This window comes from Streptomyces virginiae (assembly GCF_040638905.1).
In the GTDB taxonomy this organism is placed as follows: Bacteria; Actinomycetota; Actinomycetes; order Streptomycetales; family Streptomycetaceae; genus Streptomyces; species Streptomyces virginiae_B.
In genome coordinates this window covers 1-53,888 of record NZ_JBEZYV010000036.1, presented here as the reverse complement: position 1 = coordinate 53,888, position 53,888 = coordinate 1, and the positions used below count along the sequence as shown (strand labels likewise).

57 protein-coding genes, 1 tRNA gene and 14 pseudogenes are annotated in these 53,888 nt (G+C 68.6%); 42 read left to right on the top strand and 30 right to left on the bottom strand.

The annotated features are described in order from the left end of the window. The first annotated feature begins 306 nt into the window (after positions 1-306). A complete protein-coding gene (locus AB0F82_RS32360; RefSeq protein ID WP_362633946.1) occupies positions 307-1,029 on the top strand; it encodes a hypothetical protein in 723 nt (240 codons plus the stop codon). Between the two features lie 85 nt (positions 1,030-1,114). Beyond that, positions 1,115-2,518 (top strand): PucR family transcriptional regulator, encoded by a 1,404-nt coding sequence (locus tag AB0F82_RS32355; RefSeq protein WP_362633943.1) that lies wholly within the window; start codon positions 1,115-1,117, stop codon positions 2,516-2,518. 8 nt (positions 2,519-2,526) lie between these two features. Here AB0F82_RS32355 and AB0F82_RS32350 read toward each other — a convergent pair. Further along, positions 2,527-3,073: pseudogene (locus AB0F82_RS32350) on the bottom strand (transposase family protein); the annotation flags it as partial. Between the two features lie 23 nt (positions 3,074-3,096). Here AB0F82_RS32350 and AB0F82_RS32345 point away from each other — a divergent pair. The 10 genes from AB0F82_RS32345 (at position 3,097) to AB0F82_RS32305 (ending at position 10,559) form a co-directional block, all read left to right on the top strand. Further along, positions 3,097-3,585 carry a hypothetical protein gene (locus AB0F82_RS32345; RefSeq protein WP_362633970.1) on the top strand — a complete coding sequence of 163 codons (489 nt, stop codon included), beginning with the start codon at positions 3,097-3,099 and terminating at the stop codon, positions 3,583-3,585. Between the two features lie 218 nt (positions 3,586-3,803). Continuing rightward, a complete protein-coding gene (locus tag AB0F82_RS32340) occupies positions 3,804-4,403 on the top strand; it encodes a PASTA domain-containing protein (RefSeq protein ID WP_362633940.1) in 600 nt (199 codons plus the stop codon). Positions 4,404-4,771: 368 nt separating this feature from the next. Further along, complete coding sequence (locus AB0F82_RS32335) at positions 4,772-5,104, top strand: DUF1622 domain-containing protein (RefSeq protein WP_362633937.1); 333 nt, start codon at positions 4,772-4,774, stop codon at positions 5,102-5,104. A gap of 41 nt (positions 5,105-5,145) precedes the next feature. Beyond that, complete coding sequence (locus AB0F82_RS32330; protein WP_362633934.1) at positions 5,146-6,297, top strand: aromatic acid exporter family protein; 1,152 nt, start codon at positions 5,146-5,148, stop codon at positions 6,295-6,297. A gap of 868 nt (positions 6,298-7,165) precedes the next feature. Beyond that, on the top strand, positions 7,166-7,369 hold the full coding sequence (locus AB0F82_RS32325; protein ID WP_057233722.1) for a cold-shock protein: 204 nt from the start codon (positions 7,166-7,168) through the stop codon (positions 7,367-7,369). A 188-nt stretch (positions 7,370-7,557) separates the two neighbouring features. Then, positions 7,558-7,839: a hypothetical protein gene (locus tag AB0F82_RS32320; RefSeq protein ID WP_362633929.1), complete on the top strand. Its 282-nt coding sequence runs from the start codon at positions 7,558-7,560 to the stop codon at positions 7,837-7,839. A 319-nt stretch (positions 7,840-8,158) separates the two neighbouring features. Beyond that, positions 8,159-8,893 (top strand): MerR family transcriptional regulator, encoded by a 735-nt coding sequence (locus AB0F82_RS32315; protein ID WP_362633926.1) that lies wholly within the window; start codon positions 8,159-8,161, stop codon positions 8,891-8,893. Continuing rightward, entirely contained in the window at positions 8,890-9,729 is an 840-nt protein-coding gene (locus AB0F82_RS32310; RefSeq protein WP_362633923.1) for a hypothetical protein, read from the top strand. The genes AB0F82_RS32315 and AB0F82_RS32310 overlap by 4 nt, the downstream gene beginning before the upstream one ends. A 243-nt stretch (positions 9,730-9,972) precedes the next feature. Next, a complete protein-coding gene (locus AB0F82_RS38785; protein ID WP_436842216.1) occupies positions 9,973-10,203 on the top strand; it encodes a zinc finger domain-containing protein in 231 nt (76 codons plus the stop codon). Positions 10,204-10,418: 215 nt separating this feature from the next. Continuing rightward, positions 10,419-10,559 carry a hypothetical protein gene (locus AB0F82_RS32305; protein WP_362633975.1) on the top strand — a complete coding sequence of 47 codons (141 nt, stop codon included), beginning with the start codon at positions 10,419-10,421 and terminating at the stop codon, positions 10,557-10,559. 435 nt (positions 10,560-10,994) lie between these two features. On the opposite strand, the gene AB0F82_RS32295 is transcribed toward AB0F82_RS32305, so the two are convergent. Then, entirely contained in the window at positions 10,995-11,846 is an 852-nt protein-coding gene (locus AB0F82_RS32295; RefSeq protein WP_362633920.1) for an alpha/beta fold hydrolase, read from the bottom strand. Next, the gene (locus AB0F82_RS32290; protein WP_362633917.1) at positions 11,843-12,355 is read right to left on the bottom strand and encodes a MarR family winged helix-turn-helix transcriptional regulator; all 513 of its coding nucleotides are present in this window, start codon (positions 12,353-12,355) and stop codon (positions 11,843-11,845) included. The genes AB0F82_RS32295 and AB0F82_RS32290 overlap by 4 nt, the downstream gene beginning before the upstream one ends. A gap of 415 nt (positions 12,356-12,770) precedes the next feature. Here AB0F82_RS32290 and AB0F82_RS32285 point away from each other — a divergent pair, with 415 nt between their 5' ends. Beyond that, positions 12,771-13,316 (top strand): hypothetical protein, encoded by a 546-nt coding sequence (locus AB0F82_RS32285; protein ID WP_362633915.1) that lies wholly within the window; start codon positions 12,771-12,773, stop codon positions 13,314-13,316. A gap of 67 nt (positions 13,317-13,383) precedes the next feature. On the opposite strand, the gene AB0F82_RS32280 is transcribed toward AB0F82_RS32285, so the two are convergent. Next, positions 13,384-14,271 (bottom strand): LysR family transcriptional regulator, encoded by an 888-nt coding sequence (locus AB0F82_RS32280; protein ID WP_362633913.1) that lies wholly within the window; start codon positions 14,269-14,271, stop codon positions 13,384-13,386. 79 nt (positions 14,272-14,350) lie between these two features. Here AB0F82_RS32280 and AB0F82_RS32275 point away from each other — a divergent pair, with 79 nt between their 5' ends. Next, on the top strand, positions 14,351-15,271 hold the full coding sequence (locus AB0F82_RS32275; RefSeq protein ID WP_362633910.1) for an EamA family transporter: 921 nt from the start codon (positions 14,351-14,353) through the stop codon (positions 15,269-15,271). A 22-nt stretch (positions 15,272-15,293) separates the two neighbouring features. Further along, positions 15,294-15,581: an SDR family NAD(P)-dependent oxidoreductase gene (locus AB0F82_RS32270; RefSeq protein WP_436842215.1), complete on the top strand. Its 288-nt coding sequence runs from the start codon at positions 15,294-15,296 to the stop codon at positions 15,579-15,581. A 716-nt stretch (positions 15,582-16,297) separates the two neighbouring features. On the opposite strand, the gene AB0F82_RS32265 is transcribed toward AB0F82_RS32270, so the two are convergent. Beyond that, positions 16,298-16,510: a hypothetical protein gene (locus AB0F82_RS32265; RefSeq protein ID WP_362633908.1), complete on the bottom strand. Its 213-nt coding sequence runs from the start codon at positions 16,508-16,510 to the stop codon at positions 16,298-16,300. A 198-nt stretch (positions 16,511-16,708) separates the two neighbouring features. Here AB0F82_RS32265 and AB0F82_RS32260 point away from each other — a divergent pair. Continuing rightward, a pseudogene (locus tag AB0F82_RS32260) lies at positions 16,709-17,103 on the top strand (transposase); the annotation flags it as partial. 98 nt (positions 17,104-17,201) lie between these two features. On the opposite strand, the gene AB0F82_RS32255 reads toward AB0F82_RS32260, so the two are convergent. Next, complete coding sequence (locus AB0F82_RS32255) at positions 17,202-18,161, bottom strand: GNAT family N-acetyltransferase (RefSeq protein WP_362633905.1); 960 nt, start codon at positions 18,159-18,161, stop codon at positions 17,202-17,204. Positions 18,162-18,288: 127 nt separating this feature from the next. Here AB0F82_RS32255 and AB0F82_RS32250 point away from each other — a divergent pair, with 127 nt between their 5' ends. Continuing rightward, positions 18,289-18,468, top strand: a complete 180-nt coding sequence (locus AB0F82_RS32250) for a Tn3 family transposase (protein WP_362633902.1) — start codon at positions 18,289-18,291, stop codon at positions 18,466-18,468. A gap of 249 nt (positions 18,469-18,717) precedes the next feature. Further along, positions 18,718-19,782 (top strand): annotated as a pseudogene (locus tag AB0F82_RS32245) (serine hydrolase domain-containing protein); the annotation flags it as partial. A 335-nt stretch (positions 19,783-20,117) separates the two neighbouring features. Here AB0F82_RS32245 and AB0F82_RS32240 read toward each other — a convergent pair. After that, positions 20,118-20,396, bottom strand: a complete 279-nt coding sequence (locus AB0F82_RS32240) for a hypothetical protein (protein WP_362633899.1) — start codon at positions 20,394-20,396, stop codon at positions 20,118-20,120. A gap of 133 nt (positions 20,397-20,529) precedes the next feature. Here AB0F82_RS32240 and AB0F82_RS32235 point away from each other — a divergent pair, with 133 nt between their 5' ends. Next, positions 20,530-21,567, top strand: coding sequence for a winged helix-turn-helix domain-containing protein (locus tag AB0F82_RS32235; protein WP_362633897.1), 1,038 nt, complete (start codon positions 20,530-20,532; stop codon positions 21,565-21,567). A gap of 192 nt (positions 21,568-21,759) precedes the next feature. After that, positions 21,760-21,942, top strand: coding sequence for a hypothetical protein (locus AB0F82_RS32230; RefSeq protein WP_362633895.1), 183 nt, complete (start codon positions 21,760-21,762; stop codon positions 21,940-21,942). Positions 21,943-22,059: 117 nt separating this feature from the next. Here AB0F82_RS32230 and AB0F82_RS32225 read toward each other — a convergent pair whose 3' ends face one another. Then, positions 22,060-22,680, bottom strand: coding sequence for a TetR/AcrR family transcriptional regulator (locus tag AB0F82_RS32225; protein ID WP_356812204.1), 621 nt, complete (start codon positions 22,678-22,680; stop codon positions 22,060-22,062). Positions 22,681-22,798: 118 nt separating this feature from the next. Here AB0F82_RS32225 and AB0F82_RS32220 point away from each other — a divergent pair, with 118 nt between their 5' ends. Further along, positions 22,799-23,749, top strand: coding sequence for an alpha/beta fold hydrolase (locus AB0F82_RS32220; protein ID WP_362633892.1), 951 nt, complete (start codon positions 22,799-22,801; stop codon positions 23,747-23,749). A 440-nt stretch (positions 23,750-24,189) separates the two neighbouring features. Here the strand turns inward: AB0F82_RS32220 and AB0F82_RS32215 are convergent, their stop codons facing one another. The 3 genes from AB0F82_RS32215 to AB0F82_RS32205 form a co-directional block, all read right to left on the bottom strand. Beyond that, positions 24,190-24,612 carry a GNAT family N-acetyltransferase gene (locus AB0F82_RS32215; protein WP_362633890.1) on the bottom strand — a complete coding sequence of 141 codons (423 nt, stop codon included), beginning with the start codon at positions 24,610-24,612 and terminating at the stop codon, positions 24,190-24,192. Positions 24,613-24,633: 21 nt separating this feature from the next. Next, positions 24,634-24,933 (bottom strand): hypothetical protein, encoded by a 300-nt coding sequence (locus tag AB0F82_RS32210; RefSeq protein ID WP_436842214.1) that lies wholly within the window; start codon positions 24,931-24,933, stop codon positions 24,634-24,636. Between the two features lie 345 nt (positions 24,934-25,278). Further along, on the bottom strand, positions 25,279-26,064 hold the full coding sequence (locus tag AB0F82_RS32205; RefSeq protein WP_362633887.1) for an SDR family oxidoreductase: 786 nt from the start codon (positions 26,062-26,064) through the stop codon (positions 25,279-25,281). Between the two features lie 97 nt (positions 26,065-26,161). Here AB0F82_RS32205 and AB0F82_RS32200 point away from each other — a divergent pair, with 97 nt between their 5' ends. Continuing rightward, on the top strand, positions 26,162-27,043 hold the full coding sequence (locus AB0F82_RS32200; protein WP_362633885.1) for a sigma-70 family RNA polymerase sigma factor: 882 nt from the start codon (positions 26,162-26,164) through the stop codon (positions 27,041-27,043). 740 nt (positions 27,044-27,783) lie between these two features. Here the strand turns inward: AB0F82_RS32200 and AB0F82_RS32195 are convergent. Then, positions 27,784-28,345, bottom strand: a pseudogene (locus AB0F82_RS32195) (IS701 family transposase); the annotation flags it as partial. A gap of 22 nt (positions 28,346-28,367) precedes the next feature. Between AB0F82_RS32195 and AB0F82_RS32190 the strand changes: the two are divergent. Further along, positions 28,368-28,877, top strand: coding sequence for a hypothetical protein (locus tag AB0F82_RS32190; RefSeq protein WP_362633883.1), 510 nt, complete (start codon positions 28,368-28,370; stop codon positions 28,875-28,877). 39 nt (positions 28,878-28,916) lie between these two features. Beyond that, positions 28,917-29,543: a DUF7373 family lipoprotein gene (locus AB0F82_RS32185; protein ID WP_362633881.1), complete on the top strand. Its 627-nt coding sequence runs from the start codon at positions 28,917-28,919 to the stop codon at positions 29,541-29,543. A 304-nt stretch (positions 29,544-29,847) separates the two neighbouring features. On the opposite strand, the gene AB0F82_RS32180 is transcribed toward AB0F82_RS32185, so the two are convergent. After that, positions 29,848-30,168: a hypothetical protein gene (locus tag AB0F82_RS32180; RefSeq protein ID WP_362633879.1), complete on the bottom strand. Its 321-nt coding sequence runs from the start codon at positions 30,166-30,168 to the stop codon at positions 29,848-29,850. Positions 30,169-30,227: 59 nt separating this feature from the next. Between AB0F82_RS32180 and AB0F82_RS32175 the strand changes: the two genes are divergently transcribed. Then, complete coding sequence (locus AB0F82_RS32175) at positions 30,228-30,422, top strand: hypothetical protein (protein ID WP_362633877.1); 195 nt, start codon at positions 30,228-30,230, stop codon at positions 30,420-30,422. Between the two features lie 196 nt (positions 30,423-30,618). Here AB0F82_RS32175 and AB0F82_RS32170 read toward each other — a convergent pair whose 3' ends face one another. After that, entirely contained in the window at positions 30,619-31,053 is a 435-nt protein-coding gene (locus tag AB0F82_RS32170; protein ID WP_362633874.1) for an NUDIX hydrolase, read from the bottom strand. A gap of 96 nt (positions 31,054-31,149) precedes the next feature. Between AB0F82_RS32170 and AB0F82_RS32165 the strand changes: the two are divergent. Continuing rightward, a pseudogene (locus AB0F82_RS32165) lies at positions 31,150-31,341 on the top strand (IS630 family transposase); the annotation flags it as partial. 4 nt (positions 31,342-31,345) lie between these two features. Here AB0F82_RS32165 and AB0F82_RS32160 read toward each other — a convergent pair. Both AB0F82_RS32160 and AB0F82_RS32155 read right to left on the bottom strand, forming a co-directional pair. Then, positions 31,346-31,813, bottom strand: a complete 468-nt coding sequence (locus tag AB0F82_RS32160) for a hypothetical protein (protein WP_362633871.1) — start codon at positions 31,811-31,813, stop codon at positions 31,346-31,348. Between the two features lie 69 nt (positions 31,814-31,882). Next, on the bottom strand, positions 31,883-32,530 hold the full coding sequence (locus AB0F82_RS32155) for a hypothetical protein (RefSeq protein ID WP_362633868.1): 648 nt from the start codon (positions 32,528-32,530) through the stop codon (positions 31,883-31,885). A gap of 80 nt (positions 32,531-32,610) precedes the next feature. On the opposite strand from AB0F82_RS32155, the gene AB0F82_RS32150 reads away from it, so the two are divergent. Further along, positions 32,611-32,874: a DNA cytosine methyltransferase gene (locus AB0F82_RS32150; RefSeq protein ID WP_362633865.1), complete on the top strand. Its 264-nt coding sequence runs from the start codon at positions 32,611-32,613 to the stop codon at positions 32,872-32,874. Between the two features lie 265 nt (positions 32,875-33,139). Further along, positions 33,140-33,934 (top strand): inositol monophosphatase family protein, encoded by a 795-nt coding sequence (locus AB0F82_RS32145; RefSeq protein WP_362633862.1) that lies wholly within the window; start codon positions 33,140-33,142, stop codon positions 33,932-33,934. A 55-nt stretch (positions 33,935-33,989) separates the two neighbouring features. Here AB0F82_RS32145 and AB0F82_RS32140 read toward each other — a convergent pair. Next, positions 33,990-34,235: pseudogene (locus AB0F82_RS32140) on the bottom strand (ATP-binding protein); the annotation flags it as partial. 168 nt (positions 34,236-34,403) lie between these two features. Between AB0F82_RS32140 and AB0F82_RS32135 the strand changes: the two are divergent. The 3 genes and pseudogenes from AB0F82_RS32135 to AB0F82_RS32125 form a co-directional block, all read left to right on the top strand. Next, a complete protein-coding gene (locus tag AB0F82_RS32135) occupies positions 34,404-34,541 on the top strand; it encodes a hypothetical protein (RefSeq protein ID WP_362633859.1) in 138 nt (45 codons plus the stop codon). Between the two features lie 134 nt (positions 34,542-34,675). Continuing rightward, positions 34,676-34,822, top strand: coding sequence for a hypothetical protein (locus AB0F82_RS32130; protein ID WP_362633856.1), 147 nt, complete (start codon positions 34,676-34,678; stop codon positions 34,820-34,822). A gap of 42 nt (positions 34,823-34,864) precedes the next feature. Then, positions 34,865-35,009, top strand: a pseudogene (locus tag AB0F82_RS32125) (IS21-like element helper ATPase IstB); the annotation flags it as partial. Positions 35,010-35,055: 46 nt separating this feature from the next. Here the strand turns inward: AB0F82_RS32125 and AB0F82_RS32120 are convergent. The 3 genes from AB0F82_RS32120 to AB0F82_RS32110 all read right to left on the bottom strand — a co-directional run bounded on the left by AB0F82_RS32120 (position 35,056) and on the right by AB0F82_RS32110 (position 37,480). Next, positions 35,056-35,427 carry a hypothetical protein gene (locus AB0F82_RS32120; protein ID WP_362633853.1) on the bottom strand — a complete coding sequence of 124 codons (372 nt, stop codon included), beginning with the start codon at positions 35,425-35,427 and terminating at the stop codon, positions 35,056-35,058. A 475-nt stretch (positions 35,428-35,902) separates the two neighbouring features. Beyond that, on the bottom strand, positions 35,903-36,391 hold the full coding sequence (locus AB0F82_RS32115; RefSeq protein ID WP_362633850.1) for a DUF6882 domain-containing protein: 489 nt from the start codon (positions 36,389-36,391) through the stop codon (positions 35,903-35,905). A gap of 543 nt (positions 36,392-36,934) precedes the next feature. Then, on the bottom strand, positions 36,935-37,480 hold the full coding sequence (locus AB0F82_RS32110; protein ID WP_362633847.1) for a hypothetical protein: 546 nt from the start codon (positions 37,478-37,480) through the stop codon (positions 36,935-36,937). 79 nt (positions 37,481-37,559) lie between these two features. Between AB0F82_RS32110 and AB0F82_RS38780 the strand changes: the two are divergent. Further along, a pseudogene (locus tag AB0F82_RS38780) lies at positions 37,560-37,703 on the top strand (NAD(P)-dependent dehydrogenase); the annotation flags it as partial. 645 nt (positions 37,704-38,348) lie between these two features. On the opposite strand, the gene AB0F82_RS32105 reads toward AB0F82_RS38780, so the two are convergent. Then, a complete protein-coding gene (locus AB0F82_RS32105) occupies positions 38,349-38,540 on the bottom strand; it encodes a hypothetical protein (RefSeq protein WP_362633844.1) in 192 nt (63 codons plus the stop codon). 199 nt (positions 38,541-38,739) lie between these two features. On the opposite strand from AB0F82_RS32105, the gene AB0F82_RS32100 reads away from it, so the two are divergent. The 4 genes and pseudogenes from AB0F82_RS32100 to AB0F82_RS32085 form a co-directional block, all read left to right on the top strand. Beyond that, positions 38,740-39,282, top strand: a complete 543-nt coding sequence (locus AB0F82_RS32100) for a hypothetical protein (protein ID WP_362633841.1) — start codon at positions 38,740-38,742, stop codon at positions 39,280-39,282. A 518-nt stretch (positions 39,283-39,800) separates the two neighbouring features. Beyond that, positions 39,801-40,208 carry a DUF3224 domain-containing protein gene (locus AB0F82_RS32095; RefSeq protein ID WP_362633838.1) on the top strand — a complete coding sequence of 136 codons (408 nt, stop codon included), beginning with the start codon at positions 39,801-39,803 and terminating at the stop codon, positions 40,206-40,208. A 317-nt stretch (positions 40,209-40,525) separates the two neighbouring features. Continuing rightward, the gene (locus AB0F82_RS32090) at positions 40,526-40,924 is read left to right on the top strand and encodes a DUF5958 family protein (RefSeq protein ID WP_362633835.1); all 399 of its coding nucleotides are present in this window, start codon (positions 40,526-40,528) and stop codon (positions 40,922-40,924) included. A gap of 128 nt (positions 40,925-41,052) precedes the next feature. Continuing rightward, positions 41,053-41,249: pseudogene (locus AB0F82_RS32085) on the top strand (hypothetical protein); the annotation flags it as partial. Here AB0F82_RS32085 and AB0F82_RS32080 read toward each other — a convergent pair. Further along, complete coding sequence (locus AB0F82_RS32080) at positions 41,250-41,993, bottom strand: 3-keto-5-aminohexanoate cleavage protein (RefSeq protein WP_362633832.1); 744 nt, start codon at positions 41,991-41,993, stop codon at positions 41,250-41,252. Between the two features lie 339 nt (positions 41,994-42,332). Here AB0F82_RS32080 and AB0F82_RS32075 point away from each other — a divergent pair, with 339 nt between their 5' ends. Next, a complete protein-coding gene (locus tag AB0F82_RS32075) occupies positions 42,333-42,482 on the top strand; it encodes a hypothetical protein (RefSeq protein ID WP_362633829.1) in 150 nt (49 codons plus the stop codon). Positions 42,483-42,817: 335 nt separating this feature from the next. Here the strand turns inward: AB0F82_RS32075 and htpG are convergent, their stop codons facing one another. Beyond that, positions 42,818-44,740 (bottom strand): molecular chaperone HtpG, encoded by a 1,923-nt coding sequence (htpG, locus tag AB0F82_RS32070; protein ID WP_362633826.1) that lies wholly within the window; start codon positions 44,738-44,740, stop codon positions 42,818-42,820. 139 nt (positions 44,741-44,879) lie between these two features. Continuing rightward, a pseudogene (locus tag AB0F82_RS32065) lies at positions 44,880-45,517 on the bottom strand (type III effector protein). 588 nt (positions 45,518-46,105) lie between these two features. Here AB0F82_RS32065 and AB0F82_RS32060 point away from each other — a divergent pair. Next, positions 46,106-46,492 (top strand): annotated as a pseudogene (locus AB0F82_RS32060) (IS5 family transposase); the annotation flags it as partial. A gap of 28 nt (positions 46,493-46,520) precedes the next feature. On the opposite strand, the pseudogene AB0F82_RS32055 reads toward AB0F82_RS32060, so the two are convergent. After that, a pseudogene (locus AB0F82_RS32055) lies at positions 46,521-47,471 on the bottom strand (IS481 family transposase); the annotation flags it as partial. A gap of 206 nt (positions 47,472-47,677) precedes the next feature. On the opposite strand from AB0F82_RS32055, the gene AB0F82_RS32050 reads away from it, so the two are divergent. Further along, on the top strand, positions 47,678-48,568 hold the full coding sequence (locus tag AB0F82_RS32050; protein WP_362633823.1) for a MerR family transcriptional regulator: 891 nt from the start codon (positions 47,678-47,680) through the stop codon (positions 48,566-48,568). Positions 48,569-48,743: 175 nt separating this feature from the next. Then, positions 48,744-49,075 (top strand): annotated as a pseudogene (locus AB0F82_RS32045) (Tn3 family transposase); the annotation flags it as partial. Between the two features lie 87 nt (positions 49,076-49,162). On the opposite strand, the gene AB0F82_RS32040 reads toward AB0F82_RS32045, so the two are convergent. From AB0F82_RS32040 to AB0F82_RS32025, 4 genes are all read right to left on the bottom strand, one after another. Continuing rightward, entirely contained in the window at positions 49,163-50,458 is a 1,296-nt protein-coding gene (locus AB0F82_RS32040) for an MFS transporter (RefSeq protein ID WP_362633820.1), read from the bottom strand. Then, positions 50,455-50,994 (bottom strand): ArsR/SmtB family transcription factor, encoded by a 540-nt coding sequence (locus AB0F82_RS32035; RefSeq protein ID WP_362633817.1) that lies wholly within the window; start codon positions 50,992-50,994, stop codon positions 50,455-50,457. Before AB0F82_RS32035 ends, AB0F82_RS32040 begins: the two co-directional genes overlap by 4 nt. An 89-nt stretch (positions 50,995-51,083) precedes the next feature. Continuing rightward, positions 51,084-51,383 carry a hypothetical protein gene (locus AB0F82_RS32030; protein WP_362633814.1) on the bottom strand — a complete coding sequence of 100 codons (300 nt, stop codon included), beginning with the start codon at positions 51,381-51,383 and terminating at the stop codon, positions 51,084-51,086. A gap of 353 nt (positions 51,384-51,736) precedes the next feature. After that, entirely contained in the window at positions 51,737-51,898 is a 162-nt protein-coding gene (locus AB0F82_RS32025; protein WP_362633811.1) for a hypothetical protein, read from the bottom strand. 94 nt (positions 51,899-51,992) lie between these two features. Between AB0F82_RS32025 and AB0F82_RS32020 the strand changes: the two genes are divergently transcribed. Together AB0F82_RS32020 and AB0F82_RS32015 are read left to right on the top strand one after the other, a co-directional pair. Then, positions 51,993-52,571, top strand: coding sequence for a hypothetical protein (locus AB0F82_RS32020; protein ID WP_362633808.1), 579 nt, complete (start codon positions 51,993-51,995; stop codon positions 52,569-52,571). A gap of 241 nt (positions 52,572-52,812) precedes the next feature. After that, positions 52,813-52,886 (top strand) — tRNA-Met (locus tag AB0F82_RS32015). 145 nt (positions 52,887-53,031) lie between these two features. Here AB0F82_RS32015 and AB0F82_RS32010 read toward each other — a convergent pair. Then, positions 53,032-53,888, bottom strand: a pseudogene (locus tag AB0F82_RS32010) (IS5 family transposase); the annotation flags it as partial.

The following is a 53,888-nucleotide window of genomic DNA, read 5'->3' as shown; positions in this document are numbered from 1 at the left end:
CCGCGATTCGACGGCCACGCATTGGCAGGAGTGCATCACGTGCAGCGGCGTTGGCCTATGCGCAACCAGGAAGACCTGGCCACCCAGCAATTTCCCATTCGTGCAAAACGCTTTCTCGTTCTCTGCAGCCCTTGCTTGTGGCGATCGGTGTGATGAATGCTTGCCTCGCCTGTCAGGCGTACGGCTCGTGTCGTGGTGGAAGGGGGCATACCGCCTCTTGGTTCTTCCTCGGCAGGAGGAATGTGCACCCGGTCTCTGCGGGCGTTGGCAGGATTGACGCCTTGACTGCTTCGGCGTGATTCCGGCATGCGCAACCGTGCTCTCGAGCCGTCACCAGGTATCCAGTTCATGCCAAGGAAAGGTATTTCCATGTCGAAACGAGTTCGTGCGTCGCTCGTCGGCTTGTCGTTGGCGGCAGCGGCGGGTGTGGCTGCGCCCCTGCTGGTGCAGGGGACCGCCGCCGAGGCCGCGGTCCGTAAGCATGTGTCGGCGGATTACACGCTGTTGCGGCGGGCTCCGCACTCGTACGTTCTGGGCACGGCGTACCGTAATTGGACGGTGGACGTGCAGGGCGAGCAGAGCGGCGGGTACCGGTGGGGCCGGGTGTACGGGGACCTCAACGCGTGCCTGTGGACCTTCTCGGGAGCCGTCGCCGGCAGTGCGTCCGCCGCCGACGGTTGTGGCGCCGCGGCAACGTTGCCGACCTCCGTGTTCACCAACGGTCAGCTCGGGGGCTCGGCCGATGACGGAGCCACCGTGGCCACGGTGGCCCGGGCCGGGTGTAGCACCTGGGACGGATCGCACATCAGGGGTTACGGCAACGTGCAGCCCTGGAAGGTTCCCGCAGTGGCCAGTTCGCCGCTGAACGGCCGGGTGGCCGTCGGCCAGACCGTCCTTTGGCGCTACGTCTCGCGCGACGGCAAGTGGGTGATGATCCGCGACCCGCGGGCCGGCAGCACTGATGGCGTCGGCCAGCAGGGGTGGTACTTCATTCCGCGCAACTGCCTTCCCGCCACCCTTCCCGGATAGGCCGTCAGGCGACTAACATCGCCGTCGAAATGACGCGGAACCACGGTTCGTAGTACCTGCATGTCCGGGGCCTTCCGGGACCGGTGTGGACCGCCACGTCTGCGCCAAGGCCGGAAGGTCCTTGCGGCTCTCCCGCCAAGCCGGCGATTTTCATCCAATCGACGGCCAATTTGGCGTAAATGCGCTGGAAATGACCGGCCAAAAGCTCGTACCGCGCCAACTCGTTGCGATTCGGGCATTCCTTCGGTTGCCGATGGAGGTGTGTCACATCAATGACTCCAAGCTCGTCAGGCAGCTGAAGGCCCGACGCGACATCACTGTCTCAAAAATTCTCGACATGACGACGAGCGAGATTCCCAAAGTGGCGCAGCTGCATGCGAAACGCCCCAAAGAGATCCCGGGTGAACTGCATTTCGTGACGGTCCGTATGCTCGACATGTTCGACAACGGCCAAGCTCCCTTCCTCGACTCCGACCTCGAGGTCTTCCGGAACATGGGGTCGCACCGGTGCCTGTTTGACTCGTTCTCCGCGACCGAGCTTCGAGACGGATTCGAGGTGGGGCATCTGGCCGGCCTGCGAGACATTCTTTCGGTGGCCAATTCCGAGAACTACGCAGAATTCGCCAAGCTGATCACGTACGGGGCTCAGGAGAACGCCCGGATGATCGCGGCCGCCATGGCGGGCTACCACGACACGGCGCGCGCCGAGCGGGGAGAGACCTCCCAAGCTCGCCGGCAGTTGCTTGCCGAATTGCTACGCGCGTCGACCGAGTCCGCGTCTATGGCCGCGGCCGCGGGCATCCTCCTCCCCGAGGGCTATCTCATCCTCGTCTGCAGGTTCTTGCAGGAGGAAGGCGCCCTCGAGCGGGCGCTGGACGAGAGCCGGAGCCTGCTCCGGTCGTCGCCCGGGATCCTCTGGTCTACCCAGGTGCGGCGAGACGAAATGATGGTGTTGCTACCGGTGGACGGTGACGAGGACGTGGTGGAAGCCCTGTCCGCAGAGCTGGTGGCCGCAGCATCTCGAAAGGTTCGATCCGTACGTGCCGCCCACGCCCTGGCAGCCACAGTGGCATCGGTCCCCGACACGCTCCGAGAGCTGCAGCAGACCATGTCCGTGGTGGTGGCGATGCCCGATGCCCAGGCGCGTCCCTACAAGGCGACCGAACTGGTGATAGAGCTAGCGATCTCCCGGCAGCCGGCGCTGCAGAGCCGGCTCGTCGACCTCCTGGGACCGCTCGAACAGGGGACCGATCTGCGTCTCACCCTCGACGAACTGTTCTTCCACGAGCTCGACAGGGAAAAAGCGGCCAAAGCGCTGAACATCCACCGAAGGACATTGGCTTACCGCCTTCAGAGAATTCGGGAGTTCAGCGGCCTCGATCCCAGCAGCCCACACGGCATCCAACTCCTGCGCGCGGCGATGACGGCAGCCAACCTTTCCTCTTCCAGGGTTGACGACTCCCACGCTCATCTACCTCCCGTGGGCTAATAGGACTCCGTGCCCGGATAGCCGCCGTCGGCGATCGTGAGGGTCTTGCCGACGGCGGCTTTGGCGCCGGACTCCTCCCATGCCTTGCAGTCGTTGCGGTTCCCGGCGAGCGGCCGGCCGACCACGACGACCAGGCGGGTGTCGGCGTCGATGACGACCTGGTGATCGGTGGAGTACCGGTAGTTCTTCGACCGGCTCAGCGATGGTGTGGTCGCTGATAGGAACCAGGGTGCCGTCCACGATGAGGATGGCGCCCTTGGTGAACCGCTTGCGGGGCTGGAGCGCGAGCATCGGCCCGAGGTGGTCGATGATGCGGTCTGCCGCCGACTTGGTCACCCCAAACAGCGGGGTTAGTTGCCGCATGGTCAGGTTCGTGCGCCAGTAGGCAGCGACCAGTGCCCGGTCCTCCAGCGGAAGGCTCCACGGCCGGCCCTTGCGGATGGTGTCTGCACCCTGGCGCCGCAGAACGGTCACCAGTTTCCCGAACTGCCTCGGGCTCAGCCCGCTGAACGGGGTCATCCAGGACGGCTCCGACGCCGTGACCACTCCAGCCACGGCGAGATCGTCTCAGCTTGATCATGCTGCGGGGCCGCCAGCGCTGGCGGGGCATGTCTCGGTCGCCCGGGCGGATTCGGTATGAGAGCGTCACGCCCCTGGCTACTGAAACCGAAGTGGGAGAGCTGTTGCACCGGCGCGGCTGGCGGACGGCATTCACGGTCGCTGACCAGGTGGACGCGTGGGCTGCCCTGGTGAGCGTCATCGAGCGCGGCTACGGCGACGACATCTATGAGTACACCAACGACCTCTACTGCCGAAACTGGCTGTATGAGGCGTGGCTCCTGCTGGACGAACACGTCGTCCAGATCTGGACCCCACGGATCAAAGCTCTGGACGACCAGTACAAGGCCGCGACCATCGATGACGACGGACAGGCACTCGATCAGTTCCACAGGCTGCCCGGCCCCGACCTGTGGTGGTGGCGGCGCCACCCCCGCATCCTCACGGGAGACCTCGGACGTTCGCTTCACTCGGCTGGCGCTATCGGCACCGACCCGGACACGGCATAACCCTCAGCCTCGTGGGATGACGGGACAGCTCCTCACCAGACCGCCACGCCGCCCCGTCAACGCCCTGGGAGGCGACCCTCTGTAGGCATTACAGGCCCTGGCATTGTTCGACGTTCAACCTGTATGTTGAACGCCGCCAGCTCCCGGCGTCAGTGTGAGAACCCCACTTCACCGCACCAAGTTGGGGCTCCCCTCACTCTTTGCCACAGGAGCAATCCATGACTGCGCCCCTCTCTGCGCCCGGCCACCCCCAGCAGCCTGACGGGGCTCCCGCCCCGGAAGCCCCGCAGGCCGGCTACCCCCTGCCGCCGCTGCCGGAAGGCGCCCCCGGCAAGCCCGCCGGCCAGTTCAACGCCAAGCAGAAGACCGTCCTCGGGTGCGGCGGCATGGCCGCCGCCTTCCTCATAGTCCTGGTGATCGCCGCGGCCATGTCGACGTCCGAGGCCAAGCCGGCGAAGGCCGCCGAAGCGAAGCCCGCCCCCACCGTCACGGTCACCGTCACCGCGACCGTCACGGTCACTGCGCCCCCGCCCGTGGCGGCCAAGGCGCCTGAACCGACGCAAGAAGCCGCGCCGCAGACGGCCCAAGTCCCCGACATGACCGGCAAGTCCGGTGACCTGCTCGTGGAAGCACTCAAGACGTCAGGATTCGCCGACGGCTACAAAGCCACCTCGTTCCACGACGTCAGCGGCCAGGGACGCACGGTGCTGCTCCTGACCAACTGGAAGATCTGCGACCAGGACCCCAAGAACAAGGCCATCCCCATCACCGACAAGATCTCCGTCGGCGTCGTCAAGTTCGGCGAGAGCTGCCCCTGACACCCGCAACGCTGGGCCTGGAATGCACCGCTCCCCGCCGAGGTAGCTGAACCCGGCGGAGATGGTGCTGCGCGACCGCATCCCGGGCGCGGGCAAGAAGCCGCTGCAGCAGCTCTTTCGGCGAAGGCCGTACGGACCGCCGACGGACTCTCGACCCATGGGAGGTGGGCGACCCGCCGACGCTGCGCCGCCCCTTCTTCCGGCCGGGGGAGGGATGTACAGGAGTGGCCGGTCTAGGAGATTGGTACGCCTGTGCGCGGGGATGCGTTCGACAGCGCGGGTCCCAGAGTCGGTGACCCTTGTGATGTGGCCGTGGCGGCCTATGCCGACGAAGGCCGGGGTGGCCGCCTCCTTGGACCTGGAGGCGGGTGCCGTCTGGCCCTCCACCCCGGTTCGCCACGACCGGCCTCCGCCGACGTTCCCTCATCGGCGAGTTCAACAAGCTCCGTCTCAGCCTGGGCCGCTTCCTCGTCCTGGGCCTGGAATTCCAACTGGCGGGTGACGTCCTGCGCACGGCGGTCGCGGCCAGCTTCACTGAGATCGGCCAGATGGCGGCCATCGCAGCCATCCGCACCATCCTCAACTTCTTCCTCACCCGGGAGATCGAGCAGGAACGCGCCGAGATCGAACGCGATCAGAAGGAGCTGTGCAGCGGACCGCAGCCTGCTGACTTCCGGCCACCGCGCGTCGCCGGTGTTTGATGCCGGCCAACGGGGAACACGGGCCTGGGAGGTGATCGACTATGCCCGGACGGGGCAAGGCACGCGATCGGCTGTGGGCGGCCGTTACGGGAAGAATCGAGTACGTGCGGCGTGCGGCTCGGGGCCCTGGAAGTGAGCGGGACGACCTGACCCTGGTTGCCAAGTCTGTGGTCGCGGCGATGGCCGCGTGGGTAATCGCCCGCTATCTGCTGCCGCCGACCGTTTCCACGTTCGCACCGTTCACCGCGCTGGTCGCCCTGCAGGCCACGGTGTACCGCTCGGTGCGCGACTGCGTCCAGTACCTGGTGGCGATGGCCGCCGGAGCCGCACTCGCAGCCTGTCTGGCCGCCGCGGCGGGGATCCACGGGTGGACATTCGGGCTCCTCACCCTGATCGCGCTCTGCCTGGGAAGGATTGAACGGTTCGGCCAGCAGGGCACCCAGGTCGCCATCATCGGCTTCTTCGCGTTCTCCTCCGGGCAGGGACGCATCGACTACATCGGCCACCTGGCCGCCTCGGTAACCGTCGGTGCGCTGTGCGGCCTCAGCGCCCACCTTGTCCTCGCCCCGGCCCGTCACGTTCACCACCGGCAACAGGCCGTCGCGGACCTGTACGCGGCGATGAGCCGACGCCTCGACGACCTGGCCGAGATCTTCGAAGGGAACGACCCTGACACTGGATGCATCCGACACTGGCGCCGCGACTGGCGCAAGCTCGCCGCCGAACGCGAACGCATCCAAAACGCCATCGATACGGAGATCGAAAACAGCCGCCTGCACCCCCGCCCCGGCATCACCAGCGCTGACACCGCTCTGTCCCGCGCCCGCGGCGCCGTCACAGTCGCCGAACGCGCCATGGACCACCTCCGGTCCCTGACACGCACCCTGGACTATGCCCTGGACAGCGGAGAGATTCAGAACCTTCCCGCGTCCTTCCGGACTGCCTCCAGCTCGCTGCTGCGAAGGGCGGCCACCACGATGCAGGAGATCGGCCAGCCTTCCCCCACCGATTCCGGACACCTGGACGGCCTGATCGACGACGCCACGGCAGAGCTCAACCGCGTCGAGCAGCAGGAACGAGCGGCCGCCGAAGCCACGCCGACTGCGCACACCCTCCAGGGAACCCTCCTCACAGATATCGGCCGCCTTCTGGCCGAACTCCGTTCGGGTAAAGCCCTCACCCCGACATCCTGACCAAAGGCGCTACACCCGAGGGCGCGTTTCCGCGCATCCGCTTGCAGACGCGCGGAGCAGACGGGGGCGTTCACGTCGCCGCCAGCGAGCCGCCCGCCGACATCCTGGTAGCGAGCCGCATGCAGCTGGATCGAAGGAGGCACGTCCGGCCCAAGCCCCTGCGAGCCATCAGCCTGCGCGCACGACCTCCGACCCTTGAGTGAAGCCACCCAGCAACTCACCCTCGCCCCCCCCCGGCGACGACCGCGCCCGGGCCATCGAAGCGGTCACCGACCGGGCCCGTGCCCGCTACGGCCCCGGCACTATCCGACCCGCCACCCTCGCCAAAGAGACCAGGGGGGGGATTACCCCGTTGCACGACTCGAAGCGGATGTGGCTGAGGAGGGCCTATCCGATGAGGCCGAGCCAGTAGCGGTACGGCCCTTCGACACCACCGCTGCCCTGGCCGCCACCGAGCTCGGCAGTGGAGACCAGCCCGCCGCCAGCGCCTTGGAATGCCGGAGGCTGACTCGTCCTTCCGCCTTCGGCCTCGTCCCACACGAGGAGACGGTTGTCATCGAAGCTGGATTGACCGTTGACGACGGGTGACGGCTGTCGGGTCCGGTGATCGGGACGGCTGTTTGGGCCGACCGCTCTGGTGCTGCCCTGTACTTCCGAACGGGTGGCAGGCCCGTGTCCTCTGCGTGGCAGGACTCTTGGGGCGATAGCGTGGTCGCCAGGAGCAGTTGTGGTTCCGTGCCGCTGCCCAGCCGTGTTCGCGGTTACGGGCTTCTCGCTGTTGGGGGACTGCGCCCGAGTGAGACCGGCGGCCGGACGCGGCGGTCGCGCAGTGCGGGCGCCAGCGACTGCGCACGTCGAGGAGAACAGCATGGCTACTGGCATCGTGAAGTGGTTCAACGCCGAGAAGGGCTTCGGTTTCATCGAGCAGGACGGTGGCGGCGCCGACGTCTTCGCCCACTACTCGAACATCGCCGCCCAGGGCTTCCGCGAGCTGCAGGAAGGCCAGAAGGTCGAGTTCGACGTCACGCAGGGCCAGAAGGGCCCGCAGGCGGAGAACATCCGCCCGATCTGAGCCGCCCGATTTCCACGCCCCGTAGGCAGCCGGTCTCAGCTGCCCGCGGGGCGTCGACGTGATCGTCTGTGCCTGCCACAGCTCCCACTGACAACTACACAGGACACCCGCGCGGCCGACTCACACGTCAGCCTGTGAGGTCTGTGAGGCTCATAGGCCATTTCCCCAGGTCGGGGAGGTACGACGTCATGGGCGGGACGGTCGACGAGCCTGATCCGGAGACGATGAGGCGAGTGCTCGACGGTCTGGCGCAGGCCGATGACGAGCACCCTGATGTCTCGCTCACCCATGAGAGCGGGTGGTGCCTCAGCGCTTTCGGCGGCGGTCTGCTGGTCTGGGAGGACCCGGACGAAGACTCGGTGGCCCCGGGTGAGATGCGCGACGTCGCCCGCGAGGAGATTCTCCGGCTCTTCGAACTGCTGGCGGCGGGTGACATCTCATCGGTTGAGGCCCTCTCCTGGCAGAGGTGACCGGCCATAGTCAGGTTCGCGCCCAGAGGAAGATCGCCGCGATAGTTCACCCTCGTGGCGCGCCTCAGCAGCGGATCAAAGGCGGGTAGGACGGTCGAAGTGCGGCGGTGCGCTTCTCTTCCGCGATCCGCTGGCGGTCACGGATAGACACCGCTGAACTCGACGAGTACGACGAGGGGTAGCGGGAGCAGACTCTGGCCAGATACGTGCGCTGGCGAAGACGTATCACTCCGGTGTGTAGACGCGCTTGAATCGTTTTGCGCCCGACGATACTTTCAGCGCTTGACCTTGACGCAACGGCAGGGCTTCTACTGGCGGCATGCGAATCGGAGAGATTGCCGCGCTCGTGGGGCTCACCACCCGGGCGATCCGGCACTACCACCATGTCGGGCTGCTTCCGGAACCGGAGCGGCGCCCCAATGGCTACCGGGCCTACAGCGTCCGTGATGCCGTCCTGCTCGCCCGGGTGCGCAGGCTCACCGAACTCGGCCTCAGCCTCCATGAAGTGCGCGACGCCCTCGCCGATGATGCCGGGCGCGAACTGGCCGAGGTGTTGGAGGAACTCGACGCCGACCTGGCCCGCCAGGAAGCCGACATCCGGGAGCGCCGCTGCCGACTCAGCGCCCTGCTCGCCGAGCCGCCCGGCGCGACCGGGCCCCTCTCACCTCCCCTCGCCGCACTGCTGGCACAGGCCCCCAGGACAGACTCGCCGAGCGCGGCCAAGGACCGCGACTACCTCACGCTGATGGACGCCACCGGCTCCGGTAGCCAAGAGATTTTCGCGCTGCTCGGACCACTGGTCGCCGATCCCGCGGTCGTCGAACTGTATGAGCGCCTCGACGCGCTCGCCGAAGCCCCCGCCGACGATCCGCGGATCGCACCTCTGGCAGCTGACCTGATGGCAGCCGTCCCCGAGGAGCTGTTCGCCGCGATCCCCGAGGACGGGGCGGTTGCGACCGGGTTCAAGGAGGCGCTGCTCGCCGAGTACGCCCCCGCGCAAGCGGAAGTCGTGGGCCGACTTATGGACGCGTTCATGGAGAGGGGTAGGGCATGAACGGCCGGCCAAGGGGCGTACGGGCGGCGCGGGTCGCGGTCGCCGCCGTACTGCCGGGGGAACTGGCCCTGGCGGCCTGCCTGTTGGCCGGGGTCCGGCCGCCCGAGTGGGCGCTGGCGGGCGCCGAGGCGCTGGTGCTCGCGGTGCTGCTGCTGGAAGCCTGGGTGCTGCGCTCGCTGTACGTCGCCGCGCGCGCCCGCGGCGCAGACCGCCGGGCGGCGCGGCGAGCTGCCGTACAGGAGGCGGTTCCGGTGACGGTCCGCCGCCTGGTCCTCCACGAGCTGCGCGCCCTCGCCTCCCTGGGGCGGTGGGTGCGGCGCGGCACGCACGGGGTGCGCCCCGGGGACCTCGCTGCCGCGTACACCGGGCCCCAGACCGCGATGATGTACGGGCTGCTCTTCGTGATGGTCATCGAGACGGTGGCCTTGGCCTTCCTCATCCCGTGGCCGGCGGTCCACCGGGTGATCCTGGTACTCGACCTGTACGGCGTCGTCCTCGTACTGGCCCTGCACGCCGCCTGCGTCACCCGACCGCACGTCGTGCGTCCCGACGGCTCTCTGCGGATCCGCTACGGAGCCCTCTTCGATCTCGCCGTACCGCCGGACGCGGTCGCCTCGGTCCGCGTCGACCGGCGCTACCCCGAAGGCGGCCTGATCACCCTTTCCGAGCACGGGGTCCTCGACCTCAAAGTGGGCAGCCAGACCTCGGTGACCCTGGAGCTGAACCGGCCACTCCCCTTCACCCGCCCGCTCGGCGCAACGGAAAAGGCCCACACCATCCGCTTCCACGCCGACGACCCGCGCGCCCTGGTCAGCGCCCTCCGTCAACCCGCCTGAGCACACAGGTTGGTCCTCGCCGCGGCGTGGCGCCCGGCAAGGTGCTCCGATCGGGCGCCGCACGGATGCATGTTCGACTTCTCGGCAATCTCGCACATGACATCTGTGAGAGTTCTGCGAGAGCCCCCGGAGTGATCACGTCTCCGCAGGTCACCGTTCGCAAAAGTCCTCTCGAAACCTGCATGTTGTGCGAGGCGCTTCTGAGAGGCTGCCGCCAAGGATCTCACGCCCGATCAGGCCGCATTGGCGGTAGAACGTCATGACTGTCCGAACTGTGAAGCGCCTGCCGGAAGCGCCTGCCGCACCCGGGGCGGGAAGACCGCCGCGAAGTACAACACCCCGCGCTTCGTCCTCGTCCGCGCGCTCCGCGAGGAACTGGAGATCCCCGTCCCCGTCGACGCTTCCCCGGCCGCGCGTGGAAGCAGGGTCCCGCGCTCGCCGTCGTGCCCGCGCCCCGCACCGAGCGGCCGGTGAGGATCGGGCACGCCCGTACCTCGACCGCCCGCCAGGAGCTGGCGAGTCGGCTCGAAGCCCTCCACCGCGCAGAGGGCAACAAGGTCTTCCAGGAGCAGATCACACCCGCCCAGCCTGACCGCCGGGCACACCGCGGCCGCCCTGCTGGTGGAAGCCGGCCCGGGCGCCCTTCTCGCCGACTGCCCCCAGGTCGACGTCCGTTCCGGACCCACGGAGTGGATGGCGATGCCCCCTCCTACGGCATCCGCTGGGACACGGCTCCGGACGACGAACTCCCCCTCCCGCCCGCCCGCGCCGTACGCCCGTACCTGGCGCAGGTGCTCGAGCTCGCCCTCGCCGCACGCGCTCAGGGATGACTGCAGTGGCCGGCCGCACCGGACGCCGCCCCGGCACGGTTGTCCGCGCCCTACGCGGTGGGAGCGGTGGTGCGCGGAGCCGAAGCTCTTCCGCCGGGCGACTACTGCACCCCGCCGTCTACGAGGGGGTGGTCGTCCAGGTCGGCAGCGGCTGGAACGGCGTCGACGCCGGACCTGGTCCTGGATGATGCGGGCCCGCAGACACGCACGCGACTGCGAGCGACTCATCAGCACTCCGAAACCCTCATCACCTGGGCAGCGATCACCCTCATGACCCGCCGGATCACCAAGACACGCAAGCCCCCCCGAGCGGTTCTCACCCCTACTCTGACCAGGCCCTCAAGCTCTCGGCCCCCGCCCACACAAAGTCAGCACCACACCCCGCCACCTGTCGGCGTACCCCCGAATGTGCCACGCCGGTACAGGTGAACGTGCTCAGTTGAGGTCGGTCGCGGACGCGAGGAAGGATGTGACCGCGTGGTTGAAGAGTGCCGTGCTCTCGAGGTTGACCATGTGGGCTGCCGAGGTGAAGCGTTGGTGCCTGGCATCGGGAACGGTTTGGGCGATGGCCTGAGCGTTTGACGAGATGTCACTGCTGTCGAGTTCTCCGTCGAGAACCAGGGTGGGCACGCCGATGGAGGCGAGCCGGTCCGCTGCACCGACTTCTCTCGGCCTCCCCGCCCCGAGCCCGCGGGCGTGCCGCACGACATTGGCGGACGCCGACGCATGCAGCCGCTCGCGCAGTTTACGGCTGACCTGGGACGGTTCACGGTACGGCCCGTCCACCCACATCCGGAGAAAGTGCTCCACGAACCGCTGCGCGCCGCCGTCCGGGTCACCCATCGCGGCCATCTGCTGTGCGGTGTGGTGAGCGACGTAGGGATCGGCGAAGGGCCGACCGCTCACCCCGGGGGAGGCAAGGACCAGTGCCGACACGGACTCCGGATGAGCTATCGCCGTATCGACGGCGGTCCGCGCCCCGAGGGAAAGCCCTACGAGCGTGGCGCGAGGGACATCGAGGTGGGTGAGCAGAGCGTGCAGATCGTCATGGTTGGCGTAGTCCCCGGCCACGGTGGAGGAACGCCCGTGGCCGCGGGCGTCATAGCGGATGACGCGGTACCCCAGGCCCGCGAGCCATGCGAACTGCTCGTCCCACATGTTCAGGTCGAGCATGCCGCCGTGGAGCAGTACGACGGTGGGTCCTTCGCCAGCCGACTCGCAAAAGAGCTCGCCCGCCTCGACGGGTACGGTGGTGGCTGTGACCGGGTGTGTCCGCGCATGCGTCATCGTGGGTCGTCTCCTCGATCCGTGGGGTGCGGCGGGGCATCCTGTGCAAGGTCCTTGAACTCTTCGCCAAGGCGACGGAGTACGTGCAGGGCCGTCGTGACGTCACCGGCGGTGAGATCGGACAGCCGGCGCCGCAGTTCGGTTTCTTCGGCTTCCTGGATGCCCCTGATGATGGCTTCCCCTTTCGGGGTGAGCCGGATCAGGCGCGAGCGCCGGTGCTCCGGGTTCGGGGCGCTCTCAGCCAGCCCCAGGGCTGTCGCATCGTTCACCAGACGCTGGACCGGCTGCCGGTCCAGGCCCAGCAGGCGGGCCAGTTGAGGAACCGTTCGGGGGCCGCTCCTGCGCAGTTCGTCCATCACCGCATGCTGACCAGCTGTCACCCCCGTGCCCGTCAGCTCCCGCTCCACGGCACGCACGACCGTACGGTGCAGCGGCCACAGGCTGCGGATCACTTCGTACAGCAGAGGCCCCAACGGGGGCTCATCCTTCGTACGCTCATCGACACTCATGATGTCATCATGACATCTTCTGTGTCTGTGTGGAGCTGGTGGCGGAGGTCCCGACCGGGCCGTGGGCCGGGGTGGCGTCTTTCGGCACCCGATGCGGTTCAAGCGGCTTCGCGTGGACGTCACGGCGCAGGATGTACCGGAGTTCGGCGCGGGGCAGGCTGCGGCCGCCGGGTGAGCGGCAGCCAGATAGAGCCCGGGCTGCTGGTGAGGGGGGAAGTACTACATGTCGTGGCGGACGGTCAGGAAGGCCGTCGACCCGGTCTGGCCGGAGCCGGGGAAGCAGCTGCCGCCGCGGCCGACCGGGGGATGCACCACCTGGAGCGGTGCGCGAATATCCTTGGCCGGACGCAGGTGGTGCGGAGCAGAGAAGGGGCGGGAGATGGATTCGGCGGAGCGCCGTCCCTCCCACGACCGAATGACCGGGATGCAGGGGTGGGACCCGGTGGCGGAGCTGCCGGACGGTGAGCCGGAGCGGAGTTTTCACGGGCAGTGGCAGCACCGTTCGGGGCTGAACGTGCCCGGGCCGTTCTACACGGCCGGCGCGGACGGCGGCTGGACCGGGCGCGAGTACGCACCCCGGCACGTGCTCTACGGCGACCGGTTGGAGAGATACGGCGAGTTCGTCTACCGGCAGCCGAAGACCCCCGATGAGGTACGTGCTCTCGCGCTGGCCGCGGCCGAGGACCTGCCGGCCGCGTGGGCCTGTGACGGCGACCTGCACTGGACGCCCGCTACCGTGCGTCAGTGGTGGCGCGAAAGACGAACGGTCGAGGAGTACATCGCGACGATGCTCGTGGAGTGGGAGGCGAGCGAGCAGGAGAACGAGCGCGAGGCGGCCGAGGGCTTGCGCGACTACGAGGCATACCTGGCCGGTGAGTTGGCGGACGATCTGCGGGCGTACATCTTCCGTCTGGAGCACGGCCGCTATCCGGGTGGCGGAGACGTGCTGCCGGAGCTGTGAGAGCACGGAGAAGGGTGGCCGGATGGCTCTGACATCCGGCGACCACCTATGAAACAGCAGCAGGGTTTCATTTCGAGCCGAGCATGGCGGGGATATCAAGAAGGGCGAGGAAGGCGGTCGCCGCGGGCGTGCGGCTGACGCGGCCGCAGATGACATACTCGACGCGGGCCGGCGCGTCAGTGACCTTGATGGTGGTAACGCCGGTGAGCTGAGACGCGTACGCGGAGGGGAGCATAGCGATGCCCAGCCCCTGCCCGACCAGGCGAGCCAGGAAGTCCGCGTTGGTCACTTCGAAAGCGACGTCACGGCTGAGACCGGCGGCCAAGAAGGCCTGGTCGGACTGGACACGTCCGGCTGTATGGGCCGGCAGGTCCACGAACACCTCTGAAGAAAGCCTGCGAAGGTCGACGGCCGGTTCCTCGGCGAGGGGGTGGTCCGGCGCGACCACGGCGACGAGTCGGTCACGGGCGAGTTCGCGGGCGTCGACACCTTCGGGTCGCGCGGTGGTGGGCAGTCCTAGGAAGGCCACTTCGAGCGCTCCCTCCTTGACCTGCTCGACGAGTTCCTCGCTCGCGCCCACGCGCAGGCTGATACGCACGTCCGGGTACTGCCGGTGGAAGTCGCGCAGGACGCTCGGGATGTCGACCGCGGCGACGCTGGGGATGAGGCCCACGGCGAGCCGTCCGCGTACCTCACCGACGGCCGCAGCGACCTCGGCGGCCGCGCGGTCGGCGGCGTCCAGACACTGACGGGCGGCGGGAAGGAACGCCGCACCGGCCGGTGTCAGCCGCACCCGGCGGCTGGTGCGCTCGAAGAGTCTCGCACCCAGTTCCTTTTCCAGGCGTGCGATCTGGTGGCTGAGGGCGGACTGGACGACCAGGCATCGCTCGGCAGCCCGGGTGAAGCTGTTCGTTTGGGCGACGGCGACGACGTAGCGCATTTGCTGGAGCTCCATGGATCCATCTTCTTTCGCGATCAATTAGATGACAAACATGTGTTGGACTCATTGATCACCGCGGGATGAGACTGCGGGCATGACCAGTCCAGCAACACAGAGAGTCCCCGCCGGGACCGTCAGTGGTGTTCCCCGTGGACATCTGCCGCGTGCCGTCCTGACAGCGCTCACTCCCATGGCGTGGGGCACGACCTACATCGTCACGACTGAGCTTCTCCCCCCAGGACACCCCCTGTTTGCGGGACTGCTGCGTGCGCTGCCCGGCGGCCTGATCGCGCTGGCACTCACCCGGGCGCTGCCGCGCAGAGGGTGGTGGGGGAGAGCCGCGGTGCTCGGCGTGCTGAATATCGGCCTCCCCTTCCCGCTGCTGTTCCTCGCGGCCGAACGCCTGCCGGGAGGTGTGGCTGCCACCCTGGCGGCGGCCCAGCCGCTCATCATCGCCCTCCTGGCCGTGGCAGTCCTGCGCGAGGCGCTATCCGCCTGGCGCCTCGTCTGGGGGCTGATCGGCATGGCCGGCGTCGGCCTGGTGGTGATCGGGCCGAGTGCAGCATTCGACGACGTGGGGATCGTGGCGGCGCTCGGCAGCGCGGCGTCCATGGCGCTCGGAATTACCCTCACCAAACGCTGGGGACGCCCTCCCGAGGCCGGTCCTACCGCTTTCGCCGGCTGGCAGCTCACCGCAGGAGGGCTGTTCCTGCTGCCCATCACGTTTCTGGCCGAGGGGGCACCTCCCGCCATCGACCTGACCGCCGCCCTTGGCTACCTCTGGATGGGCCTGGTCGGCGGACTGATCTCGTACGTCCTGTGGTTCCGCGGCATCACCACGCTCCCCGTCACCTCGGTCGCCGTTCTCGTCCTGCTCTCACCGCTGGTCGCCGCGGTGCTCGGCGCCGTCGTGCTCGGGCAGACCTTCGGTCCGGTCCAACTCCTGGGCTTCGGGCTCGCGCTCGCCGCGATCGTCGCTGGACAGCTGCCTACCCTCACCCGCTCACGCGGCTGATTTTCAACGGAAGGATTTCACCATGCCGAACAACAAGACCGTTCTGGTCACGGGCGCGACCGGCGGCCAGGGCGACGCCGTTGCCCGCAGCCTGCTCGACAACGGCTGGGGGGTACGCGCCCTCGTTCGTGACCCGGACAAGCCGGGGGCCAAGGACATCAAGGCGCTCGGCGCGGAACTGGTCACCGGCGACCTCGACGACGCGCAGTCGCTGCGCACGGTTGGCGGCGCAGGGGGTACATCGGCCCCGGGGATCAATCGAACCGTGGTTGGCGCTGAGATTGATCACGGTCCGGCTGTTGCAGCCTGAAGGGCGTTGACGCGGTTCTCGTACCGAGTTGGCGGTGGATCGCCTGGGTGGTGCTGACGCGCAGGGCGTAGCCCGGGCCGCGCCGTACGGTGACGCCGTGGTCGAGCGCGGCCTGCTCGGCGGGCTCCAGGTCGGAGCGCGGAGGAAGTCCGTGACCCTGCCCGGTATGTCGAGGGTGACCGGCAGCTCCGGGGCCGGGACGTCCTCGTGCTCGATGGCGGTGTGGTCGGGCATGAGGTCGGCGACGGCCGTGCGGATCGCGCCGCGGCTGACGCCGTGCTCGCGGGCGAGGGCGGCGATCGAGCGGCCCTCCAGGTAGGTGTCATCGACGACGGGATCAACGTCACCGTCCGGCTGGGAGACCCACCCTCCCCACTTCCGGAGCCCGTCGCTGAACTCATGCGGGCACACGTCCAGTCCTGCCAACACCTGCCCTACTCCAGCAGCAGGAGCTCACAGTGGCTCTTCCCTGGACGGCAGCCCGGCCAGCCGATGAACCCGGTCAGCCTTCAGGTCCACTTGCGCGAGATCGGCGTCCCGCCGCAACGCGGCAGAACCTCCGCAATTCGACAGCTCGTCCTCCAGGCCCCGGCCCCCGTCATCGCGAAGGCACTCGGCTACCACGACAAGACAACCACCCGCCTGCTTACCGAAGCCGGAGGAACCTGGAGCCGATACGCCCCTGGCGACCACTCACGGCGACGTCAGGATTGACCTCACTGAGTCCAGTTGTGGAAGCGCGCCCGCTTGGGACCGCACGCGCCGTCGGCGAGGGTCTTGTCATAAGCCCGCTGCACGGCGGCGTCGGTTTCGGCCTTCGGCGCATTCATGGGGATGTAGGCCCCGGAGTATACGACGCACGACGAGTCGTAGACCGGCCACAGCGCCCACGACCCGAACGCGACGACGGCGGCCATCATTGTGAGCACGGCTGTGACTCGGCGGCGCGGCGTGGAGAGAAGACGGGATATCACCAGCGGATGGTACGGAACGCCGCACAGGCAGCGGACGGCCGGGGGTTTGTGCCAGCAGATGATGGCACCTTCGGCGACCACACACGGTGACACCACGACTGACCCCACCGAGGAATACGCGACACCTCAACATGTGGGCCTACCAGTTCCAAGGCTGTCATCCGCGTCCGCGGCCGCTCCGCCGACGCACCTCGGTCACCGCGCTGTGCTGCTACAAACTGGGGGAGAAGAGCCGCCTCGTCCACCGGCCTCGCAACCATCGCCTCCTCGAGGGCGCCCGCAAGAGCTTCTCCTGGCAGGACTACCGCGACCTGCTGGTCAGGGCCCATATCCAGCTCGACGGCCCCATCGTGGTGGTCTGGGACAATCTCAACACCCACCTGGCCGCCGGGCTGACGCGGTATGCGGCCGAGCACGGCTGGCTCACCACCGTCCGCCTCCCGGCATACGCACCAGACCTGTACCCGGTTGAAGCCGTCTGGTCACTCGTGCGCAGAGCCATGGCCAACACCGCCTTCAACACCCTGGACAACCTCGACCGCACACTCCTCGCCGGGCGGTCGGCGCACCGCCGCCGACCGCCCGGACCACCGCGACCCCGGCCGCACAGCCGCGCGCGCGGCGGCGGCCGGCGGCACGAACTGGGCTACAGCGTGAGCTGGAAGATGGCGACGTCACGTTCCCGCCGGTAGCCGAGGGCCTCGTTCACCGCGCGCATCGGCGTGTTCTCGTCCGCGACCGTCGTGACGATCCGGCGCAGTCGCGGGTACCGCCCGGCCGCTTCCGCCACCATGCGCAGTTTCACGGCGCGGCCGAGGCCGTGGCCTCGGTGGGCGGCGCCGACCACCGTGTCGTTCTGGAGAGCGCGCGGGCCGGTGGGGTCCAGCAGGACGAGTTCGGTGTACGCAGCCACCTCGCCCGCTCCGGTCACGGCCGCGACCGTGATCACCTCCCCGCCCCGGTCGATGATCAGCTGTTGGAGCGCGTGCAGCCGCTGCGCCGTCCAGACCTGGATCCGCTCGTCCATGTCCCCGCTGGGCGCGTCCTCCATCGCCCCGCGGACCGCGGCGGCGGCCGGCGCCCAGGCGTCGGGGACCAGACCGTGCCAGGTGTGGAGCTCGTAGCCGGGTGTGGTCGGGACCGGCGCGGGCCCGACGGCGGGGAGTTCCTGTTCGTACCAGCCCATCGACAGTACGTTGTCGAACCCCACTGACTCCGCGAACGCCTGCCCCGGACCGCCCAGGTCCACCAAGGCCGCGACCGAGGTCCGGCCCTCGGCGAGCAGTTCCCCGCGGACCCGCTCCCACAAGGCGGTGCCCACGCCACGCCGCCGCTCCTGGGGACGCACGGTCAGCACGTCCAGGAAGGCGGTGTGCGTGTTGCCTTTCTCCGTGAGCAGGAGCAGAGCCGCCACGCCCGCGCCATGCTCCGCCACCCAGAGCACGGGCCGGCCGCGCACCGGCGGCACGCACAGCCGCCCAGCGACCTCAGCCCGCGAAGGCGCGGGCAACTGCGGCAGATCGGCGGCCCCGGCGGCGGAAAGGACCTCCAGCCAGGCATCCACCTCGGCGTCGGACGGAGGCAGGTCGAGGGAGTGGATCATCATGTCCCGACCCTAGACGGGCCGCGCAGGCGCCACTGAGCGGTTTTCGGTCACGCTGGCGCCGCCCTGCCCCGCCGGACCGAGCAGGCCGGCAGAGGCCACCTGCAGTTCACACGCTGACGGTCTCCAAGTGGAGAACTGGAACTCCGCGAACAAGGACCTCTTCTACGGCAAGGACGGCGACCTGGCCGGTGCGGACAGAGAGTCCCAGGAGGTCAGCATGCTCGCGCTGCACGTGCTCCAGTCCGCGCTGGTGCACTCACCGACGCGGACCGGCGGGCGCTTTCGCCGCTGTTTTGGACCCATGTGAATCCGTACGGCCGGTTCGAGCTGGACATGAACAGCCGTCTCGATCTGGACCTGTCCGTCCGGACGGCGGTGCCCGGTCCGCGTACACCGCAGGGTGAGGCTGCCGCAGCCTCGGCGTGACACCCGGGCTCACCCAGGCCCGGAATGGGTAGGGACGACGTTGCCCGGGACGCTTCAGCGTCCCGGGCAACGTGCATGAGCGGTCTGTCTACCGCGGGAGCCGCAGGCGTTGAACCGAACCCTCCACGGCCGGGACACCATCTTCCGGATGGCCTCGACGACCAAGCCGGTCGCGGTCGCCGCGACTATGGTCCTGCTGGACGAGTGCCGACTGCGACTTGACGACCCGATAGATCAGTGGCTGCCGGAACTGGCCGACCGGCGGGTGCTCAAGCGGCCCGACAGCCCGCTGGACGACACCGTGTCGGCGCGGCGTCCGATCACCGTGCGGGACCTGCTCACCTCTACCTGCGGGCTCGGGCTGGATATGACGGCGATGGGCTCCCCCATGATGAGCGCGTACTTCGAGCAGCGGGTCTACGGCGAGAACGGATGGATGCTGCCGGCAGTGGAGCCGGATGAGTGGATGCGCCGCCTGGGCACGCTGCCGCTGATGTACCAGCCCGGAGAGCGGTGGCTGTACAACGTCAGCGACGACGTGCTCGGGGTGCTGGTGGCCAGGGTCACCGGCCAATCGTTCGAGGTGTTCCTGCGCGAGCGCATCTTCGATCCGCTGGGGATGAAGGACACCGGGTTTCACGTGCCCGCCGACAAGATTCACCGGCTGCCGCCCCTGTACGCCCCCGATCCGCAGACCGGAAAGTTCACTGTGGAGGACCAGGCTGAAGGGGGGCACCACAGCAAGCCCCCGGCGTTCGAGTCCAGCGGCGGCGGCGGCGGACTCGACTCGACCGTCGACGACTACCACGCCTACTTCCGGATGCTGCTCAACCACGGGAAGCACGGCACCGAGCGGATCCTGTCCCGGCCGGCCGTCGAGCTGATGACCACCAACCGTCTCACGCCCGAGCAGACAGCCGCCCTTCAGGCCTGGGCGCGCAGCGTCGTCCATCTGTCACACGGTCAGGGGCAGACGGGCCGCTGGGGCTTCGGGATGACGGTGCGCACCTACCGGGGTGACTACGCGCCCATCGGCCAGTTCGGCTGGGACGGCGGAGCCGGCACCACGACCTACGCCGACCCGAACAACCAGCTCGTCGGCATCCTGCTCACCCAGACCGGGATGTCCACCCCGGACTTGGCGCGGGCCATGCAGGATTTCTGGACCACCCTCTACCAGGCAATCGACGACTGACCTGCTTACCTGGTCGAGGTCGGTCCTGCAGAAGACCTCGGCCAGGCTCCGCCCGTCTGCGCCTCCACGTTCGTGGTCAGCTGCACGACCGGCGCAAGGCAGCCGCTGCCGCCCCCTCGATGGCACCCGGCGCCGCAGCGCCAGACCCCATCGCAGCAGCACGGGAAGCCGCTCTCGGGGATCACTCGAACCGTCGCCGCCGCTGCAAAGGATTTTGACCCTGGCCTCTCACAAACGACCGTTTACGAGAGCTTGACCCATCGGAGCGCCGCGCAACCCGCCGCCGGCCCCATGCGGGGCCGGCGCGTCGCCCCGGCCCCGCTGTCGGTCACCGACTACACGAAGATCCACAAGCCGTAGCGGGTGCCGTAGCGGATGCACGTGTGGTTGTCGCCGGCCATCGCGGTCCCCGCGATGTGGCACGCCGTGCTACTGGGGTAGTAGCCGATGAACACCTTGTCGGCCGCAGCGGCCGGGACGGATGCCGCCTCGCTCGACGGGGTAGTCGTCGGTGCGGCCTGAGCGGTGCCCGCCGCCATTCCGAGTCCGAGTACGGCGCCGAGCGCCAGGCTTCCCACTGCATTGCGCATGCGCATGACTGTCTCCTCTGCCATGTCGACTTTCTTGGGACTTTGCGGTCGAGGAGAATCTTTGCCTCGTTCGATGCGGAGTTCGACTCGATTCGGCCTGGGCCGAAGCGAGCGCGGCGGGAAGGATCGTCGGCGGGGAGACGGGGAAGGGGACGTCGTGCTACGACTGCACTTCGCCGCCGAGGACCTGGCGCAGTTGCGCGTCACGCCGTTGGGGCCGCTCGCGGAGACGGCGATGAGCTTGCGGACCGTGCAATGGCGGGACCGCGCGGTGCTGTTCGGAGGGTGGCGTGCGCGAACCGGTCCACGGATCAGCGCTGACGGGAGGGAAACGGCCCGGTTCCTCAGTCCGACCGCCGGGGGGCTGGTGGATCTGTTCACCCTGACAGGCGCGGCGGTCACGGTGGACGAGGGGCTGGAGCGGTTGATCAGTGCATCGGACGAGCGGCTGCGATCGGAGTTCTCCGTACGTCCGGCACCGCGAGAGGCGTCGTGGACGACCGAGGTGATGGATGCCGATCCGCGGGCGGTGCGGAGGCTGGCTGTCGCACTCAAGAGCTGCCACCAGGTCGCCATCTCCCCGTACTGGGGGCCCATGGAGCAGCACTTGCGGGCAGAGACGACGCGGCGTGGCCGGCTCATGGTGCAGAGCGGAGTGGAGGCCCTCCTGCGCAGCCTCCACCCCATGGCCGTGTGGAACGCCCCCGTGCTGGAGATCCCGGGCTACCGACCCGTGCTCCAGCCGGAGACGGACTTCCGCCTGTCGGGTCGTCCGCTCGTACTGGCCCCGTCGGTGTTCTGCGGGCCGGTCCCGCAGTTGTTTGCCGGACCTGAGAACGACACGGTCGTCATGGTGTATCCGGCTCTGCACGACCCGGTCGACGCAGCTGCCTTGTGGGCTCCTTCGGCTCCGGCAAGGCACATCGGAGCCTCGGTACCACCGGCCCTGTCCGCTCTTCTCGGTCATACCCGGGCTGTGGTCCTGTGCGTGATAGCCGACCATCCGGCGTGCACGACCACACAGCTCGCCCGGCGGGCGGGCGTGTCACCGGCCAGTGCCAGCGAGCACGCCACCACCCTCCGCAAGGCGGGGCTGACTGCTCTCGCCCGGGAGCGGAAGGCCGTCCTCCATACACTGACCCACCTCGGTCTCACCCTGCTGAACAGCAACGGCTCAGCTCAGCCCGGCTCCTGAAGGCCGGGGGACCCGTGCCCGTCATGCCTGGGATGAGCCGGTCTGGTGGTACGAGCCAGGGGACTCCGTCACGCCGTTCCCCTTACCTCGGTGACCGGGGGGCGTGAGGGCTCGACCGAGTGCTGCGGGGTGGCCGACCAGCAGCCGCGAGAGAGCGAGGTCTCACCGTCAGGGGGATGGTTACCGAGCACCGTGCACGGGCAGACAGCAACCCGGTTTCCTGGTCCGCTACCGGACCCCAACATCCGGGAATCCACTCTCGAAGGGCTGGACGCCGCGGCCCACAAGGGCAACCACGGCGGCCGGCCCCCGGTGATCACCGACGACATGCTGCACACCGTGCTCCGCCGCCGCGGCAACGGCGAGACCGTCTAAGACATCGCTTGGCCGCGGTAATGAGGCCCTGCGCCTGCTCCGTCCGGGCCCCGGGGCAGTCCTGTCCTCTCCAGGGTTCAGTTCGTTGGGTGGAGTGCCGGTGTGATGCCGTCGGGATCATGCGGGTGGGGTCTGGCCGGTGTTGAAGATCCGGTCGAGGTGGTGGTGGAGCACCGCGATGGCCGATTCCGGCGTTCGTTGGCCGACGAGGATGCTGGTGCCCATGGTTGCCGTCATGGCGAGCAGGCTGATCGCTTCTGTGCGCGCGTCGATACCGGTGTCGGCCAGGCCGGTCTTCTGTGCCTGTTGGAGCAGTCCGGTCAGCGCGTTCTCGGCGGCGTCGGGGTTGTCGATGAAGGGCTGGGCGGCGAGGGCCTCGTCGGTGACGGAGAGGATCGAGTAGGAGCTGTAGAGGAGGTGGAAGGTACGGCTCTCCTCGTCGGTGGGGAGGGAGGCCAGGAGCAGTGCCTCGATGGTCGCCCGTGGACCCGGGTCCGGTCCGGCTGCGGCGAGGCGGGCGCCCACGCGCGCGGTGAAGCGGGCGGTCAGGTGCTGGAGGCCGTAGAAGAGCAGTTTCTCCTTGGTTTGGAAGTAGTACTGCACGAGCCGCAGGGATACTCCTGCCTCGGCTGCGACGTCGCGCATGCCGACGGCGTGCAGTCCGCGTCGCCCGGCGACCTGGATGAGTGCCTCGGCGATCTGGGTGCGCCGTTCCTCGTGGTCCACGCGCTTCGGCATGTGCCGTGCCTCCGCCTGTCAGTTGTCATCCGGCCGTTCCGGATCCCTTTATGGTACCGCCGTATTACCAATGTGGTACGGTCGTATCACGACGAACGGATCTTCCCGGAGGTGCCCCGTGCCCAAGAACACGACCCGAGTGCGACGCGACATCGGCCACTACGTGAACGACGAGCTGCGCGACCGCTACTTCGCCACCTGCGACGCGCTCTTCGCGAAAGGCGCACCGATCCGCTCCGAGATGGACGTCGAAACGAGCTTCGGCACCACCCACGTCTACCGGTACGGCCCGACCGACCCCGCCGCCGAGGCCCGCACCCCGGTGGTCCTGATCCACGGCTCCGGCGGCTGCTCCGCGATGTGGTACCCCAACACCCCTGCCCTCAGCGCCGAACGCCCCGTCTACGCCCTCGACACCCCCGGCGACCCCGGCCGGAGCATCCACCGCGAACCGATGTGGCAGCCCGAGCGCGCCGCCCAGTGGATGGACGAGGCCCTCGACGCGCTGGGCCTCGACAAGGTCCACCTCATCGGCTCCTCCTACGGGGGCTGGCTCGTCATCAACCAGGCCCACCTGAGGCCCGGCCGCCTCGCCTCGGTCACCGCCCTCGACCCCGGCGGCCTGGAGAAGGTAGGCCTGCGCTTCTTCGTATGGATCTTCGCCAGCCTCTTCGCCACCTACGCCCCCAAGGCGCTGCGCCCGCGCCTCGCCAAGTGGCTGGAACAGCCGGTCATCGCTGTTCCCGAGCTGCGCAAGTGGATCCAGGCGGGCGTCCGCGCCTTCCGGATCCGCCGGCCCGCGCCGCTGCCGCTGTCGGACGCGGAACTGGGCTCCATCCGGACGCCGTTCTACCTGGTCATGGGCAAGCGCAGCCTGCTCGTACACCCGAAGCGGCAGCTGGAACGCGTACCGCGCCTGATCTCCGGCGCCCGCGCCGAGATCGTCGCCGCGACCGGCCACGGACCGCAGATCGACCACCCCGACCTGGTCAACGCCCGGATGCTGAGCTTCATGGAGGACATCGACTCCCTCGACCCGGCGGCGGCCCGGGGCACCAGGGGTGCGTAGCCGCCAGGGCCGCAGACGCGGACTGTCCCACCGCGCACAACAGAAGCGGGACGGGCACAGGGCACTCGTTACCACCGCGGCCGACCCGGGTGGTCGGGTGCTGAGACCCGCCGCGGGGTTGCTGGTCGAGGACCGTTTCCCCGACCTGATCAGCCTCGGAACAACAGCAGCCGCACGGCCTGGCCCTCGATGGCGAACTGGTCGTCTGGGACGCCGAAGCGGGGCGCTTGTCGTTCGAGGCGTTGGCCGACGCCAGGCCGCCGCCCGCAGTCGCGGCGCCGCCGGCCTCGCCGCCAGGTGGCCTGGCCTACCTCGTCGCGTTCGACCGGTTGCACCTGGACGGCCAGGAGCGCCTGAGCGGACCGCCGACGAGCGGTCGTCCACCGCCACGCCGCGGCCGGCACGGCAGCCGGCCCGCGACCTGGCCCTCGTCGAACACCTCACGCACCGGACGCCGCAGGCAGGCCGCCACCATCCGGTGGCGGCAGTCCTACCGAGGGAGCCACCGGCCCCCGGGCGGTCAGCACATCGGCTTCGTGGCGCCAGCCGAGGAAGGAGTAGAGGCGCTGGCCTTCCTCGCTGGCGATGAGGAGACCGGTACGGGCGCCCTGGGCCACGGCGGCTTCCGCCAGAGCGCTCATCATGGCGCGGCCCAGGCCGCGTCGCCGGTGCGCCGCGTCCGTCTCGATGCGATCGGCGATCGCATCGGAGCCGACCACGGCGATGGTGCCGCGCGCCGCCACCTCTCCGGAGGAGTCATGGAGGGAGACGACCGTGACCGGCCCCTCCGTGCGGACCTCGCGCTCGTACGGCGCGGTGGGCGCGTACTGGGTCTGACCGCGGCGGATCGCGAAGTCGTCCACGCCCAGCACCCGCGGCGTGCTCTACTGCGGATCAGGCAATGCCATGACCCTGCGCAACAAGGTCATCCTTCCGCGCCGAAGCCCGGCCGGCCGGACGGCCGCCGGCCCGCCCGGCCAGCGCAAGCCCCACTCGCGCAAGGCGCGGTTGAGCCGAGTCGTGAACCGTGCGTAAGGGGCGGCCAACCGCGAGAACGGCTCGGCGAACGTCCGACGCGGACAGTCCGCCGCCCCACAGATGAACCGCCGGACCACCAACCGGATCACGAAGCCCTGCTCAGCGAGCGGAAGATCCTTGGACCTGCGGTGATAGTGGTCGTGCACCCGGTCCGAGAAGCAGCCGCAGTTGGTTCTGGCACAGGTTCTGCGAACCGGCGTCGACCCGGTTCATGCCCATCTCCTGGCGAGCCGCCGACCTGCCAGTTCGCCCGAGGCGCGGGTTTCGGCCACCGAGGCTCGGCTCGGCTTCACAGAAGCTGTGCCGGAACCCGGGTTTCGACAGCACGCCGTATTGCGGGAGGGTCCGGCGCCGGGATGGTGCGCGTTGCCGAAGGTGCAGCAGTACTCGAAGGGTGAGGCCCGGAAGGCCTCGTAGACGAGCCGGTGACGGCTGTGGCGAGCAGATCTCGTCCGCGATCCGCTGTACCGCTGGTGTCGTTGGATGACCGGTCACGAGGCGAGGAACGCTTCCCAGTCGCGGCCGACGATCCAGGCGTCGTCACTGGTGAGGTTGGCGCCCGCCCGGTAGGCGCGGCCCACCTTGCCCGGGAGGCGGACCGGCAGGGTGCGGCGCGGTTTGGCACCGGCGGCGACGCGCTGCGCGGCGGCCAGTTCGGGTAGCGTGTACACGCCCGGCCCGGCCAGGTCGGGTACCCGTCCGGCTGGAACCCCGAGGGTCAACTCGGCCAGCTGGGCAGCGACTTCTGCGGCGTCCACGGGCTGGAAGCGCAGTCCGCCCGGCGCCGGCACCAGTGGCATCCGGCGCATCGCCATGACCATCTTGAGCAGCAGCTCGTTGACCTGCGCCGCCCGCAGCACAGTCCAGCCGATCCCCGACTCCATGACGGCTCGCTCGGCGCCCGCCTTCGCCCGGAAGTACCCGAGCGGCATCACGTCCGCACCGACCACTGACACCAGGACGAGGTGCTTCACCGTCCCGGCGGCCTTTGCGGCCCGCACCAGTCGCGCAGTCGCCGCATCGTCGCCCTTCGGGCCACCGGCCAGGTGCAGTACGGACTCGGCGCCGCCGATCAGGGCCGGGTCCAGTTCGCCGTCGGCCAGCAGGTCGGCCTGTACGTATTCGACGCGCGGGTCCGGTGCGATGTTCGCGGGGCGGCCGCCGCGGGACAGAACGCGGACGGTGCGACCGGCCCCGACCAGGAGCGGGACGGTGAGGCGGCCGATGGTGCCGGTGCCGCCGGTGACCAGGACGGGGGTGTTGATCTTGCGGGTCATGATGGTGTCTCCTCGATCTTGGCACCGTGGGGATCGGTGCGGGGTCTGCCGTGGTCGTTCTGCTTCACTGACACGGCTGCGCGAGGGGATGTGACAGATGGCGGAGAAATTTCTTCAGGCCGAGCGGTACGAGATGGAACGCCCCCATTTGCGGGCGGTGGCCTACCGCATGCTGGGATCGCTCACCGAGGCCGACGACGCACTCCAGGAAGCCTGGCTGCGGGCGAGCACCACCGACATCGCCGATGTCCGCAACATCGGCGGCTGGCTGACCACGATCGTCTCCCGGGTCTGCCTGAACCTTCTCCGCGCCCGGCAGGCTCGACGCGAGGAAGGCATCGACGGGGCGCCTGTGGCACAGGCCGGGCCGGGGGCCATCGATCCGGCGGCCGAGGCCGAGATGGCGGACGATGTCGGTGTGGCGCTCCTCGTGGTCATGGAGGCACTGGGGCCGGCGGAGCGGCTCGCGTTCGTGCTGCACGATCTGTTCGCGGTGTCCTTCGACGACATCGCCGTGATGCTGGACAAGACGCCGGCCGCCGCACGCCAGCTGGCCAGCCGCGCCCGACGGCGCGTCCGCGGCGCCCAGCCCCCTACCGGATCGGAACCCCAGGGCCGAAAGCGACAGGCCGTCGACGCCTTCCTCGCTGCGACCCGAGCCGGGGACTTCGAGGCACTGGTAGGTCTGCTGCACCCGGACGTGGTGCTGACCGCGGACCCGGCCGTGATCCCGACACCTGAACCGGTCGTGGTGCTCGGAGCGCACATCGTTGCCAAGGGAGCGATGGCGGCGATCGAGCGGGCCGCGACGACCGGGGTGGCGCTCCTGGACGGAGAGTTCGGGCTGGTCATGGCCGATGGGCGCGGGCTGCGCCTGGTTATGCGGTTCGCGGTGAAGGGGGAGAGCGGCCTGATCACCGAGGTGGAGGTGATCGCCGATCGAGATGCGCTGGCGGGCATTGATGTGACCGCGCCCTGAGCAGGCCGAGCGGGAGGACACCTGCCAAGATGTCGCGTTGAGGCGGCCGGACGCCGAGTCGGCCCTGGTCGCCTTCGCCGCCATGCCCACCGGCACCTGCAACGAGAAGCTCCGTGAGGATGGTGGGGGATCACTCCGCTTCGTGTGATCGCATGCCCCGAGGCTAGGAACCCGCCCTGGTACGGCACATCGCCCAAGGGCACGAGGACCCCGGTCCCGTCCACCCCTGGCCCGGGACCTGCGGCCCGGTCCGGCTTCCTCCTCCGGTAGGAGACCGAGTCGCTGTGGCACACGAGCAAGCGCCCCGGCAAACCACCCCCGCCTCGGCGGGGAGCACGGCCAGCGGGCCTCGCCCCGGAGGACGGGGGACGGACCACCCCGCGTCGGCGGGGAGAACTCGTCCGTGCCCCCGGGGCCGCCCTCAAGGGCAGATGCACAACCGCTCCCACCTTTGCGGTGACCGCGGCCACCGCGCCCGCTACGGTGAGTCGGCGCCGAAGCCGGCGTCCCGTGTCCGCGGCGCGTGGTGCTCGATGAGGCGGCGGAAGCCCGCCACGGCGTACCGCTCATGGTGGAGGATCCGAGCCCGGGGGTGCCGGCGACCTTGGTCATGAGCTGCTGGGCCGGGGCTGCCGGCCGACGGCCAGGACCCGCAGGCCCAGGCACTCCGCGCGCCGGTGCAAGTCCAGGACGTGGAACAGGCCGGCTGCGTCCCATGGCCACGACGCCGTGCAGGTCAGGCAGTAGGCCATGTAGTAGGAGTTCTCCTTGGGCGGCCGATGCTGCGGCGGGCGATCACCCGGTGCCGGCGTCTTGGCGGTGCCAGGGCCGGACCTTGACCCTGGCCCAGTCGTAGCCCCTCGGGCCGAGAGCCCCATTGCCGCAGGAACGGCGTTTCCACTTATGCCGCGGCAGCCCGGGGAAACAGGTCGTGAACGGGATGGTCGATGGCCCAACGGGTGACGACCGTGTCGGGGTGGGTGGTGGCCATGATGTGGAAGGCATCCGCCGCTCAAGCTCCGTGCGCCAGCCCTTGGAGAACCCGTAGGCGGCGTCCGCGGTCACCCACCGGAGCGGGGATCCGGTCCGCGATCGCGCGGCGGCCCATGGCCTTGGCCGTCACCACCTTCGTCTCGAAGGCGACCGTGTCCGCAATGCCGGCAGCTCGGCACCGGTGACGGTCGCCCGTCCATGAGGTCGGCAGATACAAGCGGCGGTCGATCACGTGCGGCCGCGAGAGGAGGCATAGGCGAGGAAGACCCCGGTCTGGGAGTTCTCCGTCCGGCCGGCGGTGCCGCGGACCGGGCGCCGACAGCCTGCCTGGGTGGCTGAGATCTGGGACGAACAGCAGTTGCTGGGCAACGGGTTCGAGCGCGTCTACGCCGAGCTGGAGCGGTATGACGGACCCCACGCGGGACTCGCTGACGTCGATGGGGTCGCGCACTACTTCCAGGGCTACGACTTTGACCGCCTCGATGACTTCGACGAGTACTCCGTGTGGCCCGCGGGCGAGGTCCTCGTCGCGTTGGAGCGGGAGCAGTGGGCGATCTTCGCCAGGTGGAACAGGCAGTACGAAGCCGGGATGGCCAAGCCGGACAGTCATCCCGGGCATGGGGGGATTGACGCTCGGTACGACGAGTTGACAGCGCGGCTCGCGCCGCACCGTGCAGCACCCGTCCATGCGCGGCGGCTGGTCGCCGAATGGCGGTTCATCGACGGCCCTCCATACCGATCGACGGGGTCGACTACCGGGTCAAGTGGCATCCGGGCTGATGACTCAACAGCTCGATCCACGCCCCCCACCCCCCGGAGCAGGCCGAGTGAGTGCTGGTGATTGAGTGAGGGGTCATCAAGCAGTGAAGAAATGAATGGGGTGCAGGAAGTGAAGGCCGTTGTGTGGGGGACTGTGTGTGTGGTGGCGCTGGTGGTGGCACTGACCGGTTGTGGGGGCGAGGGAAACACGGCCGTAGGCGGAATCGGAAGCGGCGACGGGAAGGGCAAGACCTCCGGCGCGCTGTCTGCGGAGCAGGTCCGGTCGGCACTGCCGACCAACGAGAGCCTGGGTGAAATCTTCGTCGGCAATGACGCCGTGGTGGGTGAGGGGGAGCAAGCGCGCCAGCACTGCGCCGAGCAAACCGGCACTACGTGCAACGGTATGGTGGCCGTGGGCCACAAGGAGGCTGCGGTGAGGGGGAAGGCGAGCGGCGACGAGGTCGAGTTCACCCTCTTCGCGTTCGATTCGCCGCAGGCCGCGAGCGCCGCAGCGAAGGGCCTGGCAGCCAAGATTCGGGGCCGCGAGCCCGCGCCCGAGCCGACGCAGATCGCCGCCGGCGCGGACGAAACCGAGGGGTTCACCAACGGTAGGAAGAGGACCGATGTGGTCATGCGCGTCGGTAATGTCCTGGCGTACGTCCTGGCGAGTACGAGCAACAGCGACAACGTGAAGCAGGTGGCCACGCAGCAGGTCGACCTGATCAAGAAGGCCGCTCGCCAGCCCTGATGGCACTCCTCGGTTCCTCCCATAGGTCGGGAACGGGTAGCGGGCATGCAGTGCGACCCGCCGCCATCTCAAACAGCCGAAGCAGCTCCGTCAGCACGGCGGGCTGCATCCTTCGGTTGGATTGAGGGGGTCTTCGATGAGCGCCTCGACGATCCGCTTATCGGGGCGGTCCGGATGCCCGACATCACCGGCTGGACGGCAGACGAGCTTCAGACCGGCGCTGCGCTGATGTGGTGAGGCGGATGGTCTCGTTCGGCTCGATCATGTCGTTCCTCTCGGAGGTGTTCGGGCAGGAGGGTGCGGGTCACCAGTAGGCGGGAACGGGCGGGCGGGGGACCGCCGGGAGGTTCCAGTTGACCCACCGGCCGTGCTCGACCGAGCCGACCATGACGGTGCCGGGGCGGTCCCGCTCTTGCAGCATCTTCGTGAGCCGGGCACAAGACTCGGTGATGATGCGCGGATCGGTGAAGGCCTCGAAGGCAGCCACCCTCAACTCCGCGTCGCGGGCCCAGGAGGCGAGCAGTCCCTCGTAGTCCGCCGGGGCGACCGCCCAGAAAAAGGCGTGCGCGCCGTCAAGGGAGGTGACGCAGGCGAAACGGACGTCCGGCAGATCCCAGGTGGGCACGAGGGCGCTGGTGAAGCCCTCGCCAGGAGCACGTCCATCGTGGCGTCCTGCGCCAGGGAGTGCTGCCAGCGCAGCACCTCATCCGGGACTCGCCGGTCCGCCGGGCGCTGGGCGTTGCGCTCCAATACGCGCTGAAGGAGATCCCGCTGACCGTGGCGGGGCTCGACGACATCGACCTCAAGCCCGAGGAGATCGCCCACGTCCTCCGGGGCACCATCGGCGCCGGCACCTTTCGGACCGAGGCTGCGAAGTAGTTGTCTGTCTTTGTGGACTTGCCGTCGGGGCCAACGCCAAGGTGCGGCGGCCCCCGACAGCCCTTACGGTGTGCTGCGGCTGTTGGTTGCTGTGAGTTGCTCGGGTTGAGACGGGCGCAGTTTGTTGGCACGGGCCGAACGGCGGGCGTTGGCCAAGGGATCTCAAGAGCGCTGCGACTGTACCTCCGCGCCCCCCTTAGCCGAACAGACGCCCCAGCAGGGCGCCTTGGCCGGACTGAAGGATGTGCGCGGCCTCCAGCGGGATCCAGAAGCACTCGAAGTGCGTTGGCTCCTGCTCGCCGTCGTGGTCCTCCTGGCTCATCCACCGCTCCGGCGTCGGTTCGGTCAGCTCAAGGTGGAAGACGTGCCGGTGCTGGATCTCGAACCGGTACGGGCTGATGTCGTACTCGGTCTCGCCGAGCTTGCGGACGATCTTGAAGTCCGACAGACCGGTCTCTTCGCGGGCCTCGCGCAGAGCGGCGGCTTCCGGAGTCTCACCGAGGCGGATACTGCCTGCGGGCACTTGGATGCCGACCTCCTCGTAGGAGTAGTCGGTGTGGCGGAGTACCAGCAGGTGTCCGTCACGGACGACGTAGACGAGGGCCTTCTCTTTCATGACCTTCTCGGTCAAAGCGACAACCTCCACTTAGCTCGTTCCTATTCTTCCGGCCTCGACGCCGAAGGTTGGGCAGGCAGCCGCGTGACCGTTGGTCTGTGACGCGCCACGCAGTTCACCCTGGCCAACTCGAACCATCCCAACCACACGGTCCAAACCCGGGCCCTCCACGCCTACCTGCGCTGGCGCAACCAGAACCCCCGCCACCCCGACGTCCTCGCAGCCCAACGACGTGAACGAGCCCGCATCCGCAGTGAGAAGGATGTTCGCTGGGGAGGTCGTCCCACCACGATGGCGGCCTGAGCGACTACACCTGCTCCTGATACACCCTGATCTCGGTCGGCTTGAGTCTGTGGATCGTTGCCCAAGCTGCCCGCTCGGTCAGTCCTTGAGCCCACTCTTCGAGATCGTCTCCAGCATCGTGGAAGAACCACGAGTCGAAGCTTCCGAGGGCCGCCAGGGCGGGTGCGAGTCCGTATCTGAGCTCGCAATGGACCTGCACGTAATGGTCGTGATCACCATTGCTGTCGGAGATCTCGAACTGCCGGGTGAGGACCAGCGTGAATGCCGGAGGACCGTCGAACGCGTGGGTCCCGTACTGGAACAGAAGACCGTCAGCGTCGGGTGTGTCCGAGACGTCGAACAGCCGTCGACCGAATCGGAGGAAGGCAAACCAGAGGCCTTCCGTGACCAGATCGTCAAGCGCTCGCTGCCCTGACCCCAGTTCGCCCTCGAGCATTCCCACGGCCTCGTCCACCGACAGTCTCCGCGTCATGCCCGACCTCCTCGTCCACCGCAGCCGGGCTCAGGGTACTGACCCCGGTGAACCTTCCCGGTCACAGCACTAGCCGGCCTTCTGCAGCTGCTCGTGCTGCCGCTTCATGAGAGCGGCCGGGATCGGATCCCCCTCTGTGCCGGTGAGGTAGACGGCGCGTGACCCGCCCGTGCGCACGATCGTCATGGTCTGCCCCTTGCTGGGGCCTTGGGGGCTGACGACGGAGAAGGAGATGGATTCGTCACCGATTCCGACCGGCGGCAGCGCCTCGAGGGTGTTCCGCTCCGACCAGCCGCGCCGAGAGGAGAGCGTGAAGCCCTTGCACGTGGCGACGGCCGCCTTCAGCTCGTTCATTGACGCTTTCGCCTCGCCTTCCGGGTAGCTGGTCAGTACCACGCTCGCCCCCGCGGACGTGTCGCCGACCTGGAGGGCCGCCCAGGCAGTACCGGTGGCAGCGCGCTTGGGCGTGACGCTCCGCAGGTCCGCCACCGGCTGACAGGCGGGCTCGGACGCCGTGATCACGTCCACGTCTTCGAGCAGGGGCTCGCTCTGCGGGCTCGCCTCGTACCCCGAGTGCTTCCCGCTCAGCACGGCATCCGCGAGCTCCGCGGAGGTGAGCGGTGCGCCCCCTCTCCCGCCCGTCTCCCCACCGGAACAGCCGACCGCCGCGGAAGACAGGGCAAGGAGCACCACCGCTCCCCGTATGTAGCCACGCATGCCGCTTCTCCCACCCCTTGAACCATGAAGATCACATTCTGCCAGCCAGCCGGCTGGCCGGCCGTGATCGCAACTGGTGGATGGGGCGGCGAGACCATGCTCCCCTCGCCACCCGGGACTCAACCGGAGTCCTCACCCCGGCCGACACAGCCCCGGAGCAAGCCCTCAGCGTCGAGGACTGCCACTTCCGGATGCTCCAACCGCGCGAGCAGCTCGCCGCCCAGCGCTTCCCCGGCGACTACATCATGCGCGGCCACAAGACGGAGCACACGCAGCAGGCGGGCAACGCCGTGAGCTGCAACGTGGCCCAGTGGCTCGGCGCCCGAGTCGCCGCCGCCCTCTGACCTGTCAGCTATCGCTGCAAATCAACTTCCGTCGGGTGGGGCAGCCGGACTGCCTCACCCACCCCCCGACCGCACGGAGGAACACCATGACGACCACCACCGACACCCGGACACGGTAGCGGGGCCGTCACACGGCCGTCCTGGTCGCCGGCCTGGCTGCGTCAGTGACAACTGGCCCCAGCCGTAGGTCAGTTCTGACTCCGCTTAGGGGCGCTAGGAGCAAGATCTGAATGTTGGAAGTGACTCCGGAGGTATTCTGCACGACATGATCAACTCATACGTTGGCCTTGATGATGCCGGGGTTGCGATAGCTGCGGCACGTGCTGGCGCGGACGTGGTGCACAACATGTACGGTCAGCGGCTCGCCCGCATCGATAAGGGCGCCGGGGACTTCGCCACCGCTGCCGACGTCGAGGCCGAGAAGGCGATCCTCGGTGTCATCCGTTCCGCTCGACCCGATGATGCGGTGCTCGGCGAGGAAGGCGGGCAGCAGGGTGCCGCCGAGGCTATGCGCCAATGGTTGGTGGATCCCTTGTGCGGCACGCTGAACTACGCCGCCGGCAACATGCTGGTGGCCGTCAACGTGGCGTTGCGGGAAGGGGCGGCGGCAGTGGCCGACCCGTTTAGTGGCGAGGTCTTCTTCACTGACGGTGAGACCGCCTGGGTGCGGCACGACGGGGCTGATGTGCAGCTTTCGTCTACGTCCGCCACCCGGCTGGTGGACGTCAACCTGGATCCGCCGTTTCCGAGCGCGCCCGGCTTCCGGGCCGTGGACCTGCTGGCCAACCCCGGGTTCGTCGAGCGGTTCCGGCCACGAGTCGTGTCCACGACGCTGGCGTTGGCCTGGGTCGCAGCGGGCAAGCGCGCCGCGTACGTCACCGATGGCGGCGACCTCTCCGCGAGCGTGCATTTCGCCGCCGGCATCGCTCTGTGCCAAGCTGCTGGCTGTGTGGTCACCGGGATCGACGGCGCCCCGATCGGGCAGGCGGGCCACGGGCTTGTCGTAGCCGCCGACGCCGAAACCCATGGGCTGCTGATGTCGATGATCAGCCGAAACTAGAGCTGCACTTGGAAGCGGCCCCCGCGTCGGCCGTGGCCTGGGTGGGGGTGTCAGGTCAACTCGCCGCTGCTGCTTCCGCGCGGGCCCGGGTGATGGCCAGCGGGTAGGAGTCGGTGCCGGTCTCGATGATGTTGCCGCCGAAGGCGCGGCGGTCGATGATGGCCGCGCAGAGCCGGGGGTCGGTGAAGGCCTTGGTCCATCCTCCAAAGGATTCGTTGGAAGCTATCGCCACAGAGCTCTTCTCCTCACGCTCGGTTAAAACTTGGAAGAGGAGTTCGGCTCCGCGTCGGTCCAGTTCCATCCGCAACCGAACCTCTCGGTACGACATATGCACATGTGGAGCGCGAACCCGAGCCGGTGATGCCTGGACAGCCGTGATCGTTCTCACCGATAACCGCTGTACCGATGTTCCCCGAGGCCGAACAAGGGCGGACGCCGCCCGGCCGTCGCGGCCGGGAAGATTGAGGTCGTGCGCATCGCATACCTCGAAGGCCGCTCCATCGCGGCCCTCGCCCGGGACCACGACGTCAGCCGCGGCGCCATCCGTACCGCCGTCGCAGATCGCCTGCGAGTACACGGCCGCCGACCCGGACACACCGACCACTGAGCTGCCGATCGTCCTCGACATGCCGGGCAAGGTGGCCGACTTCCTCCGCGCGGCCGACCTGGACCCCGACGAGCGCGCCGCGCTCGACCAGGGCGTCACCGTACGGCGCGGCCAGGGCTACACCCTGCGCCTCAGTGCCGTTCTCGCCATGGACCACCGTCTCCTCGACCACTGCCAACCGCTCGACGGAGCCCAGGGGCGTCCCGGCGGTCCCGGCGCAGCGCAAGGCCCGCCGCGAGTACGAGAACCGGGTCAGGACCCTCGTGCCGCCCGGACCATGATCAATCTCACCGATGACCACGGTTCCATGGATCCCCGACGCCGAACTCGGCTACATGGAACTCGACCGCCGTGGTGCCGAACTCCTCTTCCAGGTCCTGACCGCCTCTGCGCAGCCATCGTCGGCCGCCTCACCTCGGGGGCAACATCATCGAGACCGGCACCGATTCCTACCGCCTCGCCACTACCCGGGCCCGGGCCGAATATCAGCCTGCCGGCCGAGACGGACCAACACTCACTGACCACCGCTGCAGACTCCGAAGACATGAGCGACCCACTGATTCATCCGGGTTTCGAAGTCCGTTGGTGAGGCGATGCCCGAGGCCGGGAGGGAACCCGCGTGGGCGAGGCTGGCGATGAAGTCCACGTCGGCCCAGCCACCCCGGAACAGCACAACCGACAGCTCGGCCTCTCCCGGACCCGAGATGACCACGCCAAGCGAGTCAGGGTTCTGGACCCGAGCCCTGTCGGCCTCCAGAGGCTGCGGCCACGACGCCTCGGCATCCCTCCAGGTCACCTGGCCCACTTCGAGGCCGGCCGACCTCCAGCCCACCGTCTGGGCAGCCAGAACTGCAGCCACCTCATCAAGATCTACAGCCCTGTCCATGAGGTGATCATCTCTCATGGCCGAGCCCGGCGGTCCGGGAAACCGGCACCGAGACTGCCAGACAACGGCGCCAACCTGTTCCTACTTCTCACCGAGATTTTCACGGCTGCCGGCCCTCGGTCGTTCTCAGAACCCGCCGACAACCGTTCTTGCTTCTGACCTACGCAGCCACAGCTCGGAGCGACTACCGCCAAGCTCACCCGCTCCGGGAGGCACGCAGCCGCCTCCTTCCGACCCGCCGTAGCCGGGACTGCCCACAGGCGATCAAGAAGCCGAACCGATGTCCGGTACTGAGGACCGGCGCCAGACGCAAAACGGTCCAGCCAGGTCAATGGGCCCCCACCCCGACCACCAAGCCAAAGAGCACCCGCCGGGCCGGAAGACCGGCGCTCAAGGAAGCCCAAGACCTGACGTGACGGCTTGACGTTCACCGTCCGAGCCGCCGAGGCTCGCGGTCCTGGCGTCAGGACCCGCATCACGGCGCTACCGGGACCGGCTTCAGATCGTGGATGGCAAAGTGCAGCTGTGTGTCGTCCGTGGAGTCTGCCCAGAGGCCCTCTGCGTCGAGCACGGAGGCTGCGACCATTCGTGCTTCGGCGACGAGTTCGGGGTCATAGTTGAAGCCTGGCCACGGCAGCACCGGAAAGCCGTTCACCTCTCCGAATCGGCGCACCTGCTCGATGTCGCCCAGGACGGCGGACGGCAGTGATTCATTGGCCCAGGCCCACAGCCAGGTCTGCTGGGACAGGCTCACGCTGCCAATCATCGTGAGTCGTCCCGTGAGAAACGTCTTCCCGCTGCGGGACCATGTGATCCGCGCGTCGTCGAGCGACCAGTGGTACTGCACATCGCCCGAGAGGCCGTGGCGCTCAACCATGACGGTCTGCTGTGAGCGAGCCCGCTCACGAGCCGAGAGCACAACCCCGTCCCAGTCGGAATGGTCGTGCGGCGAGCCGTCCTCCACCTTGCCTCCTCGCGCAGAGCTGTCGGCAAGATCCTCCCATCCCCTTCAGGCCGAGCCTTACAGGGGGCGTGTCTCTATGTCCTTCGTCAAGGATATGGCGCGCGGAGGAGCCGCTGCCGGGGGTACAGCCGGTTACACAGGCGAGGGCGACGGTGATGGCAAGAGCGATCAGGACACCGGCGGGCACAGGACTCCTCTACTGTGCGGCCACATCGGTGTGACGACTCTTCGATACGCCCGTTGTAGGCGGGCGTCGGCCGTGTTCCGAGCCGATTTAGTGTCGGCGGACCACTTCGGCGAGGCCGATGAGTTCCGCACGCTGTTCGTCGGACCCACTGTCCGGTGGTGGTGCGGGGACAGCAGGGGGTCCGGTGCTGTCCATAGCAGCCGCGAGTGGCCGCCAGTCTCCGCTCGAACGCGGCGCAGAAGGCACTGCGCCGTTCGGCGATTCACCCGCTGAGGAGATAGGTGCTTCCGGTGGTCGTAGGGGGACGGAGGAGCACCCACATCGACGCCCCCCACGCCATGCCCGATGTGCCGATGTCAGCCTCGCGGCCCCCTGGTCTCCTCCGCGCGGCGGAAGGCCTCGTCGCAGGACCTCGTAGAGCGCCTGGCGACCAGGGTGGCGCGGTTCAGGAGGCCGCCGTTGTGCACCTCCAGCCGCCAGGAGCCACTGCTCAGAGCCACCTCCGGCACGGGCCCCCCACGCCGGGCCATGACCTGCCAGCCGCGTTCCTCCAAGGCGGTCTCCAGGGAGGCCAGCCGTGCCGCGTCGGCGGGGCCGTCGCCGGTCCAGTCCGCGACGCAGTCCGCCGTCCCGCCCTCCTGTGCGGGGTGGACCTGGCCCGCGGCTAGCCCGGCCGTCGCTGCTGCGGCGGCGAGTTCCTCCGAGACCACGGCCCGCGAGGGGTCGCCCGCGGCACGGGGTGCAGCCTTCGACGCCGTCGGCTCCCGGACCCAGCCTTCGACGGCGGGGTACTCCTCCACCGGGGCCGTCATCAGCGCGATCCCGCCGACGACGGCAACGGCCACGAGTGCCGTGCCCCCGGCCCACTTTGCTCTGCGGCCGTCGCCCGCAGTCCTGCCCATGTGTCCCCCGGTACTGGTGCGACATGCCGGAGCGGTATGTCCCGGCGCAGCCACAGGTTAGGTGAGATTATCTCACCCGGGGCCGGCGCAGATGCTCGCCGGCCGGGGCATCGCCAACGCCTTCACACCCGTCCTGTGTGGACCCTTCTGGTCCCGGCGACGATGCCCCGATTCGACGAAGTTCGGCGAGCAGTCGCCCTTGGGCCGCCCGCCCAGCCCGAGCCGGTGCTCAATCCCCTCATCAGCTGTCCGTTGATGCCTTCGGACTCGGTGACACCCCCCGGATCCCCGGATCATCAATAGCAAGGGGGGAAGCCATGCCGATCTGGCTAGCGGCCGTGCTGGGAACGGCGAAGACGGCCAAGGCGGCATCAGCCACTTACTCGGCTAGGCAAGTCACTTCGGGATCTTGCCTGACCCGCGTCGTCCGGCACCACACCTCGCCGCATTGACGAGGCACCGAGTACGTCAGTACGTGGACGCGCCGCCGACGCGCCGATGCACCGCATCGGACGACGCGGGCTTGACCGGCAAGATCCGAACGAGACGACCTACCGGCCGACGGTTGGGCCGAGCAGCGGCTTGCCCTCGCGCGAGACATCCTGGGCCGGCATCCGGCCGTTGACGAGGAGGCCCTCGACGTACGCGTCCACGCAGGGGTTGCGCGACTGGCAGACGCCGCCGACGGTGAGCAGCCGGGATCCGGCCGTCCCCCGGCGGGGCCCGCAGCGCGCCCTCGTAGTAGGTGGCCGGGCCTGGCCTGCGTTTGCTGTTGCGTCACAGCCTCTGGGGACAGGGGCGTCACGAGGAGGCCTTGGCCGAGTTCCTGAGGCACTGTCCCGACTCTGGTAGTCGACCAATGCTGCCATCACGCGGCGGCGCCCGAACGCGTGACCGCCGGCTCGACGAAGCAGCGGCAGAAACTGGGATCTGGGTCGTGTACGGCTGCATCCATCAGCGGGGCGAACAGCTCCTCGGGCAAACGTGCGGGGTCGAGCAAGGGCTTGCGCACGGCATGGGCGAGGTGGCGGGCACGCCGGTCGTTCGGCTCCGTGGCCATGTGCGACGTCTTCGATGCCCAGCAGGGGAGCCACCTCGGTCGCGCATGCCCGGAAGGAACGCGGGCCCAGTTCACCGGGCCCGGGTCAAGGAGCCCCTGGAGGTGCCGCGCGGACGAGTCCTGCTGGAACAGGCCGCTGAACAGCACCTTCGCTGAAATGTGCTCGACCGGGACGCACCGTGAAGGGAATCATGAGCGAGTGACGTCGACCGAAGCAGTAGCAATCGCTCTACAGGACCATGCCGCCCTGTGGGGTGTGGGGGAGATCAGCGCGAGCGAGATGATCGATTCCGCCTGCGACGCGCTCGTCGCCGGACTCGACACCCCCAACCTTCGGATCCTTGCCGCCTGCACGCGCGCAGAGGCGGACTACGACGTCCACGACCTGCTTCCCCCGGCACTCGCCGAACTCGGCCTCACCCTCCATCCGGTCGGAGGTGAGGCTGGACAAGAAGCTGCCGTGCGAGCGCTCGCACGGCGCATGCTCGCCGGCGAGTTGAAACCTTGGGAGCTCACGTTCCGGATTCACCGGCGCTACGGGCACGAGCTGCCCCTGGCTGAGCGGCTCGCCGAGCTCGATGACGAGTACGGCATGCTCGAAGACGGCGACGGAGCAACAGCTCAGGTCGATGCCGAGGTCATGGCGGAGGCCCGCCGCCTCGCGGCCCACCCCCACAGTTCCCGCCGAACCCACGGATCCACCCAGCTGATACACACGGACCGACCCGCGAGTTCCCGCTGAATGGGCTTCGGTTTCCCCGAACCCGCGGGGCTCAATCGACTACCTCACTCGCAGTGATCTCCCCCACACGCTCCAGAGGGCGGCACGGTCCTGTAGAGCGATTGCTACTGCTTCACGGCGGCCGTGATCGGCGCGCGGGCTGCTGACGGTCAGCCCGTCCACCTGCCCAGCAGCCGGCCCGCGGGGACTGTCGCCAACTGGACGGGCCGTACGGGGCTGAGTAGTTCGAGCTCACCGACGGTTTCCTGTCGGACGGCACCTACGCGGTGGAGCGGGGTGGAAGCGATTTCTTGATCACCGAGCTGCCAACCTTCAAAAAACCTTCGTTTTGGACACCGGCATGTGTCCAGCGCACCCCTGGGTACGACCGCTTCGGAGGATCACGGCAGCAGCACGCGGTTGTCCACCAGCCGCACCCCGCCCGGTCGAACAACGCCCGCGGCCCCCCAACGACCCTCTGGAGGCCGGACGGCTCTCTTCCAGCCGCGGTTGTCAGACCGCCCCGGTACGGTCGGTACATGAGAGCTGCTGGAACATTCACCGTCAAAGCGTTCGTCCCGACTGAGTTGAAGCCCGAGCCGGATGTGTCCACTGGGCTGCCGGTGGGCGTCGCGACGATGGAGAAGCACTTCGAGGGAGAGGCCGCCGGGCGCTCGGCGACCCTCTTCACTGCCGCGTTCGACCAGATGACCGGTGTCGGCACCTATGTGGCCATGGAGTCGTTCGAGGGTTCGCTGCACGGCCGCGAGGGTTCCTTCAACTTCGTGCACTCGGCAACAACGTTCGGCAGCGACCGGACCGCGGAGTTCTTCACCATCGTCCCCTCAAGCGGCACCGGTGAACTGGCTGGAATCTCCGGAGCCGGCGGGATGGCCGTCGACGCTGATGGCACGCATCGCATCTGGTTCGACTACCAGCTCGTCTGAACGGCTGGCCTAGGGTTGCCTGAGATCCCTTGAAATTGGAGTAATTGAACGCCGCGGCGGGCGGGCTGAAAAGCGAGTTCAGCCCCCGCCTCGGCGTGGCCCTTCTGGCCGACCTCGAACGATGTCCCGAACGTGATAGATAGCTCGGGCACGCGGAGCCGAGAATCGGTTGTAGAAGACGAAACCCACTGGGGACCAGTTTTAAGCGTGATGCGAACACTCAGCGCAGTGCACGGAGCGGACGATGTGCGACGTGTTGCCTGGTTCCCATGACTCGATTCCGCGACGAAGCGACGCTTGTCCGAAGGGAGGCAGCCGTGACCGAACGCGACGTCATGCTCAACGAACTCGCGCAGGGGTTGCGCCCGATGTCACAGGGCCTCGAATGGTTCGATGCGCTTGGCCCGGGGGACCAGTCCGAGGCATTGCTGTGCCTACGCCATCACTGTGTCCAGGCGCGCGCCACGCATGAGGATGGACCGGAGAGCGTCCGCCGTGCCGGGCTGCGCTCGACGCACACACCCGCGGTGTTGATTACCCGCGCCGGGCTTGAGCACCAATTGGGAAGGATCGCCTCTCTCAGGCCCCTCGACGAACGCCGCAAGGCGTTCCGACTGCTGGTCGCGGTCCTCGCGATCGCCGACGGACGACGGCGCGAGCGCTTCTGCTCCGACGGGTGCGGTCATTGGTGGCACAGGCTGTCCGCCACTGGCTGATCCCTTCGCCGGCGCTGAGCGCGAAGCTGCTCCTGATACCGACGCGCGCCTGGCCGGCCACCCGACGGCAGCAACTCGTCACTGCTGCGGCAGCTCGGTGGGATGCCCATTCACATGTGGAAGAGGAAGGCTCCAGAGGCGGCCGCCCGGTCGGTCACGACGCCGACCTCCACAAAGAGAGGAACACCGTCGAGCAGCTGATCAACGAGCTGAAAGCTGGTGCGGCATCGCCACACGCTATGACGAAACCCCGGAGAGCCACCTCGCCGGACTCCACCTCGGCGCCTCCATGATCAGGATCAAGGACCTCACGCGGAGCACGTGATCACGACTCACTACGGCGTGCCCGGCGGTGTGTGTCCTGGACGATCTGGCGTGCTGCGCGGATGAGGGCGGCGTTGCCTGCGGCGGGCGTCCCGTCGGGGAGGTGGAGCACGTCTTCCAAGCCGATACGGGCATCCAGACGGCGGGAGGCCGCAAGTTGCAGGATGGGCCACGCGGCGGTGTCCTCACCGTGCATGAGAATCGGCGCGGCAACCGATTCAAGTTCATCCAGCAGGCCGACTGCGGCATGGAGCGCGTCATGCGGGGTGGCCTCGGTGATCTCCACCAAGACGCGCAGGACTCGGCGGGATCCGGGCCAGTCCAGAAACCGTTGTGCTGCAGGGGTACCAGAGTAGATGCCGGCTTCGATGCCGATCCCCCGGTCCAGCAAGGCCGCAGCAACACCGGTGGCACCGTCCTCGTGCCAGTTTACGGAGGCGTGGTCAGGTAGCACGGTCCAGGCCCGAACCTGCGCGGCACGGGCGTAAGGGTCGGCCGTGGCCCATGCACCGGTGGTGACCCCAATCGGGATGCCTGGGACAGCAGCCCGCACCGCGCTCACAGCGGCGGCGACGGCGGTGGCTTCCAGCGTGTCGTGACCGGCGCGGTCCTTGGGGTGCAGATGGACATCCTCGGCGCCGGCCGCGACAGCCTCACGGGCCGCCACCGCCAGCTCATCGGCGGTCACCGGTAATTGGGAACATTCGGCACGGCTTCGAGCACCGTTGAGACAAACCTGCAGCATGGCGCCATCTTCGCAGGTCGCACCCTGGGTCTCCCTGGCAGGCGACCGGACTCGGGGCGGCATCGACTCCCGCCGATTGATCACGACCCGATACAGGCCCTAGTTGGCAGACCCTGACGGCGGGGCACTTCCCGGCCCGGGGCGAGCCATTGCCGCTCGACGGCGTCGTAGATCGGCGTTTGGGACACCGGCCACGATGGGGATCGGCTGCTGACGGTTCGGGGCGTGGCAGTGTGCGCCCATCCTGAGCACCGCGCCGGCACGCCCCATCCCGACACATCCGCACCGGGCGGAGCCACCACCCGCCCGCCACGGTCGGTGACCGACGGAGTGCGAGTAGTGACGTTCTGTGAGAGCGTGTATTGGAGGAAGAACACCCCACGCATCAAGGAGTTGCCGTCGTGGGCGGTCAAGCAGGACAAGCGCCGACAGCCGGGCAAGGGCCGCGAGGAAGATCCGCTTCGAGGCGGACGCGACGACGACTTCTGAACACAAGCGGTACTCCACGCACGCAGAGCCCGGCCAGGCGCCCGTAGTCACCCCGGCCGGGCTCTGTCATTTACACCGCCGACAGCCAGGTGGGCTTCCGGGCAGCACTCCCCGGGCCCACTCCCAGCCGGCCCGCGCCTCAGGGTGCTGGAAGAAGCGACGCCAGGATGCTACCTGTCCCACCTCGGCCACGCGCGGCTCACCGCGCAGCCCAAGCCCGGTCGAACCCGGCAGCGGGACGACAGGTCGTACTTCGTTGTGAGGGTGAAGCCGAGCCGCCCTGCCCCGGCGCCCCCGGGGCAGGTGGGTTCGTCTGTGCCCGGGGGCACCGGTGGCTACAGGGTGCCGGTCAGGCGGTCGGTGAGCAGCCGGGTGAAGCGGGCCGGGTCGGGCAGGTCACCCCCCTCGGCGAGCAGCGCGCTGCCGTAGATCAGCTCGGCGTTCTCCGCGAGTGCGGGGTCGTCGGCGCTTTGGGCGTGTGCTGTGCGCAGGGCGTTGATCAGGGGGTGTGTGGGGTTGAGTTCCAGGATCCGCTTGACCGGGGGGATCTGCTGGCCCATCGCCCGGTACATCTTCTCCAAGGTCGGTGTCACGTCGTGGGCGTCGCCGACGATGCACGCCGCCGAGGTCGTCAGGCGTGAGGACAGACGGACCTGCTTGACGTGGTCGGACAGGGTAGTGGTCAGCCAGGGCAACAGGGCGGCGAAATCCTGCTCGCGCTGGGCCTTGTCGGCGTCCGTTTCCTTCTCGCCGTCGGCGGACTCGTCGAGGTCGACCTGACCCTTGGCGATGGACTGCAGAGGGTGGCCGTCGAAGGCGGGAACCTGGTCGACCCACACTTCGTCGATGGGGTCGGTGAGGATGAGGACCTCATAGCCCTTGGCAGCGAAGGCTTCCATGTGGGGCGAGTTCTCCACCAGGGCGCGGCTTTCGCCGGTCAGATAGTAGATGGTGTCCTGGCCGTCCTTCATGCGCTCGACGTACTCGCGCAATGTGGTGGTCTTCTCCGGGTCGTGGGTGGAGGCGGCTGACACCAGCTCAAGCAGGGCCTCGGTGTTGTCCGTGTCCTCGACCAGGCCTTCCTTCAGCGGCCGACCGAACTGCTCCCATACCTTCGCGTAGCGTTCGGCGTCCTTGGACTGCATATCCTTGATGGCACCAAGGACCTTCTTGACCAGGCGCCGGCGTACGCCGCGGATCTGGCGGTCGTGCTGGAGGATCTCGCGGGAGACGTTCAGCGACAGGTCGTGAGCGTCCACGACACCCTTGACGAAGCGCAGGTAGTTAGGCATGAGCGCTTCGCAGTCGTCCATGATGAACACCCGCTTGACATACAGCTGTACGCCGCGCTTGGTCTCGCGGGAGAACAGGTCGAAGGGTGCCTGCGAGGGGATGAACAGCAGCGCCTCGTACTCGAAGGTGCCTTCGGCGCGCATGTGGATCGTCTCGGCCGGGGGCTGCCAGTCGAGGCTGATCTGCTGGTAGAACTCGTTGTACTCGTCCTCGGTCACTTCGGTGCGCGGCCGGGCCCACAGAGCCTTCATCGAGTTGAGCGTGTCGAGGTCGGAGGTGGTTTCGCCCTCGGCGTCGGTGCGTTCGGTGGCCATCCGGATGGGCCAGCGAATGAAGTCCGAGTACTGCTTGACGATCTGACGGATCTTCGGCTCGGAGAGGTAGTCGGCGAGTCCGTCCTCACTGTCGGCGGGCTTGAGGTGCAGGATGACCGAGGTGCCCACGGGCAGGCCGTCGACGGCCTGGATGTCGTAGGTGCCCTCGCCGTCGGACTCCCACTGGGTGCCGGAGTCGGTGCCGGCCCGGCGGGTGCGCAGGGTGACCTTGTCGGCGACCATGAACGCCGAGTAGAAGCCGACCCCGAACTGCCCGATCAGGCTCTCCGCGGTGGCGGCGTCCTTGGTCTCCTTTATCTTCTTCAGCAGGGTGGCGGTGCCGGATTTGGCGATCGTGCCGATCAGCTCGACGAGATCGTTCCGGGTCATGCCGATCCCGTTGTCCCGGACGGTCAGCGTGCGGGCGTCTTTGTCGACTTCCAGCGAGATGTGCAGATTGGTGGTGTCGGCGGTCTCGGTGAGGCTGGAGTCGGTCAGCGATTCCAGCCGCAGCTTGTCCAGGGCGTCGGAGGCGTTCGAGATCAGCTCGCGCAGGAAGATGTCCTTGTTCGAGTAGATCGAGTGAATCACCAGCCGCAGCAACTGGCGGGTCTCGGCCTGGAATTCCAGCGTCTCGACACTGCTGCCCATGTGGGTCTCTTTCTGTGGGAACGTCATAAACGGATTGGTACTCGGGCTGGGACGGATCGTTGCCCGTTGTCGGCGTGGTTCGGGGCGGGCCGGGCCGTACCCGCATGGGGTGACTCTGCCTGAGGGGAGTCAGTCATCGTCAGCGGCTGCAGTTGTCGTGCGCCGGTCTTCGACGGTGTCCAGGTTCGATGAGGTCGGTGTGGCGGGCATCGAGGTAGGGGCGCATGCCGGCCGGGGCGATGAACTCGGCGGCGTCGGTGGTGCCGAGAGCGGCATGGTGGGCGGCCTGGGCTGAGCGCGCTGCGGGTGCGAGGTGGCTGAGTGCGGTGATCTGCCCGGCGATGCTGCGCAGGTCGGCGGCGTTGGTCGGGCCCAGGTGGCGGTGGCCCGTTCGGCGACCCGGGCCTGGCGGGTGGCCATTACGCGCCGCTCGCCGGTGGTGCCGACGGCGCCGGGGCGGCCGCGCAGGTAGCGGCGTTCGGCGGCCTGGCGGCTGGCGACGCCGAGAGGGCCGGCGAGGTCGGCCCAGCTGGCGCCCACGTTGCGGGCGGTTTCGATCAGGCCGGTCTCCCAGCCGGCGAGCTGCTCGCGTACCTGCCGCAGCAGCATCAGGGAGGCCGGCGCCTGCGCAGGGCCGGGCGTGGAGGCATTGGGGGTCTCGTGCTGGGCGCCCCGCAGCGCGTCATCTATGGCGGCAAGGGCTGCCGCGGCGGCGAGAAGGGACGCCGGGGTGGGGGCGTCGGTGCGAGGCGTGGACGGCTGGACGGCTGCGGTCACGGGCACCTCCCTAAGGCAGTCAGCAGATCGACGACATCATGTTTGTCATCGGTTGGATGACATATTACAACCCTGTCAGCGCAGCGCATTGGCAACAATGGCTCGAATCTGCTGGAGGTCTTTCACAAAATTGATGCGCAATCAAGGCGAAGTCGGCGGCGCTGGCCCACTCGGCCCACGGAGCAGGTCGGTGCGCCGTTCACGGACGTACGCCTCGGCCTCGGCCTGCCAGTCCTCGGCATCCGCCTCACCAGCTCGTCGGCCGTTCTCGAGGTGCCGTTGACCAGCTGGAAGTGGTCCGGGTGGTGGCCACGCAGCACCACATCGGGGTCCACCACGCCGGTGCGCGACCCGCATTGACCGGGGCAGCATCCGGCGCGCCTCGATACCTGAGACTCCTCGCGATGGCCCGGCGACCGCCTCGGTGCGCGGTGCTCACGGGCGAGGGGTGTTGGCTGCCGCGGGTGCGGCGGCGTGGCCGGTAGCCGGGGTGGGGGCCGCTCGGGTTGATGGTGCGCGGGCTGCAGCGGGGGCAGGTGGGGCGGTGGCAACTCGGGGGGTGGGTCCGGTGGTGGTGCGGACCACGGGCTGCCGCGGGGCGGGACTGACACTGAGTGGGAACGGCTGCGGCCGTTCCTGCCGGTCAGCAACAGGCGTTGTGGCCGATGGCGGGATCACCGGCAGGTGATCGACGGGATTCCGCATCGGGTGCGGACCGGCGTGCAGTGGCGTGACCTGCCCGAACGGTTCGTGCCTTGGAAGACGGTCTACGAACGCCATCGGCTGTGGTCGGCCGACGGGACCTGGGAGCGTCTGCTCCAGCAGGTCCAGGCCGCAGCCGACGCGGCGGGTGAGATCGACTGGGAGGTCTCGGTCGACTCCACGATCGTGCGGGCTCATCAGCACGCCGCTGGTGCCCGCACCGACCCGCCGCCGGCACCCGCCTCAAAGGGGGCCGCGCCGACAGAACATCAGGGCGAAACCGCGTGGCAGAGCCTGCACAGCTGTATTGACCCGCAGGGTTGTTGACGCGGCTGATGGGTGGGTGTCCGCCGAGTGCGGTGTGGCAGCGCTGGTGGTTGTAGCTGTGGAGGAAGTCTGCCCGGGCTTCGGTCCACTCCTGGTTGGAGGTGTAGGGCTTCAGGTAGGCCCACTCCTCCAGGAGGGTGCGGTTGAAGCGTTCGGCTTTGCCGTTGGTCTGGGGCCGGTAGGCGCGGGTGAGTTTCCCGGTGGCGCCGAGCTCGTGCAAGACGTTCTTCCAGGCCAGGCCCTTGCGGTAGGCCCAGGCGTTGTCCGTCAGGACCCGCTCGATGCGGGTGATGTGCTGGCTGTGGATGAAGGCCGCGGCGCGGGTGAGGAAGCCCCGCGCAGGTCGCGACTTTCTCGTCCGGGTGGATCTCGCTGTAGGCGAAGCGGGAGTGGTCGTCGACCGCGGAGTGGAACTGGTCGAAGCCCATGCCGCTGACGGGCCGGCCTGCTTCGCGGCCCAGGACGCGGTGGCCGCCGCCGTCGGGGCTCCGGCCGAGTTTCTTCACGTCCACGTGAACGAGCTCGCCCGGACGCTCGCGTTCGTAGCGTCGGATCACGGTGCCGGTTGGACGGTCGAGCCAGGACAGCCGGCTGAGACCGTGCCGGGTCAGGATCCGGTGGACGGTCGAGGCGGGCAGCCCCAGGACCGGGCCGATCCGGGCGGGGCCCAGCTTCCGCGCCCGACGCAGGTCACACACCCTGGCCTCGATATCGGCCGGAGTCGGTGCGGCGTCCGGCGAGGCCGGCTGGACCGGTCGTGCAGCCCGGCTTCGCCTTCGGCCCGCCACCGGCGGATCCACTGATGGGCGGTGGCCCTCGATACGCCCATCTCGGCGGCCACGTGGGCGACCGGACGGCCCGAGCAGACCCGTTCGACCAGCAGGTGCCTACCGAAGACGGTCAGCCGGGCATTACGGTGGGACACGAAGACCTCCGTGCGGTGAGTTCCTAGACAGCTCCCACCACACCGGAGGTCTTCGCCATGTTCAAGACCTGCCGAGTGTCAACAACGCTCGTGATCAATACAGCTAGGGCCTGGCTCCGGTGGCACCTGGATGGGGTGGTTGTTGCACATGCCGTAGCGGCATGTGGTGGGGTCGGGGCACCACAGCACGAAAGGCCCTGTCTGCGATGTACCCCTCCCTCACGCCTCCCCGGCAGGTCAAGATCGGTGATGCCGCTGCGTTCGCCGGGATCACCCCACGCGCCATCCGCCACTACCACGAGATCGGTCTGCTGCCGGAGCCCGAGCGCGGCGGGGACGGCCGCCGCCGCTACGGCTATGACGACATGACCCGCCTGCTGTGGATCCGCAAGATGGCTGATGCCGGTATCAGCCTGGACGACATGCGGGCCGCCTTCGGCGAAGCCCGGGACGAAGCTGGAGACGAAGCCCTGGGCCAAGCCCTGGATATCGAGTCGGTCCTGAGCAGGCTGGAGGAAACCTTGGCGGCGCAGGAGGTCGCCATCAAACGTCGGCACGCGGCTGTCCAGCGCCTGCAGGCGGTGGGCAGCCCGCTGGGGCTGCTCTCCGAACTGGTCACGGACCGTCTCAGCCACCTGCCCCCAGGCGCGTTGCGCCCCTCCGATCTGGACGCCCTGCTAGTCACAGAACGGATCTTCGGGCCGCTGGGCGCCGCCATCCAGGCCGGCACGTTCATCGTGCTGGCCACCCACCCCGACCTGCGGGCCGAGGAGGACCGTCTTGAGGCGGCCGAGGCCGCCCTCGACGACGGCGTCGAATCCGACGACCCGCGCGTCGAAGAGCTCGCCGTACAGCGATGCGCTCACCAAATGGCCCTGCATCAGGCCATCGAGGCAGCTGGTCTCGACGCGGCCGAGGAGAAGATCTTCGAAATCTACGACGCCGACCTGAAAGGGGAGGAGGGCACAGGGATGAGTGCCGCCACAGCGATCACCAAGATGCCTTGTGACTTCTCTCCTGCCCGGATGCGCTGCGTGGAACTCGCCGGACGGCTCTTCGGCGAGGCCCTTGCCGACGCCCACTCCGCGGACAGCTGATCGCCTGTGCCTGGCACTGACGTGGCCCGACAACCGGTCGCGTTCATCCGCATGTGACCGATCGGGTCAGACGTCGAGCCCGGGCCGTAACCAAGAGTGACAACACAACTGGCCGTACGTGGGGATTCCGAACGGGCCGCTCAGTTGGTGTTCCGGCCCGGCGAGGAACGCCAGGAATCGCCACCGACTCGCCCGGGCGATCTGCCATGGCGCCGCGGGCAGATCCGACAGGCGTGCCGCGATGGCCAGGAAGACCAGGTCGCCGCTCTCGGCCTGGTGCTCAACGCCGTGGTCCTGTGGAACACCCGCTACCTGGACGCCACCGTGGCCCGGCTCCGTGCCGGGGGCCACGACATCAAGGACGAAGACGTCGCCCACCTCTCCCCGCTCAAGGACCGGCACATCAACTTCCTGGGCCGCTACCTGTTCAACATCAAAGCCAGCGGCCAGGGCCAGGGCCTGCGCCCCGTCGGGGACCCGGTGGTCGCGGAGGACGACGAGGATTGACGGCCGGCACACCCGAGTGACCTGGCCACTCGTTGCGGCCCGCGCGGGCGTGGCATCCGCCTTGTTGTGACGCCTTCGCGGCAGGCGTCACAACAAGTCGGGTGCACACTCCTGGGCGGGATCCTTGGATGCCAGGTGATCTGGACCGCCGGCCGGGGCGGCGGCACGCAGCGCCCCTTCGACTCGGCGGTTGCTGGTCATGGATGCCGTGACGGCTGTCATCGCCAGGAGGAGGGCAGCGGCGGCGTAGAGCGGGGTGCGGATGTCGTGGGTGGTGGCCAGCCAGCCGCCGAGGAAGGCCCCGAATGGGGCGGCGCACATGGCCAGCATGCGGGAGGTGGAGGCGACCCGGCCCATGAGGTGGGCCGGGACGATCGCCTGCCGGAGGGAGGGCCCGAGCACCATCGTGGTGCCCATGCCGGCCCCGCAGACGGCGAGCGCGAGCCCGGCCACGTACGGGTTCGGGGCGGCGGCAAGGCCCAGGATGGCAAGCCCTTCGACTGCGGCTGTGCAGGTCAGTGCGGTGCCGGTGCCGAGTCGTCGGCCGAGGTAGGAGGCGATGCCCGCACCGAGCAGGCCGCCGGTGGCCTCCGCCGTGAGGAGCAGGCCGTAGCCGAAGGTGTCGATGCCGAGGCGGTCGTGCGCGAAGAGGGCGAGGACGGTTTCCACAGCGAGGAAGGCGACGTTCCCGACCGCTGGGCGGAGCGCGAGCCCGAGCAGCAACCGGTCCCGGAAGAGGTACGAGGCCCCGGCCCGCGCCTGCCGAAGCAGCGATTCGCGGACCTCCGGCACGGGCCTGGGCATGGCGGGCAGCGAACGTACGAGCAGTGCGGAGAGCGCGAACGACACCGCGTCGGCGAGCAGCGGAACCGCCCGCCCGAGCAGGAGCAGCGCACTGCCCGCAGGCGGCCCCGCGAAGCCGGACGCGGCGGTCTGGGCGCCGCGCAGGCGGGAGTTGGCGCGCTCCAGGAGTGCGGGGTCGCGGCCGAGCAGATCCGGCAGATAGGCCGTGGCGGCCGTATCGAAGAAGAGTCCGCCGAGGCCGAGCACGAAGGCGACGGCCGCGAGCAGCGGAATGCTCAGCACGTCGAGCGCGGCCGCTGCCGCCGGTATCGCGAGCAGCACCGCACGCGCCGCGTCCGTGACCCACATCGTGCGCCGGCGGTCCCAGCGGTCCACCAGCGCACCGCCGAGCACCCCGAAGAGCAGCCACGGCAGCGTCCCGGCAGCGGTGACGACGGCGAGCGCCATCGGATCCCGCGTTAACGTCAACGCGAGCAGCGGCAGCGCGGCGTGCGACACCCCGTCACCGAGCGAGGACACCGTCTGCGCAGTCCACAGCCGTCCGAACCCGGTCGGCAACTTCCGGACTTCTGAAGTCACTTGGCGTCCCCTTCGGCCTGCTCGCGCGGTGCCGGGTGGAACAGTGCGAAGACGAGTGACGCGTCCGGCAGCGACGGATCGGACAGCTCCCGGTACTCGTCCGCCAGGGCCTGCAACCGCGCCCCCAGCTGCGCGAACTGCTCCTCGGTGAGCCGCAGATGCGCCATCCGTACGTGCCGCTCGCCATCCACCGGCGACGCCTCCAGGTCCGCCACCGCATGGCGCATCAGCACATCCGGCCCTCCCTCGCCCGGATCCGGCAGCACGATCGCCCGCGCGGCCATCGCGTAGTACCGCTCGGTGACACCCCGCACCTTCCGTGTCCGTACCACCTTCACCAGGCCGGCCCGCTCCAGCAGCCGTACGTGATAGCTGGAACTCCCCTTCGCAAGGCCCACGCGCTCGGCGATCTGCGTAATCGTCGCGGGCTCGAAGCGGAGCGCGGCCATGATCCGGTGGCGCGTGAGATTGGAGACGGCGCGCAGCTGCTCGTCAGTAGTGACGTGAAACGTCTCGGGAAGATCATCGGTGGACATGCGAGCAATGGTCAACGACTCTTGACCATTGAGCAAGGGGGATTTCGCGTGACTTCCTGAATCTGCTGTCCGGCGCGCGAGACCTTCCGTCAATGCACCCCACCCCGCTGCCGATCCAGGGAGCTGTCAACCACCCTTCGTGTAGCCGAGCATGGAGCGGGAGTGGCGGGCCGAGCCGCCTGGTCGGCTATGGCGATGCCGTCGCGGCCCTTGCGGCGGGCGACCGAAGCCAGGCCGATGCGCAGGGAGTGCCCGGTCCAGGCGATCGGCACCCCGGCCCGGGCGGAGATCCGTTTGATCGCCCGGGTGACGGAGTCCGGGCCCATGCCTCCGGTGATGTGGCCCCACTGGTCGATACCGACGAAGGCGGGGTGAAGGGGCTGGCCCACTCCTGTCCATGCTCGCCGACCAGGCGGGTGCGGTAGGCGGTCCACGCGCGGACTGGGCAGATCTCGGGGTCCTCTGCGTAACCGATCTTGGCGTTGCGGACCGCTGTGCTTGGTCTTGCCGGTGAGGACTGCGACAGGCCGCGGGGATGCAGGGTGACGTCGCCAGTGAGGAGTCCGGCCGGGTCCTGGCTGCGGCTGGCGTAGCAGAAGCCGGTCAGGACCAGGGCCTTGTCCCGGCCGCCGGCCAGGGTATCGGGGCTGGCGCGGGCGAGGGTGCGCAGTCCGAACGATGTCGGCGCCGACGGCCTCGCCGCAGTTGGCGGGCGGGCTGGTCCGCTCAGTGTCGCCGACGGTCAGGGAGAACTCGCGTACAGGGTGCCCAGGCCGCCGGCGAGCGGGCCATGATGCAGGTCCGCCTCGCCCTCGCCCTCGGCGTCTCCTTCGCCGACCCCGACCCCGACCCCGACCGCGCCGACGACGAACTCGCACTCGTCGCGCGGTTGTGGCGCGGCCACCTTGGCAGACACTGTCGGGCTAGCGTCTTGGGATGGTCGAAGAGAACGCGATCCCAAGACCGGCAGCCATCGTGTCACGGCCCCTCGTAGACCCTTGGACAGCACGCTCGTTGAGGTCGTCCGGCCCGCGTACCAGGAAGGGTGCGAGCTCGGGGACATCACGCGGCCCCTGGGCGATCCGGACGCGGTGTACCTGGGCCAAGCCCTGGCCAAGCGCGACATGACCACCACCACCGACAACTACGAGGACGGCCGGCTGATCGGGCTGCACCTCGACAACTGGGACAAGCTCGCGTACGCCGACAAGCACACCGGACGCCGCAGGCTCTGCCTCAACCTCGGCCCCGGAGTGCGATACATCATTCTCGGTGCCATCGACGCCCAAGCGGTCTGCCGAGCCGTCCACCCCGACTACCACGCCGACCGCTACCCGCACACCCAGGACTACCGCGACTACGTCGCCAGCGGCCGCCCCATCCGCATCATCCGAATACGCCTCGCCCCGGGCGGAAGGCTATGTGGCTCCCACCGAGTGCCTGCTGCACGACGGTTCAACCGAGGCCCAGGACCGGCCCTCAGCCGCCGCATTCTGGCTCGGGCACTGGCCCCGCGGCATCCTGCCCTCCCTCATCTGACCTCTCGCGCCGATGCCTTCCGTGGGACTCAAGACTGATAGCAAGGCCACCTGGTAGGCCCGCGGCACCACGCGAACCGCATAGCTCGCAGTCGTCAGGACATCCTCGGAAACAGCAGTGCGGGCCGCCGCTCCCCGGCAGCGGCGGCCCGCACTCTCCCATGTCGCCGGAGGCGGCAGAGATCGAATGCCCCTGCAAGCTGCGAGCGCTTGCGACAGCAGGTTGGCCAGGAAATCCGGAGAAGCCCAGGCCAAAGGTGCCGTATGGTGGAGGCATCGACGCGGGGTGGAGCAGCTCGGTAGCTCGCTGGGCTCATAACCCAGAGGTCGCAGGTTCAAATCCTGTCCCCGCTACTGCTCAGAAGGGCCCAGATCTCCCATAGAGATCTGGGCCCTTCTGCTGTATCCGGCACCGACGTTCTTAGGTGCGCACTTACGCCCTGCATGTGCCCCTGCCTTCCGAGCCCTGAGCCGCTCTAGGGCCTGTGTGATGTCGTGATCAGTCGGCGGCTTTGAGGAGGTCGTCGATCCAGATCATTGCGGCGCGGAGGTGGAGGCCGGCGAGGTAGCTGTCTGGGGTTTTGTCGTAGCGGGTAGCGATCCCTCGCCAGGCTTTCAGCTTGTTGATCAGACGTTCGACGGTGTTCCGTTCCTTGTAGAGGTCGGCGTCGTGGCTGATGGGTCGGCCGCCTCGTGCGCCCTTCTTCTTGCGGTTGGCGGTCTGGTCCCGTTTCTCCGGGATGACAGCCTTGATTCCGCGTTTGCGCAGGTAGGCGCGGTTGCCGCGGGACGAGTACGCCTTGTCTGCGGCGACCGCGCCGGGCGTCGTGCGGGGACGGCCGACCGGCAGGCGGACTCTCACCTTCGCGAGCACGGGGATGAACTGCGGGCTGTCCCCGGCCTGCCCGGCGGTCAAAACCAGCGCGAGCGGCCGACACCGGCGGTCCGCGGCGAGATGAATCTTGCTCGTGAGCCCGCCCCGGGGCCTGCCGAGCAGGGCTTCCTTCAGTCGGAGCCTGCATCTGCGCCGGACGCGCCGGCGTTCGTCCTGTCCGTTCTGTTCCTCCGTGCCTCCCCCTTTTGTAGGGCTGCCTCCTGCTCCTGCACGGCTTCTTCCAGGGCCTTCATGAGGTGCTTGCTGACCCACATCCCCGCGGCGTCGTGGTGAGCGCGGACCGTGGTGGAGTCCACGCTGACCAGCGACAAGTCCCTTCTGCCCACCTGGGCCCCCTGGGCGATCAAGCCTTCCAACAGGGCCGTGAAGACACCGGCGTCCCGCCACACGCGGAAGCGTCCGTAGACGGTGGCCCAGGGGCCGAACTCGGCAGGCATCTCGCGCCACTGCCCACTGGAGCG

Excerpts from the sequence above, each read along its gene's own strand:
- AB0F82_RS32360 (WP_362633946.1), top strand. The coding sequence starts at position 307 with ATGCGCAACCGTGCTCTCGAGCCGTCACCAGGTATCCAGTTCATGCCA.
- AB0F82_RS32345 (WP_362633970.1), top strand. The coding sequence starts at position 3,097 with ATGCTGCGGGGCCGCCAGCGCTGGCGGGGCATGTCTCGGTCGCCCGGG.
- AB0F82_RS32340 (WP_362633940.1), top strand. The coding sequence starts at position 3,804 with ATGACTGCGCCCCTCTCTGCGCCCGGCCACCCCCAGCAGCCTGACGGG.
- AB0F82_RS32330 (WP_362633934.1), top strand. The coding sequence starts at position 5,146 with ATGCCCGGACGGGGCAAGGCACGCGATCGGCTGTGGGCGGCCGTTACG.
- AB0F82_RS32325 (WP_057233722.1), top strand. The coding sequence starts at position 7,166 with ATGGCTACTGGCATCGTGAAGTGGTTCAACGCCGAGAAGGGCTTCGGT.
- AB0F82_RS32320 (WP_362633929.1), top strand. The coding sequence starts at position 7,558 with ATGGGCGGGACGGTCGACGAGCCTGATCCGGAGACGATGAGGCGAGTG.
- AB0F82_RS32315 (WP_362633926.1), top strand. The coding sequence starts at position 8,159 with ATGCGAATCGGAGAGATTGCCGCGCTCGTGGGGCTCACCACCCGGGCG.
- AB0F82_RS32310 (WP_362633923.1), top strand. The coding sequence starts at position 8,890 with ATGAACGGCCGGCCAAGGGGCGTACGGGCGGCGCGGGTCGCGGTCGCC.
- AB0F82_RS32295 (WP_362633920.1), bottom strand. The coding sequence starts at position 11,846 with ATGACGCATGCGCGGACACACCCGGTCACAGCCACCACCGTACCCGTC.
- AB0F82_RS32290 (WP_362633917.1), bottom strand. The coding sequence starts at position 12,355 with ATGAGTGTCGATGAGCGTACGAAGGATGAGCCCCCGTTGGGGCCTCTG.
- AB0F82_RS32285 (WP_362633915.1), top strand. The coding sequence starts at position 12,771 with ATGACCGGGATGCAGGGGTGGGACCCGGTGGCGGAGCTGCCGGACGGT.
- AB0F82_RS32280 (WP_362633913.1), bottom strand. The coding sequence starts at position 14,271 with ATGGAGCTCCAGCAAATGCGCTACGTCGTCGCCGTCGCCCAAACGAAC.
- AB0F82_RS32275 (WP_362633910.1), top strand. The coding sequence starts at position 14,351 with ATGACCAGTCCAGCAACACAGAGAGTCCCCGCCGGGACCGTCAGTGGT.
- AB0F82_RS32270 (WP_436842215.1), top strand. The coding sequence starts at position 15,294 with ATGCCGAACAACAAGACCGTTCTGGTCACGGGCGCGACCGGCGGCCAG.
- AB0F82_RS32255 (WP_362633905.1), bottom strand. The coding sequence starts at position 18,161 with ATGATGATCCACTCCCTCGACCTGCCTCCGTCCGACGCCGAGGTGGAT.
- AB0F82_RS32240 (WP_362633899.1), bottom strand. The coding sequence starts at position 20,396 with ATGGCAGAGGAGACAGTCATGCGCATGCGCAATGCAGTGGGAAGCCTG.
- AB0F82_RS32225 (WP_356812204.1), bottom strand. The coding sequence starts at position 22,680 with ATGCCGAAGCGCGTGGACCACGAGGAACGGCGCACCCAGATCGCCGAG.
- AB0F82_RS32205 (WP_362633887.1), bottom strand. The coding sequence starts at position 26,064 with ATGACCCGCAAGATCAACACCCCCGTCCTGGTCACCGGCGGCACCGGC.
- AB0F82_RS32200 (WP_362633885.1), top strand. The coding sequence starts at position 26,162 with ATGGCGGAGAAATTTCTTCAGGCCGAGCGGTACGAGATGGAACGCCCC.
- AB0F82_RS32160 (WP_362633871.1), bottom strand. The coding sequence starts at position 31,813 with ATGACGCGGAGACTGTCGGTGGACGAGGCCGTGGGAATGCTCGAGGGC.
- AB0F82_RS32155 (WP_362633868.1), bottom strand. The coding sequence starts at position 32,530 with ATGCGTGGCTACATACGGGGAGCGGTGGTGCTCCTTGCCCTGTCTTCC.
- AB0F82_RS32150 (WP_362633865.1), top strand. The coding sequence starts at position 32,611 with ATGGGGCGGCGAGACCATGCTCCCCTCGCCACCCGGGACTCAACCGGA.
- AB0F82_RS32145 (WP_362633862.1), top strand. The coding sequence starts at position 33,140 with ATGATCAACTCATACGTTGGCCTTGATGATGCCGGGGTTGCGATAGCT.
- AB0F82_RS32120 (WP_362633853.1), bottom strand. The coding sequence starts at position 35,427 with ATGGACAGGGCTGTAGATCTTGATGAGGTGGCTGCAGTTCTGGCTGCC.
- AB0F82_RS32110 (WP_362633847.1), bottom strand. The coding sequence starts at position 37,480 with ATGGGCAGGACTGCGGGCGACGGCCGCAGAGCAAAGTGGGCCGGGGGC.
- AB0F82_RS32105 (WP_362633844.1), bottom strand. The coding sequence starts at position 38,540 with ATGGCCACGGAGCCGAACGACCGGCGTGCCCGCCACCTCGCCCATGCC.
- AB0F82_RS32095 (WP_362633838.1), top strand. The coding sequence starts at position 39,801 with ATGAGAGCTGCTGGAACATTCACCGTCAAAGCGTTCGTCCCGACTGAG.
- AB0F82_RS32080 (WP_362633832.1), bottom strand. The coding sequence starts at position 41,993 with ATGCTGCAGGTTTGTCTCAACGGTGCTCGAAGCCGTGCCGAATGTTCC.
- htpG (WP_362633826.1), bottom strand. The coding sequence starts at position 44,740 with ATGGGCAGCAGTGTCGAGACGCTGGAATTCCAGGCCGAGACCCGCCAG.
- AB0F82_RS32050 (WP_362633823.1), top strand. The coding sequence starts at position 47,678 with ATGTACCCCTCCCTCACGCCTCCCCGGCAGGTCAAGATCGGTGATGCC.
- AB0F82_RS32035 (WP_362633817.1), bottom strand. The coding sequence starts at position 50,994 with ATGTCCACCGATGATCTTCCCGAGACGTTTCACGTCACTACTGACGAG.